Origin of the sequence: Alistipes putredinis DSM 17216 (genome assembly GCF_000154465.1) — a bacterium.
In the GTDB taxonomy this organism is placed as follows: domain Bacteria; phylum Bacteroidota; class Bacteroidia; order Bacteroidales; family Rikenellaceae; genus Alistipes; species Alistipes putredinis.
Window position 1 is genome coordinate 401,539 of record NZ_DS499580.1, and the last position, 57,671, is coordinate 459,209.

The following is a 57,671-nucleotide window of genomic DNA, read 5'->3' on the forward strand; positions in this document are numbered from 1 at the left end:
GCCGCATGCGGAATACGCTTGTCGAGGGCGATCGCCGCAGGGTCGCGGCCGATTTGTTCCTCGACGGTATGCCGCACTTCGGGAGTCAGCAGCAGTCGGTATTGTTCCGGAGTCATCATTCCGGGAGCGAAGATACCGATTTTTTCCGTTCGGCGCTCCATAGGAGTAGGGTTGCGAAGATGAAAAGTCCGTAAACACTCCAGCATTGGGTCGTCGTGAGCCGGATGTCGAGGGCGGCTGCCGGAAGTGCCGCTGCAGCTCGGATCAGTTCGTTCTGTGCCCGGGCTGCGAATCCTGCGACGACCGAGAAGAGCGGTGCGAGCGCCGTTCCCGGGATCACGAGCCAGAGCGTGCAGCTCCCGACCACGACGTAGGAGAGCAGGATGACGACGGGGTTGAGTGCCAGTCCGACGACCGAGATCTGGCCGAAGGTATGGGAGATAAGAGGTGCAGTCGCAGCGGACGCTGAAAATCCGATGGCGAGGGTTGCGGTCAGCATATCGATGCTTTTGCGGCGTGTTCGCAGGAGGCGGCAGAGGGGGAGTCCCCAGGCGATGATGCCGGCGACGGCGATGAACGAGAGTTGGAAGCTGATGTCGAACAGGTAATCGGGATGGAAGAGCAGCATGACGAAGGCTACGCCGGCGAGTGTGTTCATCCCGACGTATTCCGACGACGAGGCCAGGGCGAATTGCAGGACGGAGAACATCAGCGCGGCCCGGACGACGCTGGGCGGGAATCCCGTCGTGGCGGCATAGAGCCAGATGAGCAGGATGACCGCGATATTGCGCAGGATGTGTCCGTGTCGGAAGAGCGGCAGCCACCAGAGCAGCAGGTTGGCGAGCAGAAAGACGATGCCCACGTGCAATCCCGAGACGGCGAGCAGGTGCGAGGTCCCGCTGCGCGAGTAGGCCGCACGGAGTGCAGGGGAAAGCGAGCGTCGATCCCCGGCCGTCATAGCGTTGCAGAGGGCCTGTTCGTCGGGTGCCAGGGCCAGACGGTCGAGCCGTGTGACGGCCCGTTCGTGCAGGAACAGGGAGAGGTGCTTCGGGGAAAGCTCCCGGTGCAGGGTGTCGCTCAGCAGCAGGCTTGAGCGGTTCAGGTAGAGGGTGCCGACGTATCCCCGGCGGGTCATCAGCCGTCCGTAGCCGCCGTGACGGGCGGTGAAAGGGTAGATTTTGCCGCGTACGACGGCTCGGTCGCCGGGATTCAGTGCGGTCGAAGAGTCGCATCGCACCACGAGGTTTCCAGCAGCAGGGAGCCATTCTCCGGTTGCGGAGTTCCGCCGGGCGCGGATCGTTGTGCCGGAGGCCGTTTTGCCTTCCCGTTCGGAGAGGCGTTCCCGGACGACGATTTCGTATTCGCCCGGAGTGCCGGTCGGCGGAGCGGGAGTGTGTCTCAGTTCGGTGACGGTCATGCCGAAAAGCAGAATGGCTCCCAGGGTGGCGAGGTTTGCGCCCCGGTCGTCGGCGAGCAGTGCCAGGATACCGCAGACGAGGAATCCGCCTACTAACAACCACAGCGGCAGTACGTAGTGGTCGGCCAGCAGGATGCCGGCCGCGAGCGGCGGCAATGCGCGGAGCAGGGGCATGCGCCGGAGTTTCGACCGGAGGTTTTCGGACTTGAGTCGTAGCATAACGGAGCCGGATCGCGGGAAATGGACGGAGAACCGGGCTTTGACTTTGTGTTTTTTTCGTTTTCTGCGTTCGGCAGGACCTCGCGGGCAGTCGCGGGCCTCGTCGATCGGATATTTGCGGTTTGCCTCCTTTGGAGGCGGCGGAATATTCCCGCCTCTTCGTTGCATCCGCTTCGAGTGTCGGTTTTCGGATTCGGCGATTTTCCGATTCGTAAAGATAATTATTTTTCGGAAGAATAAGCCGTTCGGATGTATGGATAATACAAAACGACACGCATCATTCTATTTGATGCGTGTCGTTTTGTCGTGTCGGAGATCTTTTCGCCCGTTTAGAACGATGCGAATGTGTTCCAGTTCGAATTTTGCTCCGCTGCGGCCTGAATGTCGGCAGGCAGGTTGGCGAAGAAATCGAAGCCGGTGAGCCGTTCGATCTCGGCGACGGAAGTCGCATAGTTCGTGTAACTATCGTTCGAGTACTCCCTGTGTTCCATCCAGAAACCGATCGTCATGGCCGACGTCACTTTGTTCGACGCGTCGCGCCGGACTTTCAACAACGCTTTGTAGTAATAGTTCGGTACGGGGCATCGTTTGCTGTCCGACTTCGGTGTGATCCAGGTGATCGCTTCGTGGTTGCCTGCGGTCTGGAGAATAGCGCCCGTCACCACATATACCGTGTCCGTAGTCGCAGCGATATTTCGGACGCCGCTTTCGAGCTGCTGCCAAATACCGCCGTTGAATTTGTTCTGAATCTGCGGCGTGGAATTGGTTGCGTAATAGGTCTGTACGACCAATTCGTCCGAACCGTTGCGGTCGGCGTTGGGTATCTGGTGCCCCCGGGCGTAGAACTCTTTCGAACTGTCATATCCGTCCGATGTGGTAGCTCCGAGATTGACCCCGTAGCTGCTCGACCAGACGTTGATCTGTTCGGATTCGGCCAGTCCGGGATTGCGCTGCCATTTGTCGGAACGTCCGTTTCCCATGTGTCCTTTTGCGAGCGGATAGGCTACCCAGTAAGCCGTGTAGGTCGATTTGTCGTAGTACATCGTGTAGTTGCGCTGCGATCCGGAGGCGGGATAAACCGTCTGCGTGATCGTCTCATCGGCTGTCGTGCGGGCCGGAAGTTCGTACCAGGCGGCATGATCCGTCCGTGCTCCTTCGGTGGTAAAGGTTGTCGAAGAACTCTGCGGCGTGGAGCCGTTGGTCGCCGTTACGACGCCGTAAACCGTGTACGTCGTTGCGGGCAGAAGATCGGAGAGGTTGGCGGTCGCTTCGTTTCCGACAACAGCGGCAACGACACTTCCCGTGTCGCTGCCGTTCGTTGCGGAATAGAAGAACTGCACCTCGGTTGCGTAAGCGGCGTCGGTCAGACTACTGGAAACCTTCGCTGTACTCGAAGTTATGTCGCTTACGTTCGGTGTGGCAATTCCCGGGGTAGGGTCTGGGGAAGGATTATCGCCTCCCCCTTCTCCCGAGTTTCAGTTGATCGTGATGGTTTTAATCATCAACGACTTGCCGCTCGATTCGGTGTTTAACGTAAGGACGATCTCGCCGGACAGCGGAGTTTCCGATTCGACGACATACTCCTGGTTATTCATTTTTGCCAAGGAGATCTTTTCGCCGAGTGCTTGTCCACCGACGGTTGCATTCACGGTACTTAAGTTTGCCGTATTTGCCGACATAACCAACGTGATTTTTTTGATTCCTCCGGTATAATCGGACGTTTTTATGGTGACACCGCTGGGTTTCGACCAGGAAAGACCGCGTATCCCGCTATTGGTATCGAATGCAGTGGGCGCTTTGCTTGCAGTCCATGTCAGTCCGTTTACTGTTAAGCCGGCAGCGATCTTGTCTTTATCCGCGCTTTCGAAGGTGTAGGTCCAAGTTTCTCCGACACCGCCTTCCGGCTTGCTGTTCTGGGTAATGAGCAATGTCGCGTTGGCTGTACCCAGTGAAGTAGTGGCGGTAAGAACGATGCGTGCTGTACGAGGTGTTGCGACCGTATTCTCTGTGGCTGCGACTTCGAGGCGATTTTCGCTGCCGTTGTAATCACCTGTGGTGATCCAGTCCGGCTGTTCGGTTCCTTCAGTGCCGTCGTAAATAGCGACGGAAACGTCTTGCGTTTCGGCGTTCTTCAACGTAACGGGGATATAGTGAGTTTCCGTATCGTTATAAGACAGTGTCAGGGTGGATGGATCCAACGTGATTTGAGGCAACTTGACGTATTCGGCAGGGATCAGGGTCAGATCTTTTGTCTGACTGCCGGTATAGAATCCGAAACCGAGGTTTGCTGTATTATTTTTCGCCAAAATACGGGAAGGGGTCGCTGCCGATGCGATTTGGTAAGTGCCTTTGTCCTTGTCCTTGGTAATTATCAAGTCGTAAGCCTCCGTAGAGATCGTAGCGCTGTTGTCACTTTCCCAGGAGAGGTAGTTTTTGCCTTGACTGATCGTGTAGTTGTCACCCGATTTGGTAATTGTCCAAATGAGGGTTTCATCACCCGTTTTGTAGGGATTTGACGGTGTAATCACTACGGGGGCCAAACGAGAACCGTCAGCCAGAGAACTCATTGCATAGGTTATTTCGGATTGGGTCGCCGTGATGACGTAGTCGCCGCTCAATGTTTCGGTTGTCTCTTCCGCAGCGTCGGTCATATCGACCGCGAAAGTCGAACTGTCGCCTGCTGCGAAAGCCAGGGCCCGCCCCTCCTGAACGGTTACCGTCTTGGTGAAGATCTTCGTTGCGGTAGTCACCGTAACGGTGAAGGTTTCACCGGCGGCCACCTCGAACGGGAAGCAGGTGAAATAGGCGGTCATGCCCGTTGCGCCGTTGGCCTTAAGGTTCATCTCCGAAGAGTAGCTCAGCGTCACGTTGTCCGAGAAATTACCGGGATAACCGTACTCCTTGACGGTGCCTGCCGTCATATCGACATAGCTACGGCCCGTGACCTTCTTATCTGGAGCCGTGAATTCGACGCCAAGGACAGGCTCCTCCGATGCGAGGTTTTTGACCGTCATCTTACCGATGGCAACGGCACGGCCGAAACTCATTTGCAGTTCGGTCGGCTGACTCTCCAGCGAGATCGATTTGGCGATCAGCAGGTCCGCGTTCGAATCGAAGCTCGTAGCGGTCGGCTGTTGAGATGTGCGTGTGACGACTTTCATGTTGGTAATATCCGTATTGTTGGACGTAATCCATGCCGAGGCGGGATAAACCGCGTTATAAACGAGCGGAGTGTTCGTATTCTCCGGGAACGATACGGCGAATTTCGCCGTGCCGTCGCTTACCGTACCTTCCTGCGAGTTGGCGTATGTGGTTTTGGAGGCGGCCGTTTCGAACACCTGAAGGTATTCGCCGGTTTCGTTCCACGAGATTTTCCCCGTCAGGGGATCATACGTCGTACGGGAACCGGATGCCGATTCGAGTTCAGACGATGCGGTGACCGTCATCGTTACTTTACGACCGTTCGACGGGTCGGAAACCGTGTCGTCTTTGGAACAGGCTGCGAACAGAGATGCACACACTGCGACAGCCAAAATGGATTTGAAAAAAGTTTTCATAGTCGTAGGATGTGTTTGTTAGTATTTTCCGTAATCGGTGTCATTAACGCTGCCGCCTGCTTCGCCGGCTCCGCCATAGTCCAGGACAGTGCTGTTGGCAAAACCTTTCTCGATCGAGATGCTGTGGATCTCAACCGAAGGAGCGGAGTACGAAGTTCCCCCCCCCTTAACCGTAGATTCGTAGTGTTTTTTCATAATCATAGAGGTATTATGTTTGAGAGTTTTTACATCGTGTCCTGGTTATGGGCTACCACAAATATAGACAATATTCAATTAAGGAACAAGAAAGAATCCAAAATTCATCGAATCTTCATATTTCGATGCGGATTATGCGTGAAAGCGTCCGAAATTTAGTATAAATTGTCGAACATGCTCTGGCTTTTGTCGTATTTCAGGTCGGCGAGGGAAGCCGCTTTGACGCCGATGTTGAAACTCCAGCTCTGATAGTGGCCGAAGGGGACCCACGCGAACGACATTTGCCAGCAATGCAGGTCGCGCGAAATGGTGATGGAGGCCGGAGTCAGCTCCTTGGCCTGGAAGTCGTAACCGCCTTGGAATGTTATGCCCATCTTGGGTAGGATCGTAACGCTGCCGTTGATGCCGAGCGTTTGGGTGATGTTTTTCTGGTAGCCCGTCGTGCCGTTGTTGGTCGGTGATGCGGAGTAGCTGACCGTATAGTTGAATCCCAGGTTCCAGGGTAGCGAGAAGTCGTAGTAGGCCTGGGTCATGTATTGCCGTCGCAGGGCCGGGTTCATTTGCCCGTAAGGGTCGTAGAAAGGATTGGCGTAGGCCGGATCGACCGGGGCGCTGTTGATGTCGTTGATCGCCGGGGTGGAGTTGTCCTGGCGGGATTGGAACGTATAGCCGAACGAAGTGCTGGCCGATACCACACGGCCCGGGAAAAAGAGTTTGTTGATACGCTGGCCCTGCGGGGTGACCCGGTAAGGGTCGAGCGTAGCGTTGATATTGATGCCGAAATTTTGGAAAACGGTCGTGCGCAGCGAAATGGGGATGTTCGAAAGTCCCATGGAGTCGGCCAGGAAGTTATAGGATACCTGTCCGATGCGGAGTTCGTCGATCAGTTTGATCTTCTTCATACCCGAGGTATCGCGTTTGCTGAGCACCTTCATTTCGAGCGTCTGCGAGAGCGAGGCGTTGATGGCCATGGACTGACCGGAGCTGGGCACGCCGAAGATGCTCCCTTCGAAAGGCGAGTAGGTCTTGAAATTACCCAGCGTATCGCTCTGCACGGTCTTTACGTAGCCGTATTTCTGCTTGGAGAAGTCGGGGGCGTAGGAGAAGCTCACCGTCGGGGTGATCGTGTGGCGGATCGCCTGTATCTTGCGCGTTTTCTTCTTGGCCTCGTAGCGGCCATAGATGATCGTCGAGGCCTGCAGGCTGAAGTTGTAGTTGTACAGACGGTAGAACCCGTACTCCGGGTCGAGTTTGTCGATGCGGTTCAGCACCGGGTTCCAAACCTGCTCCTGTTTTTTGAAATACCACTTTTCGGTGTAGTTGATCGTAGGTCCGAAGTTGATATAGTTGAAGATGTTGTACGTCGCCGAGATGGGAATGCTATGCTCGAAGCCGTACTGCATGTTCTGGAGTGTTTCCTTGGTGAAGATTTCGGACTCTTTGGCGTTGGCCTTGTTGTTGAACTTGCCGGTGTAGCGGAGCGAAATCTTTTCGTACCATCGCTGCTTGCCCATCGCCTCCTTGCGTTTGAAGGGGTAGAAGGTCGAAACGTTGAAGACGACGTTCGGCAGGGCGATCGAGAGCGTTCCGCTCTGCGAGTTCTGCGAAACGGACATGTTGGCCGAAAGGGAGAACGGTGTGCCGAGCCAGCTTTTCGAATAGGAGATCGTCGAACTTGTCTGCGTCTGGAGCGCTTCGTTCAGGCTGGTAGCCGAATAGCGGTTGTAGCCGCTGGTACGGAAATCGACCGATGCGGAGAAGGTCGATCCCGGATTGGCTTTGGGGTCTTGCGTATGCTGCCAGTAGAGCTGGAAGTTGTTCTGCTGGAGGAAGTCGGGTTCGCCCTTGTCGCCGACACGGACGTTCGAGTAGTTGAAATTCAGGGTGCCGTTGTACTTGTAACGCTTCATATAGCGCGACATCGCGGATGCCTCCCACGATCCGAGGGTGTAGATACCGCCCCGGATGGCCAGGTCCATGTGCTCTCCGAGCGTGAAGTAGTAGCCCAGGTCACGGATGTAGAATCCCTTGGTCGATTCCTCGCCGAAAGTCGGCATCAGCAGACCCGACTTGGGGCCGGAACTGAGCGGGAAGAAACCCTCGGGCAGCAGCGGAAAGTAGATGGGAACGTCTTCCAGGACCAGGTAGGCGGGACCCGTGACCACTTTCTTGCCGGGAATCACCTTCGCCTTGGTCATCGCCAGGTAGAAGTGGGGGTGGTCCGTCTGGTCGCAGGTGGTGTATTTGCCGTCCTGGATGTGGATGGTGTTGTCGTCCATCTTTTTGACGTTGTTGCCGATCAGCCAGCCGTCGCCCTCCTGAGTCGCCACGCCTTTGATTTTCGCCTTTTTGCTGCCGATGTTGTAGGTGATCGTGTCCATCGTGTAGGGATTGGCGGCTCCTTCGGTGAAAGTGGGGTTGGTAACTGTCGGTTTGCCGTCTATCGTGTCGCGCTTGCCGTGGGCGTAGATGATCTTTTCGTCCATATTGACCCGCATGAAATCTCCCTTGAGATTCATGTTCTGGTAGTTGATATCACCCTGGTTGTAGATATAGACCGTGCGGTTGCGTACGTCGTAGTAGAGCGAGTCCTGGTTTTTGCCGCTGATGATGTCGTCCAGGAAAGATTTTTTCCGGGTCGTATCGCGCTGGGTCGTGTCCTGACGCAACGAATCGCGCAGCAGCGAGTCGTTGCCGGTGGGAGCCGTACTGTCGGCGGGGGCGATCGGCGAGAGGGGAGGCGCTCCGAAGATCGAGTCGATCCTGGTGTCGAAAAGCGAATCCTGCTCCTCTTCCGTACGTGTTTCGGCGGTCGGGGGGCGGTCGGCTTCCCGTTGAAGGCGCCGAATCTCCCGGCGGGTTTCGCGGCGGGATTTTTGTACGGCTTGCGTCGGAGTGCTGTCGGGCGGTGTTTGGCGTTCGGGTGTCGCGGGATGCTGCACTCCGCCCGGCAGCGCCATGCCGAGCACCGGAAGCAGGAAGAGCAGCAGGAGTGCTCCCGAGAAGATATATTTTGCCTTTAGCCTGTCCAAAATTCCAAAAAAAATCATACCTTTGCCGACGAGTCGGCAAAACCGCCCGAAAATGGCTCCGAAGGCCTCAGTGCGGGGGTTTTAACATCCGGCAAATATAGGTAAAAAATTCAGAACCGTTAAATTTTCAGCCACTTTTGCTATGCGGAAATCGCTTTTTCTTGTTGCCCTGTTTTTGATTGCGACACTCTCTTTCAACGGAGTTGCCGCGCAGAATATTGCACAGGGCGTGCGGGTCGTCGTAATCGATGCCGGGCACGGGGGGCCGAAGTTTCCGGGAGCTCATTACAGAGGCGTTTATGAGAAAGATCTCAACCTTCAGATCGCTCTGAAGCTCGGGGCCTTGATCGAGAAGGAGATCCCCCAGTTGAAAGTGGTTTACACGCGTAAGACGGACAAGCAGTTTTCCGAAAGTCTGACCCAGGATTTGCAGGCTCGGGCCGATATCGCCAACAAGGCGGGCGGCGACCTGTTCATTTCGATCCATACCAATGCTGCGGCATCGGCGTCGGCACGGGGAGTCGAGACCCTGATTATGGGTGAGAGTCCGCTGGAGAAGAACGCCAACGAGCGGGCCCTCTATTATAACAACCAGGAGGAGCTGCTCGATATGTCGAACGAGAAGACGGCGGCGATCGTTCGGGCTTATATCCAGAACCTGCAGTTCACCTATGGTGAATACAGCGAAGCGATGGCCCGTCTGGTGCAGAAACATTACGTCAAGTCCGGGCGGCACAATCGCGGTGTGAAGCGACAGCCGCTCAAAGTGCTCTACGCTACCGATATGCCCGGTATCCTGACCGAGATAGGTTTCCTTTCCAATTCGGAGGAGTACGCTTATATGAATTCGGCGAAGGGGCAGGCTCAAATCGCACGTGCGCTGTGCGATGCGGTGAAGGATTACGTCGCTTTCGTTCGGGGTGCGCTGCTTGTCGATGACGATGCCATTTACGAACAGGCCGATGCCGATGTCGCAGAGCCGGCTTCGGCTGCCGCTTCGGACAAAGCGGATAAGGGTAGTGTCAAAACCGGGAAAGCCGAACAGGAGAAGACGTTTTATGCCGTGCAGTTGATCGCCAGCGCCAAGCGCGTGCCGCCCAAGGACCGGCAGTTCAAAAGTTACCGGGGAAAAGTCACGGAGTTCGTTACCGGCGGCCGGTTCAGGTATAAGTATTGTGTGGGGCGTTTCGATACCCGCAAGCAGGCCGAAGCCAAGTTGGCCGAGGTGCGCAGGGAGTTCCGCGATGCGTTCGTGGTGAGTTGTCGGGGCGACCGGATCGTACAGTAAATAAAACGAAAAAAACAGGTATATGAGAAGAGAAGTTAAGATCGGCATTTTCGCCGTGCTGATGATCGGCGCCCTCTGGGCGGGTATCCGCTTTCTGAAGGGGTTCGACATCTTCAGTCGCAACGCGGTCTATTATGCCGCTTACGACCAGGTCGATGGCGTGCAGAACGCTTCGCCGATTCTGATCCGGGGCGTGAAGGTGGGAGCCGTGACGGATATTTCGTTCGATCCTTCGATCGGTAACGAGGTCGTACTTCAACTGACGATCCAGCGGAAATACCGGATTCCGTCCAATTCCGAAGCCCGGATCTACAGCAACAGCATCATGGGCGCCAAAGCGATCGAAATCGCTCTGGGCGATGCCGGGACCTACCTGCAATCCGGGGACACCCTCTGTTCGAGCCGCAGCAAGGGCCTGATGGATATGGCGGGTTCGGAACTCGAATTTTTCAAGCAGAAGATGTCGCAGGTCGTGGGGGATTTGAGCCGCACGATGGATAACCTGAATCTGATTATGGAGCAGAACGCCGCGAATATCGAAGGTACGATGTCGCACCTGAATTCGATTACGGGCAGCGTAAACGGTATGTTGCTGTCGCAGCGTGCGAATCTGGAGAGCGCCGTAGCGAATTTGACCCGTTTTTCGGAGATGCTCGGCGAGAACTCTCCGCGTATGGACAGTATTATCCTGAATTTAAGCAATTTTACCGACCAAATACAGCGTGAGAATCTGGCCGGGGCGCTCGATTCGACTCTGATGAACCTCAATGCGATCTTGGCCCGTGTCAATGCCGGGGAGGGGACTGTCGGGCAGCTCGTCAGCGATCCCCGTCTGTACGAATCGCTCAACGAGGCGACTGCGAACTTGGCGTCGCTGCTGGCCAACTTGCAGGCCCATCCTGCTCGTTACGTCCATTTCTCGCTGTTCGGCCGCGATCCCGAAAAGGCCGACCGCAAGCAGCAGAAAAAAGAGGCGAAACATGCCCGGCGCGATTCGCTCAAGGCCCTGAAAGCGGCCCGATAGTTTCGAATGTTTTCTCTGTGCGATGATCTATCCGGCGAACTTTGAACAGAAAGTCGGTTTCGACCGGCTGCGTGAGCAGGTCGCGGCGCTGTGTACGATTCGCGGCGGCCGGGAAAGGTTGTGCGCCGAACAATTCAGCACTTCGCAGGCCGATGTCGAGCGGCGGCTGGCGCTGGCGGACGAGATGCGCCGTCTGCTGGAGATGGAACGGGACTTTCCGGACGACGAGTTCGTCGATGTCGATTATATCCTTTCCAAACTGAAGATCGAAGGCAGTTTCCTCGAAGTCGAGGAGGTCGTGTTGCTGCGCCGGGCGCTGGCTTCGGCGGGGGCGATCGCCGGTTTTATCCTGGGGCGCGGTGAGGAGCTATATCCCGAACTGCGGCTCCGCAGCCGGGGGATCGAGGCTTTCCCGGAGATCGTTCGGGCGATCGACGGTATCGTCGATCAGTACGGCAAGATCCGGGACGACGCTTCGCCGGAGTTGCAGCAGATCCGGCGGATGATCCGCGAGCGGGAGGGGCAGGCCGCCAAACGCCTGCAGCAGGTGTTGTCGAATGCCAAGAAAGCCGGTATCGTGGAGGCCGACGCGATGCTCTCGATCCGCGACGGCCGGGCGGTGATTCCGGTCGCAGCGGCCAATAAACGCAAGTTGCAGGGTTTCATCCACGACGAATCGGCCACGGGCAAGACCTTCTACGTCGAGCCGGTCGAGGTCGTCGAAATCAATAACGAACTCAAGGAGCTGGAGTACGCCGAGCGGCGCGAGATCGTGCGGATCCTCTCGGCCTTCACCGACTCGATTCGCCCCGAAGCGGATCGGATCGCGCTGATTGGCGACTATCTTTCGGATCTGGATATGATCCGTGCCAAAGCCCGCTGGGCCGTTGCCAACGGAGCGGTGAAGCCGATCGTTTCGACGGACGACCGGCTGGTGCTGCGCAATGCGCGGCATCCCTTGTTGCAGCAGACGCTCCGGGCGCAGGGCAAGCAGGTGGTGCCGCTCGATCTGCAACTCGACAAACGGCGTCATATCCTGGTGATTTCGGGGCCGAATGCCGGCGGCAAGTCGGTGTGTCTGAAAACTACGGGCATCATCCAATATATGTTCCAGTGCGGATTCCTGGTTCCGGCATCGGAGAATTCGGAGCTGCCCCTGTTCCGCAACCTAATGATCGACATCGGGGACGAGCAGTCGATCGACGACGATCTTTCGACCTATTCGTCGCACCTGCTCAATATGAAGAACATGCTCGCCGGAGCTTCGAACCGGACGCTGGTGCTTATCGACGAGTTCGGTTCGGGTACGGAGCCTATCATCGGCGGGGCGATCGCGGAGTCGATCCTCGAACGGCTCCGCAGTAAAGGCTGTTACGGGGTGATTACGACCCACTATGCCAACATTAAGTATTATGCGTCGAACACCGAGGGAATCGCCAACGGAGCGATGATGTTCGACGTGCAGAATATCCGGCCGCTGTTTCGGCTCGAGATCGGCAAGCCGGGCAGTTCGTTCGCGGTGGAGATCGCCCGCAAGATCGGGTTGCCGGAGGATATTATCCGCGATGCGGGCGAAAAGGCCGGCAGCGATCATATCAACCTCGAGAAACAGTTGCGTGAAATCGCCCGTGACAAACATTACTGGGAGCAGAAGCGCGACCGCATCCGGATCGCCGACCGCAAGGTCGAGGAGCTGGAACAGACCTATGCCGACCAGCTTTCGCGCATCCGGCAGGAGCGCTCGGAAATCTTGAAAAAGGCCAAGGAGGAGGCGCAGCGGATGATCGCCGACGCCAACCGTCAGATTGAGAATACGATTCGGACGATCCGCGAAGCGCAGGCCGAGAAGGAGCTTACCCAGTTGGCCCGTAAGGAGTTGAACGATTTTCGGGACAGGGTGGAGAGGACGGATGCAGCGGATGCGGCGCACGACGAACGGGTGGCCCGCGAAATGGAGAAACTCGAACGCCGCCGCCAGCGTCGTGCCGAGCGCAGACAGCAGGCCGGCGAGACTCCGGAGGTCGCACAGCCTGCCGTGCCGGAGAAACCCCGCGAGGCGGAGGTCGGCTCGAAGGTGAAGATCGCCGGGCAGGACATTCCCGGCGTGGTGCTTTCGATCAAGGGCCGGAAGGCGCAGGTGGCATTCGGACAGATTCTTACGACGGTGGATAGAAGTTCGCTCGTCGTGATCTCGGGCGCCGAATTCAAGCAGGCGACCAGGCCCGTGCAGCCGCGCACGGTGGTATCGGTCGATGTGTCGGCCCGCAAGCTCAATTTCAAGGATCATATCGATGTGCGGGGCCTGCGTGCCGCCGAAGCATTGGAGGAGGTGCGGGATTTTATCGACGACGCGATCATGGTTGGCGTCGGTACGGTCACGATCCTGCACGGCAAGGGGACGGGGGCGCTCAAGGAGGAGATCCGCCGTTATCTGCGCACGGTGCCGGAGGTCGAACGGGCTGCGGACGAACACGCCGACCGGGGCGGAGCGGGGATTACGGTGGTGACTCTGCGTATGGATTGACGGCAGTTATGTAAAGGAAAGATACGACATGAAATACATGTTATCGGAAATCGCCCGCATTTGCGGGGGCGAACTCATCGGGGAGGATTTGCCGGTGGCACGGGTGCTTACCGACAGCCGCAACTGTTCGTTCGGCGAGGAGCCGCTGTTCGTGGCCATGAAAGGTACCAATCACGACTCCCACGCCTTTATTGGCGAGATGGTTCGCCGGGATGTGAAGGCATTTCTTGCGGAGCGGAAGACGCAACTTCCGGCCGGTTGCGGCTGCGTGGTGGTTCCGAGCGCCATCGCTGCCCTCCAACAGCTTGCGGCCCATCACCGGACTCGGTTCAAGGGGCGCGTGGTCGGTATCACGGGTTCGAACGGGAAGACCGTGGTCAAGGAATGGATCGCCCAGCAGATTCCTGCCGGCGTCAAATATTTCCGGTCGCCGAAAAGTTATAATTCGCAGTTGGGCGTGGCGCTCTCGCTGCTGATGATCGAAGGGGACGAGGAGTTGGCGTTGATCGAAGCGGGGATCTCCTGTCCCGGGGAGATGGTGCGTCTGGAGCGGATGATCCGCCCCGATACGGTGATTTTCACTTCGATCGGCGAGGCGCACCAGGAAAATTTCACCTCGCTCGAGGAGAAGAGTGCCGAAAAGTTGGTGTTGGCGAAGGGAGCGCGAACCATTATTTATCATGGTGGCTCCTCCCTGCTCGAACGGATGATCCGCACGTTATACGGCGGCCGGCAGTTGCAGGACGCTGCGGAATATCCGCTGCCGGAGCAGTTGCCCGCAGGGGTTCTGGAGAGCGGGGCCGGGCGTGTCGATGCCCAGTTGGTCGGGGCGTTCTGTCGGGTGATGGGCTTTCCCGACCCCGATTTCGGCCGGATTCGGCCCGTGGCGATGCGCCTCGAGTTGAAGGAGGGAATCAACGGTTCGCTGCTGATCGACGACGCTTACAATTCGGACATCAACTCCCTCTCCATTGCGCTCGACTACCTGCATAATATGGCCGCCGGCCGTCCCATGACACTTATTCTTTCGGATATCGAGCAGAGCGGCGTCGAGGACGGAGTGCTTTACGGCGAAGTGGCCCGTCTGGTGGCCGCCGCCGGAGTGAGCCGTCTGATCGGCGTGGGAGACCGTATTCGAAATGCCGGGGCGAATTTCGCCTGCGACAGCGCCTTTTACCGCACGACCGACGAGCTGCTGCGCAACCTGCGCCGCGACGATGTGGCCGGGCGCGTGGTGCTCATCAAGGGCAGCCGTGACAGCCACTTCGAGCGGGTGAGTCATGCGCTCGAACGCAAGAGCCATACGACGGTATTGGAGGTCGATCTCGATGCCATGATCCACAACCTGAATTATTTCCGTGCGCGGCTCCGTCCCGGGGTGCGGCTCGTGGCGATGGTCAAGGCGGCCAGCTACGGCGCCGGGGATTTCGAGGTGGCCCAGATGCTCCAGCATCAGGGGGTCAATTACCTGGCCGTAGCTTTCGCCGACGAAGGGGTGCTGCTCCGCGAGCGGGGAATTAGAATGCCGATCGTCGTTCTGAATGCCGACGAGGGCAGTTTCGATCTGATGGTCGCTCACCGGCTGGAGCCCGAAATATACAATTTCCGTTCGCTGGCGTTTTTTTCGAAAGCCGTCGAACGGGTCGGAGAGGAGAGTTACCCGATCCATATCAAGCTCGATACGGGCATGCACCGGTTGGGTTTTATGGAAGGGGAGTTGGATATGCTGACCGAAACGCTGGGCGAAACTCCGTCGGTGAAGGTCGCTACGATCTTTTCGCACCTGAACTGTTCCGATATGCCCCAGGAGGATCGTTATACGCGGGAGCAGATCGCCCGTTTCGACCGTATGAGCGGCCGTCTGGCTGCGGCGCTTCCCTATCCGGTGCTTCGCCATACGGCCAATTCGGCGGCGATCGAGCGTTTCCCCGAGGCGCAGTTCGACATGTGCCGTCTGGGGTTGGGACTTTACGGTTTCGGCTTCGAGCATAACGACGAGCTGAAACCCGTTTCGACGCTCAAAAGCCGTATCGTGCAGCTCAAGCACCTGTCGGCGGGCGAAGCCGTCGGTTACGGCCGGGCGGGGAAGCTGACGCGTGACAGCGTGACGGCCACCGTGCCGATGGGGTATGCCGACGGACTGGACCGTCATCTGGGGTGCGGCCGGTGGTCGATGCTGGTCGCGGGGCGGCCCGCGCCGATCGTGGGCCGCGTCTGCATGGACAGTTGTATGATCGACGTGACCGACATTCCCGGCGTGGAGGAGGGGGACGAGGTGGTGATCTTCTCCGCGGTGCCGGGCAATACGCCCGAAGATATGGCCCGCGTACTCGATACGATCCCTTACGAGGTGATGACCTCCGTGTCGGGCCGTGTGAAACGGATTTACAGCAAAGAGTAAAAAAGAGAATCCCGACGGAGCCGGATGCCGGGGCGGTGGCAGAGGCGGGGTTTTCGATAAATGGAATGAAGATATGTCGCAGGAACGAAAACCGGGACAGCCGGGTACGCTTTACCTGATTCCGTGTCCGATCGCCGAGGATACGCCCGTGTGGGACGTGCTGCCGGCGGCGAACCGGGCCGTGATCGACTCGCTGGATTATTTCATCGTGGAGAATGTCCGCTCGGCGCGGCGTTTTCTGTCGAAGGCGGGCTTCGGCCGTCCGATCGACAGCCTGGAGTTCCGGGAGCTGAACGAGCATACGACCGATGCCCGGGCTGTGGACGAGATGGTGCGTCCGATTCTTGCGGGGCGTTCTGCCGGAGTGATCTCCGAGGCGGGTGTGCCGGGAGTGGCCGATCCCGGGGCCCTGGCGGTGGCCCGGTGTCACCGGCTCGGAATCCGCGTGGTGCCTTTGATCGGTCCTTCGTCGATCATCCTGGCAGTGATGGCGTCGGGGTTGAACGGACAGTCGTTCGCCTTCAACGGCTATCTGCCGGTCAAACCGCCCGAACGGGCCCGGGCGATCCGGACGCTGGAACGGCGTGCGACCGGCGAGAGGCAGTCGCAGGTTTTTATCGAGGCTCCTTACCGGAATGCGAAGCTGCTCGGGCAGTTGCTCGAGGTATGCGCCCCCGATACGCGGCTTACGCTGGCCGTCGATATTACCTCGCCGCAGGAGTATATCCGCACGCTGACGGTTCGTGAGTGGCGCTCGGCCCTGCTGCCGGAAATGGATAAACGGCCTGCAATTTTCATTTTGGGCTGATGCTTCTGCCGGTTGGTATATATTTTGGACAATAGAGGAGTGGAAAATCAAATAATACATCAGATATGGACAAGGAAAAGGTTTATAATGAAGCGGTTGGCGGCGACGAAGGCTTCGCGGCGGGCGATGGGTATCCCTCCTGCGACGGGGAGCCGTGTGCCAATGTGACAGATGAAAGCTCTGCCGATGCTGACACAATGGCAGGGGATAGGAATACACCGAAAGCGGCTTCGGAGGAGTTGCCTTCGCGCGACTGGGAGGCGGAGATTGCGGAGTGGCAGGACAAGTACCTGCGTTTGCAGGCCGAGTTCGACAATTTCCGCAAGCGCACGCTGCGGGAGAAGATGGAGCTGGTGCAGAGCGGAAGCGCCGAGTGCGTGAAGAATTTTCTGCCTCTGATGGACGATTTGCAGCGGGCGCTGGAAGCGATCGAGAAGAGCAATGACCTGGAGGCGCTTCGTGAGGGTGTGAAATTGATCGCACAGAAGTTCAGGGAAACGCTCAAGAAACAGAATGTGAAGGAGATCGAGGCGCTCGGACTGGAGTTGGATACCGATCACCACGAGGCGGTTGCCCGTTTCGATGCCGGGAAGGAGAAGAAGGGCAAGATCGTCGATGTGGTACAGCCCGGTTACAAGATGGGCGACAAGGTGTTGCGTTTTGCGAAAGTGGTCGTCGGAGAGTAACGGGCGTTTTCGTTTAACGGGCGCGGAGTTGCTCCGTCGCGCACTATTGTGCCGAGCGTAGAGTGTGAAAATACGACTATTGAAAAAGAATATTGAGCCGGAATCGAAGTCCGGCATTCGAATACTATGGCAGAAAAGAGAGATTACTACGAAGTGCTTGGCGTGGCGAAGAACGCCAACGCGGATGAGATAAAGAAAGCTTACCGAAAGGCGGCTATCAAGTATCACCCGGACAAGAATCCGGGGGATAAGGAGGCCGAGGAGAAGTTCAAGGAGGCGGCCGAGGCGTACGATGTGCTCTCCAATCCCGAAAAGCGAGCCAGATACGATCAGTTCGGCCATGCCGGAATGAGCGGTGCGGCCGGAGCCGGCGGCGGGTTCGGCGGATTCGGCGGCGGGTTCTCGATGGAGGACATCTTCTCGCAGTTCGGCGATATTTTCGGGGGTCATTTCAGCGGCGGAAGTTATCGGACCTCTTCGAGCGGCGGCCGTCGCGTAAGCCGTGGTACGGATATCCGTGTGCGGGTGAAGCTCTCCCTGGCGGAGATCGCTGCCGGAACGGTCAAGAAGCTCAAGATCAACAAGCAGATCGCCTGTCCTAAATGCGGAGGTACGGGAGCCAAGGACGCCAACTCCTATTCGACTTGTTCGACCTGCAACGGAGCGGGGTATGTGAATCGTGTCGAAAATACCTTTTTCGGTCGGATGCAGACCCAGAGCGTGTGTCCCACGTGCGGCGGTACGGGCAAGGTGATTACCAATCCCTGCGACGAGTGCAAGGGCGAAGGGACGATCAAAGGCTCCGAGGTGGTGGAGATTCGGATTCCGGCCGGTGTGGGCGATGGAATGGTATTGACGGTGTCGGGCAAGGGAAATGCGGCTCGTCACGGCGGTGTGAACGGTGATTTGCAGGTGGTGATCGAGGAGGAGCGGAATCCGGAATTGCTGCGCGACGGAAACGACCTGATCCATAATCTGAATATTACGGTTCCGACGGCTTTGCTCGGCGGTTCGGTCGAGGTTCCGACGGTCGATGGCCGGGCGCGGATCAAGATCGCACCGGGTACGCCTGCGGGCAAGGTGCTGCGGCTGGCCGGCAAGGGCTTGCCCGACGTGAACGGTTACGGACGCGGCGATATACTGGTCGTGGTGGATGTTACGGTCCCCGCCAAGCTCAATGCCGAGGAGAAGCGGTTGGTGGAGCAACTGGCCGCACAGCCTTCCTTCCAGCGGGCCGAGGCGTCCAAAGGACACAACATTTTCGACAGGATGAAGAGTTTCTTCCGGTAATTTCCGGTCGAAAAGTGAGAGCTCCCGGAGTGACATGGCTGGTTATTCCGGGAGTTTTTCGTATCTTTACCGAAGAAATAACCGGTTTGGACGGCTGCATTCCGATCGGGCGTAACACGACGTGTTGCGGGCCCCGTATTTTTTGCGGATGACGATGAAGCGGGCCGATGCAATTCGTCTGTTCGGAGCCTCGCCCGGGCCGCTGCTGTCTTCACCTTAAAAAACAGAATTTTATGTCCGGTTTTACGCCGTTTAAGAAACACGCCAATAAATTCAACTACCTGCCGCGCTACTACGATCCCGAGAAAGAGGAGCGCGACCGGCGTCGTGCCGAGCTGCGCGGCGAACGGGCCGAGGATGCGGGCAAAGAGTATAAGCCGGGACAGTATATCCGTACGCAAAGCCAGGCCCGGGCAGCCCGCCGCCGCGAAGAGATGTCGCGAGGCTCCGGCCGTATGTGGATGATGGTCGTACTGGTCGTGCTGGTGCTTTTGTTCTTGGTGTTCGGCTATCCGCGTGTGGTCGCGTTCATTTCCGACATGCAGAAACCCAAAACCCCGCAGACCGAGGAGTTCAATCCCTACACTCCGATTACGGTCGTCCCTAACGATTATGAGGAGTAATGGCTGATCGTATCAAATTACTGCCCGAGGTCGTTGCGAACCAGATTGCCGCCGGTGAGGTGGTGAACCGTCCGTCGTCGGTGGTGAAGGAGATGATGGAGAACGCGATCGATGCCGGAGCCCGCAGCGTGAAGGTCAATTTCCGAGACGGCGGCAAGGAGCTGATTCAGATCGTGGACGACGGTTGCGGCATGTCGCCCATCGACGCCCGCATGGCTTTCGACCGGCATGCTACCAGCAAGATCTCTTCGCTGGACGATATTTATGCGCTCAAGACGTTCGGCTTCCGGGGCGAGGCGCTCGCGTCGATCGCCGCCGTGTCGCAGGTGGAGCTGCGTACGCGCCAGGCGGAGGATGAAGTGGGTACGCTCACGACGGTCAATGGCGGTGAGTTCGTTTCGCAGACCCTCGCGGCTTGTCCTGTGGGGTCGCAGTTTTATGTGCGCAATCTGTTCTACAACGTGCCTGCCCGCCGTAAGTTCCTCGAAAAGAGTACGACTTCCACGGGGCAGATCAAGTCCGAGTTTCAGCGGGTCGCGCTCTGCAATCCGCAGGTGGGGTTCGAATTGCTGATGAACGATCAGCCGCTCTATCGGTTGCCCGCTGCTTCGCTGGCTTCGCGGATCGTCGATGTGGTGGGGCGTCATATCAAACAGAACCTGCTGGAAGTCGATGCCGACACGTCGATCGTGCGGGTGACGGGCTTCGTGGGCCGTCCCGCTGCCGCCAAGAAGAGCAATAGTTCGGAACAGTATCTTTTCGTGAACGGGCGTTATTTCCGCTCCCCCTATTTTTTCAAGGCGATCCTGAAGGCTTACGAGAAGCTGATTCCCGATGCCTGTTCGCCCTCCTATTTTCTCTACCTGACGATCGACCCTTCGCGGATCGACGTCAATGTCCATCCCCAGAAGACCGAAGTCAAGTTCGCTGACGAAGAGGCCGTGTGGCAGATCATCAACGCTGCCGTGCGGGAAACTCTCGCCAAGACGGGAGCGGTGCCGCTCATGGATTTCGATCAGACGGACAGCGTCGAGATTCCGGTGCTGACCAAAGGGGCCGTTTACCGTGAACCCAAGGCGATGTCGAACGAGAGTTACAACCCTTTTCGTGCGGATTACGCTTCCGATGTGTCGGAACGGATGCCCGACGTGGATTTTTCGGGCTTCGACGCTCCTTACGACGGGGAGATGCCTGCCGGAAAGGGTGTGGGGGCGGAGGATCGATACGACGAGATGATCCCTTCTGCCGGGTTCGCTCCGACCGAAATGGAGTTCATTCCTTCTGCCGGGGAACCGGTGCAACAACGGCTGATGGACGATCCTGCGGCTTGTTTCAGCGGTGTGACGGTGCTCGGCAACGGGTATGCCTCGGCGCTGTACGGCGGCAAGTGGGTGGTCGTGGACCTGCGCCGGGCGCGGGAACGGGTGTTGTACGACAATTACCTGCTGCTCCTGACCAACGGATCGTCGGTCAGCCAGCAGCTCCTTTTCCCGGAGCGTCTCGCGTTTTCGGAAAACGAATATGCGTTGCTCGAGGAGAATGCGGTCGATTTCGCGGCGTTGGGTTTCGACCTGGAGTTTTGCGGCGGCGGAGCCGTCGAGGTAAAGGGCGTTCCGGCCGACATTCCGCACGATACGATCGACCGGTTGATTTACGAATTGCTGCAGGAGTTCGCCGTGCCTGTGGACGTTCAGGCATTGCGGCGCGAGAAGATCGCCGCTGTCATGGCTTGCAGCGGAGCCCGCAGCATGTCCCGTACGATTTCGACGGAGGAGGCCGAATCTCTGCTGGGGCAGCTCTGCGAAGGCGGGAATGTCAGCTTCACGCCTTCGGGCAAGGCGGTCATGGCCAAAATCACACTGGAAGAAATCCGCAATAAACTTGGTTGAGAGGTTGCCGGAAGGGATATAATCGTTACATTTGCATCTAAATCTTACTTTGTCTATGAATAATAGCCGCTATTTTTCTTCGACGCCTCCCGTAGTGCTGAACCTGATTATCATCAATGCGTTGATGCTTCTTGCGACCGAGCTGCTGCCTGTCGGGAACAGAATCGTCGGGGCGCTGGCGCTTTTCAACGTCGAGAGTCCGTTGTTCCATTCCTACCAGTTGGTGACTTATATGTTTCTGCACGGTGGATTTTCCCACTTGTTTTTCAATATGTTCGCCTTGTGGATGTTCGGTCGTACGCTCGAATACGAGTTGGGGTCGAAGCGCTTTCTGACCTACTACATGGTGTGCGGCGTCGGTGCCGGGGTGTTGCAACTGTTGGTCGGCTGGCTGGAATACCGCTATGGCAATGTCGGTATGATGGCCCTGATGGTGCCGACGGTCGGAGCTTCGGGTGCCGTGTTCGGTCTGCTGCTTGCTTTCGGCGTAATGCACCCCAATGCGGTCATCATGCTGCTCATTCCGCCGATTCCGATGAAAGCCAAGTGGTTCGTGGTCGTGTATGGCGTGATCGAACTTTTCTTCGGCATTTCGGGCCGGATGGACGGTGTCGCCCACTTCGCCCATGTCGGCGGTATGTTGTGGGGATTCCTGCTGCTCTATTATTGGAAACACAAAGGGGTGATCCGCTATTGATCGATGAGCAGGGAGTATTACGACGATTACAGACACGGTGCTTCCCGGAAACGTCGGAAAAGTTTGCCGGGCAGCGTGTTCAACGGGGTGATGCTGATCCTTTCGGTCGCGACGGGTGCGGCCATGATCGTAACGCTGCTGGCACCGTTCGTGCACCCGGGGCGAACCTGGATTTTTCCGGTGCTGGGGTTGGTCGCTCCGGCGGTTTATGTAATCACCCTGCTGGTGACGTTGTACTGGATCATTCGGTGGCGGTGGCGCATTGCCCTTCCGCTTGTCGTACTGTTGCTGGCGGGCCTTTTCAAGGTGCCGCTCTTCCTGAAGCCGGAGTTGCGCCGTCATTACGGTGAAGAGACGAGCTTCGGCCGGGGGGCGATCACCCTGCTGACTTTCAATGTTCGCAGTTTTTATAACGACCGGGGACAGTGGAGTTTCGACGGGGTGACGGAGGTGATCCGCCGTGTGAATCCCGATATTGTCTGCTTACAGGAGTTCAACCGTACCTCGAGCAAGGCCGAAGAGTTGGATTCGCTGTTATCCGATTACGATCGTACGGTGGTTATGGAGGGGAACAGACGGGATCCTGTATTTCCGCTGGCGCTTTATACCAAATACCGGATCCTCGGAAAATCTCATTCGATATTGGGTCCTATGAAGCAGGACGGGCAGTCGGTATGGGTGGATCTGCTGGTGGGGGACGATACGATTCGGATCTTTAACAACCACTTGCATTCGACCGCAATTACCGTGCATGACGATAAGTATCTTTCGGAGCATCAGTTTCTTACGGATACCGCTGGCGGAGCGAAAATCAAGAATATCTTCCGCAGGTTCCGCGACAACAGCATGTTGCGGGCGGCACAGGCGGACACGATCGCTCGGGCGATCGCTGCGACTCCGGGCTGTAAGATCGTTTGCGGTGACTTTAACGATACGCCTATGTCCTATACCTATCGGGTGATGGCACAAGACCTCGACGATGCTTTCCGGGCGAGCGGTAAGGGGTATTCCTATACCTTTCGCGGATTCATGGATGTTTTGCGGATCGATTACGTCCTCTATTCCGAAGATTTGGAGTGTCTCGATTACCAGGTTTTGTACGATGTGGATTTGTCGGATCACTATCCGGTCGTGGTCCGGTTGAGGCCGGTCAAAAGATAGTTGTTGTTATGATTTTGGATTCATTGAGAAACTGGGCTTTTTATTGCGGGGCCGATTCCCGGTTGAAGCGGGCGTTGGAATACCTCGCTGCGGCCGATTTGAATACTCTTGAGCCGGGGCGGTACGAGATCGAAGGAGCTGAAATTTTTATGAAAGTGACAGAAGGGGAGCTCAAACGGGAAGAGGAGGCTTCGCTGGAGGTGCACGATAAATATATCGACGTACAGGTATTGATTGCCGGCGAAGTCGAAACGATGGGTTGGCGGGAGCGTCGGGAGTGCCGTGTCCCCCGGGGGCCTTTCGATGCGGAAGAAGACATTCGGTTTTTTGCAGACCGGCCGCAGCTTTTCGTCGGGATCAGGCCCGGACAGTTCGTCGTTTTCGGTCCCGAGGACGCCCATGCTCCGATGATCGGTCGGGGACGGATCAAAAAGGCGGTCGTAAAGGTGATGAAATAGGGGCTTGTGCCGCGGTCGCAAGACTCAGAAAGAGATAGAAACTAAACAGGGACGGTGCCAATGACGGCACCGTCCCTGTTTATTGCGGACGAATCGGGATTTTCTACCGGATTTTTTCGGCAATGGCTTTGGCAAGTGCCGTGCAGCATTGTGCCCCCTGATCGTCGTATCCCTGTTTCATTTCTGTCGGCTGGCAGATGGCCTCCCATTTCATTTTCTGGGCGAATTCTCCCAGCAGGCGTACCGCTGCTCCAGCCCAGGTATAGGAGCCGAAATAGGCGAATTTCCGGCAGGGAATGCAACGTTCGCTGATTTTTTGCAGCAGGGACCCGACTTCGGGGAAGAGTTCGCCGTTGTAGGTCGGAGAACCCACGATCAGCGTGTCGTATTTGAAAATGTCGCGGATGACATTCGAAATGTCGGCATACGAAAGGTTGTAAACGATGATGTTTTTTACACCCTGTACGGTCAGCTCCCGAGCGATTTTCTCGGCCATCTGGGCCGTATTGCCATACATCGAACCATAGGCGATCACCACACCCGGTTCGCCTTCGTAGCGACTCAACTGATCGTAGATACCTATTACGCGCCCGATTTCCTGCTGCCATACGGGGCCGTGCGTCGAGCAGATCGTTTCGATGGGAAGGCCGCTCAGTTTTTGGAGGGCTTTCTGTACGGGGGCGCCGTATTTGCCCACGATGCAGGCGTAGTAGCGGCGCATCTCGTCCCAGAAATGGTCCAGCGAAAGCTGGCTGTCCAGGATACCGCCGTTCAGGGCACCGAACGTGCCGAACGCATCCGCCGAGAAGAGTACCTTGTGTTCGGGGCAATAGGTGACCATCACTTCGGGCCAGTGAACCATCGGCGCCATATAGAACGAGAGGTTTTTTTGGCCGAGCGAAATGCTTTCGCCCTCTTTGACTTCCCGGGTGAGGGTATGGATGCCGTAATATCCGTCGAGCATCTGAAGGGTTTTGGCATTGCCCACGATCTGCATCTCGGGGTAGAGCAGGCGCAGGGTTTTGATCGAAGAGGAGTGGTCCGGCTCCATGTGATCGACCACCAGGTAATCGATCGGCCGGTCTTTCAGGATCGCGCGGATATTGTCGATGAACTGTTCGCCGAACGATACTTCGACCGTGTCGATCAGAGCGACTTTTTCGTCGATGACCAGGTATGAGTTGTAGGAAACGCCGTAAGGAAGCGACCACAGCGATTCGAAACGGGTCGTGGTGCGGTCATTGACGCCGACGTAGTGTATTCCGGGTAATATTTCTGTAAAAGCCATAAATTGTTTAGGTTTTGATTCGGCGCGAAGATACGAAAAAAATCGTTTCGATCCATTGCTGCCGAATTTTATATATTATAAGGTGTCGAATAAGAGCGGGGTGTAAAACCGGTATTTTTCCGCTGCTTTGTCGGGCAAATGGCTTTTCCGCGCCGGTCAGATCTTAAATTGGTCAATATGGGATTTGAAAGGAGATAAATCCGAATATACGTGCTTTTTTTGATTATTTTGAATACGGTTATTTGCTTATGAAGCAATTAATTTCTATATTTGCTCGGAACTTTTATTTCAAACTCAATTTTTAAATTAACGCTTATGATTAAGAAAATTGTACTATCGTTAATTACTGTACTGAGTTTCTGTTCGTTGGCTCTTGCGCAAAACAAGCAGGTGACGGGTACGGTTACCGATGAGAAGGGAGAACCTATCATCGGTGCTACGGTTGTGGCAGAGGGTACGTCTGCCGGTACGACGACCGGAGGAGACGGGCAGTTTACATTGACGGTTCCCGCCAATGCGACGCTCTCGATCTCTTTTATCGGTTACGAAACCCAGAAGGTGAGCGTAGCCGGTAAGACGCATATCGACGTGACTCTCGGGGAAGAGGCTACGGGCATCGAGGATGTCGTGGTGATCGGTTATGGTACGGGTAAGAAGATCGGTTCGGTGATTGGTTCTGTAGATCAGGTGAAGTCCGAGAAGATCGAAAACCGTCCCAGCACCAACGTCGTGGACGCTTTGCAGGGTCAGGTAGCCGGTCTTCAGATTATGACCGGTAACGGTGAGTTGACTTCGACTTCTTCGATCCGTATTCATGGTCTGGGTTCTATGGGTGCCGATACGTCGCCGCTGATTCTGTTGGACGGTGCGCCGATTCAGGCTTCGACGCTGCAGACGATCAACCAGAACGATATCGCTTCGGTGAACGTCCTCAAGGACGCTTCGGCGACTTCGATCTACGGTTCGCGTGCTGCCAACGGTGTTATCTATGTGCAGACCAAAACCGGTCGTCGCAACCAGGAGAGTGTCGATGTGACGCTTACGGGACAATACTCCATGTCGAGTGCCGTAGCGCCTGAATTGAATATGATGAGTGCGAACGAGATGTTGGATTATATCGGTGCGGCTGTTGCCGTTCGTTTGTCGGGCGATGCCTTGACGACTCCTGATAAGATTGCGTCCGGCCGTCAATATTTTATCCGTAATTTCGGTCTGGCTAAGTTCATGGATGAGAACTATAATCCTATGAATGACTACAAGTGGTGGAACGAGATTCTTGAGAGAAATGCGCCGATGTATCAGGTCGATCTGTCGGTTTCGGGCGGCTCGGCGAAGACCTCTTACTATTTCTCGGGTAACTATGCCAATAAGACCGGTATTCTGCCCGGTTCGGAGTTGGATCGTTACAACTTCCGTACGAATATCGATACCAGGGCTAACAACTGGCTGCGTTTGGGCTTGAACCTCGGTTTGGGTTATCAGCACAGTTCGGTTGCTGATACGGATGAATCGATGGGCGGTCTGTATGTATCGAACCCGGTGATGGCATCGTTGATTACGCCTCCTTACCAGCCTCTCTATGACGATAACGGTCAGATGCTCAATTTCTTTGATGCTACCCAAGCCATCAACCCGTTGATGACTGCAGACTATATGCCTCGCTGGCAGAATCGTATTACGATGAATGGTATGGCTTTCATTGAACTGACTCCGGTGAAGGGGCTGACGATCCGCTCCTCTCTTGCTGTGGATGCTTTTGACTGGCGTTCACACGGTGCTTCCAGCCCTGAAACTCCTACTCCTTCGGGTAAGTTCGGTACTGGTAGTGCCAGTGAACTGTTCCAGCGTTTCTATGAATGGACTTGGACCAATACCGCCGAGTACAAGCATACTTGGAATGAGGTTCATAACTTTACGGCGCTGCTCGGTGAGGAAACCCTCTATCGGAATAACAACAGCTTCTCTGTAGCTTCGATCGGTATCACCTCTTCGCGCTTCCTGAATATCGCGATGGGTACGGAAGTTTCCGGCGGTCTGCCGACCTACAGCATCGCACAGTCAGCTTCGAATTCTGTATTTGGCCGTCTTGAATATAACTTCGCAGAGCGTTATTTCATCAGCGGTTTGTTGCGTAACGACGCAAGCTCGCGTTTCGGTGAGAACAACCGCAATGCGCTTTTCTGGGCTGTCGGCGGTATGTGGAATATCAAGAATGAGACGTTCCTGCGCGACAATCAGACTATCAGTGATTTGAGTCTGAAAGTGTCTTACGGTACACAGGGTAACTCCGGTATCGGTGACTACAACCACCGTCAATATATGGCTGCGGGTTCGGCTTACGGCGGTTACACGACTTGGATGGTATCCGGTATCGGTAACCCTGATCTGATGTGGGAGAGCCAGAATACATTGACCGTGGGTGCCAATATTGAGTTGTGGAGAAAACTCTCTCTCTCGATTGAATACTATCGCCGTCAAACCAACGATATGCTGATGTCCATTCCGTTGGCTCCGTCAGGTGGTTACAGCGGTCGTGCCGGTAACGTCGGCGGTATGCGCAACTCCGGTATCGACCTTTCGTTGAACTACGATATTTACGCTTCGAAAGACTGGTTCGTGAATTTCCACGCGACTTTCAACTACAACAAGAACCAGCTGACCGATCTTTGGGAACCGGGTCTTGAATTCGCTTATATGGGCAACGGTCTGCAGGCTTACAGCGTAGGTGATCCGTTCCCGACTTGGACAATGCAGGAGTGGCGCGGTGTCGATCCTGAAACCGGTCTGGATACCTGGACTACGGCAGACGGCGGCATTACTTCCAATTTCAACCAGGCTGCTTTGGTGAATCTGGGTACTTCGCTTTATGCGCCTTATACCGGCGGTTTCGGTGTGACAGCCGCATGGAAGGGACTCAGCCTGACGGCAGACTTCTCTTGGGTTCACGGCAACTACGCGCTCAACAATACGATGTATTTCGTTGCTAATGCCGATATGGGACTCTCTTCCCAGTTCAACCAGTGCGACCTGGCATGGGACTATTGGCAGCAGGAAGGCGACCAGGCGAGATATCCCCGTCTGGACCAGGCGATCAATTTTGACAGCCGTATGCTTGAGAAGGCTTCGTTCCTGCGTCTGAAGTATATCCAGTTGGCTTATACGCTCCCGAGCCATATTATGGAGAAGACGAAGTTCATCAAGGGCCTTAAGGTTTGGGTCGGTGGCCGTAACCTCTGGACTGTGACGGGCTATAACGGCCTGGATCCTGAGGCTGCAGAGAAGGGTGTCGATGTCGATACTTATCCGAATACGCGCGAGTTCACTTTCGGCCTTGAGTTTAAGTTCTAATTTTCAGTGTTCATTATAAAAAAATAAATACAAGGCTTAGACTATGAAAAAGATAATAAATTCGATTTTGGCATTCGTTACCCTCTTTTCTGTGACGTCGTGCGACTTGGATATGGACCCCGAAACGGCGATCCGGCCCGAGGATGCGTACACCATGGAATATTGCGAGGGTGTGAGAGGTTACGTTTATGTGGACCTGAAAGCGCTCCTTTCCGGTGGTTTCTACTCGATACCGGACCTTTATGTGGATGTTCTGAATGTTTGCATCGGTAGCGGTAATCAGGGTATCTATCCTTTCAACTGGCGTTTGCATCCCACTGATCAGGATGTAACGTCGTTCTGGTCCAGTTATTATACGACGATGATGCATATCAACTATGCGATCCGTCATATGGATGCAGCTTACGAATATCTTACTCCCGACGAGCAAAAGAAAGTGGATGTTTACAAAGGCGAGATGTATTTCTTCCGCGCCTATGTAATGCACCGTGCCGCGCTGCTTTTCTGTGAGGACTATGATCCGGACAAGGCCGCTGATCAGTTGGGTCTTCCCTATCTGAAAGAGTGGGAGCCGGAAGCGAAACTGGCTCGCGGTACGTTGGCAAAGTTGTATGAGAACGTAGAGGCAGACCTCGTAGAAGCTGAAAAAACCGTGACTGCTCAGGGTACTCCGACGGATCAGATTTACCTGACCAAAGATGCCATTACCGCATTCCGCGCCGAGCTGGCACTGCATCTCCACCAGTACACGGAGGCCAGCCAGTATGCCCAGTCGCTTTACGGCACCTATCCTTTGGTGACAACGGCTGAAGGTCTCGAAAGAATGTGGCGCGAGGATACTTCTACCGAGAATATCCTGCAGTTGGAGGTATTGCGTACGACCATGACGACTGTGAACTCGTTCGGTAGCTATCTGAACAGCAGCTGGAAGCCGAATTTGGGGGAATACTTTTATGCTCCTACTTATATTCCGGAGCAGCATATTGTCAAGTTGTTCAAAGATGCCGATTTCCGTACGGATATTTTCCTTGTTAAGAATGCCAATGTTACGATCAGTGGAAATAAGGGGGTCGGAGTTCTTATTGGTAAGTTCCGCGGTAACAAGAATTTCCAGACCAATACGACTACGTTGGTTTATCGCAACAGACCTAAGATGTTCCGTATCTCCCAAATGTATCTGGTCGATGCCGAGGCGCAGTATCGTTTGGACCCTGCTAAAGGTTTGGATCCGCTGAACCAGTTGCGTACGGCCCGTGGTCTGACAGCCCTTACGGCGGATGATGTGAAGGATGATGTTACGTTGCTTGACGGCACGAAGATATCTGGACTTTTCAATGCTTTCAGGAAGAGCGCGGCCGCGAGATGCTTGCCGAGGGTACGCGTCTTTACGACCTGAAGCGTTGGGGGCAGGGTTTCCGGCGTAATGTCAATACGAGTCTTGCTCCTTTGGTTGACAATGTGTCTTATTTGCAGACTATGAAACAGACTGCTGGTAGCCCGAAGTTCGTATGGCCTATTCCGAATAGCGAGCTGACGCAGAACCCGAATTTCGGTAGCCAGAACCAGGGATATTTGTAATAGATATCTTTGATCTGACAAGATATGTGAAGGATCGACCCGTTACGGGTCGATCTTTTTTATTTTGCGATCATATTGAATGAATGGGTTGGTATGGATTCTCCTTTTTCGTTGAGAGGTTCAGCTTCTCTTTTCTGACGCGGTTTGGAAATGGATTCGGGATTCCGGATATACTGTCGCAGGAGGATTTTCGGACCTTGCAGTCTGATGCAAATAATCCGGAATAATGCAATATGCCTGTTTTTTCTTGGTGATAAGTGGGCTTTATCGGTCGGGATATTTTTGTCAATGTGGTGCGTGTCCCGGGGTGTTCGGGAAAGCAGTGATATTTATGTGTTCGTTCGTAGTACACTTCCGGATTTTGTTGCCGGGCACGAGCGATGCCGGTGGCGTTGTCTTTTCTCTCTTTTGGGTATAGGGAAAAGGGAGGGGAGGATCCGCAAAACAGTGTGTCGGAGGCGGGATTCAGGCTTTTCCCTTGCTTCGGGTAAGGCCCTGCGGCAGGGAGAGCGATAGCCGTGAGAAGCTGACGACGGAACCGGCCAGGGCAAACCCTCCGGCAAGCAACAGGGCGATATGGCAGCCGTTTTCCGGGTCGATATGGAACAGCAGGGCTACCAGAGCCGCTCCGGTCGTCTGTCCCGTGAGCCGGGCTGTTGCCAGCATACCGCTGGCGCTTCCGCTTCGCTCGGGCGGTGCGGAGGCGATCAGGATGCTGTTGTTGGGAGATTGGAACAGGCCGAATCCGAGGCCGCAGAGCAGGAGTCGCCAGACGATGTCGGCGACGTGGGGTTGCTCGGGCAGAAAAGCCAGCAGAACCACGCCCGCCGCCATGATAAGCAGTCCTACGCCGCCCATGGCTCCTGCGTGGATCCGTTCGACCAGCAAGCCGGCGATCGGAGCCACGACCATAATGATAGCGGGCCAGGCAGTGAGGATCAGGCCCGTATGTACTTCTGTATATCCGAATGTCTTTTGCAGGTAGAAGGGAAGCGCGACCATAGCGAGCATCTGGGCGATGAACGAGCAGATCGAGGTGATGACCGAAACCGAGAAGATCGGGATGCGCAGCAGGTCGAAGGGGAGGATCGGATAGGGTTTGTGGAGCTGGCTGCGCACGAACAGTGTGCCGATGACGACCAGCAGAATGACGCTTATTCCGATATAGCTGGGTTTGAGGCCGTGCGAGTAACCTTCGATCGAAGCGATCAGCAATCCGAAGGTGAGGGCGTTCATCAACCCGTCCCGCCAGTCGAAGTGGCGGCCCCGGATGCGTACCGGATTTTTAGGCAGGAATCGGTAGCTCAACAAACACGCGATGAGTCCGATCGGGATGTTGATAGCGAAAAGCCAGGGCCAGGTGGCGATGGAGAGAATGCCCGAAGCCAATGTGGGGCCGGCCACCGAGGAGACGGCTACGACCGTAGCATTCACGCCCATTCCGCGTCCCAGGTGCCGGCGGGGGTATATCAGGCGGATCAGCGTGGTATTGACGCTCGTGATGGCTGCCGCCCCGAATCCCTGGCAGACGCGGGCCGTGACCAGCGTGGCGAGAGAGTCGGACAACGTGCAGCCCAGTGAGGCGACGATGAAGATACCCAGTCCCCCGATGTAGATTTTACGGTAGCCGATCACGTCGCCCAATGCTGAAAACGAGAGCAGGGAAACCACGATGGCTAACTGATAGGCATTGACGATCCAGATCGAATTGGCCGACGAGATGCCCAGCATACGGGCCATGGTCGGCAGAGCGACGTTGGCGATGGCTCCGTCTATGACCGAGAGCGATACGCCGAAAGCTACGGCGAGGATGGCCCAGAATCGGGTCGGCATGGGAAGGCCGTCCCACTCCCTGTTGCCGGCCAGACGGGGTGCTGCACCCTGTATCGGAATTTGTCGCAGACCTGCTTTCATCGTAAAAGAATCCTCTTGCAAAGGTGCGGAAAAAGCCGCGTGCAAGGTAAATTTATCGGCATTTTGCCGGGCGAAGTACCTAAAGCGGAGGCAAAGGTACGAATAAATACGGTCGGATGGACCGTCCGTCGGCATTTTCGGGTGTCTGGAAGCAGCCGGATATTTGTGGGAGAAAACGACCGGTTCGACGTTTTGCGGGGCAGGATGTGCCGGTCAGAGGATTTTCTGGAATGCGATGCGAGGATCTCCGGCGTAATGTATTTCTCCGCAGCGGACGAAGCCGAATTTGGCCAGCAGGCGGAGCATGCAACGGTTGTCGAAGTTGGTGTCTATCCGGAAGCTGCCTGTGCCGCGCTCCCGGGCCAATGTCATGGTGCGGCGCATGAATTCGGTCGCTATGCCCTGTCCTTTGACCTCCTGTGCGACGGCCAGACGGTGCAGGACGACGTATGGGGCTTGGTCGAGCCACGTGCCGTCGATTTCGGCATAGGCCGGTTCGCCGTCGAAGACGACAGCCCCGTAAGCGACGACGAGTCCTGTGTGAGTACATAGTACGTGGCCGTATCCGCGGTCGATGTCGTCCGTTATATGTGCCGCCGCCGGGTAGCCGTTCTGCCATTGGCGACTTCCCCGCAGGCGCATCTGCGCCTGGGCCTGGCGGATGATCGTGCAGATACGCTCCAGATCGTCGGGAAGTGTCGGGCGGAAGAGCAGACTGTCTGTCTGAAGGACGGTTGTCGTTGCGTTCATCGTCTTGCGAAAAATTTTTAGGAAGGGACGGGCAGTTCGGTCGTGCAGGGTGCGGGACGGAAACCGCCGGATTTATTCCGCCGTAACGAACATCCGGCCGAAGTCGAAGACGATGCGGTCGAACTTTTCGAAAAGGTCCATTCCGAGCGAACCGAAATAGGGTTGTTCGGATGCGGGGCCGAAGTCGGCTGTGACAGTCACCTTTTTCAGGGTGCGGGAGCCGTCGCCGATCGTGAAGGTTATATTCTTCAGGTCGTAACCCGTACCTCGCAAAATTCCGCCGAAACCTCCTGCGGCCGTTTCCCGCTTTTTCCCGCTGCGGTCGATCTCTTCGCGGTGCAGGGTGTAGTAGTTCGGCGAAAGTCCCGTGCGGGAGTTGCCCGTGTCGAAGACCATCGGGACGGTGTCTTTTCCGGCGACGAGCGTGTTGAGAATATATTGTCCCGAGGAGGTGTCGTGCATCAGGTTTCGCCCGCTTGCAGGTGTCGGTTCCGGAGTGGCGGGCAGGAGAAAGAAACCCTCTTTGGGGCGAAGCTCGATCTGGCCGGCCAGACGCATGAAGTCGGTGCCGAGGACGGCTTCGATATGGCCGATTTGGTCCGAAGCCTCGTCGTTGTCGAAGACCATGAAGTAGGGGTGGCGGATCGTGACCGGTCCGATCTGCATGGAGTCGGTCGTGGCGAATTTCACGAATCCGTTGCCGCCGATACCGCTCACGGAAATCGAATCGCAGATGATTTCGAGGTCGTGGCGCTTGGCGAATTCCGCCGAAACGAAGCTGGCGCCGCTGCAACCCGTGTCGAAGATGAAGCGCTCGGTGCGGCCGCCGATCGTTATGTCGGTATAGAAGTTATGGACCTTTTTGTCCGTGCCGTCCAGCGGGCTTTTGACCGTTTCGCTTCCGACGGTCAGCGGCAGCCGGATTTCGCCGTCGGGTTTCGTGAGCGACGTGCGCGGATGTCGGGCCATGGTTTGGAACCACCGTTGGGTCGCCAGGGTCGAAGCCCTCTCTTCCTCGCTCTGTCCGGCAGCGAACTGGGTGAGCAGGTCGGCCGCCTGTTCGTAGGCGCCCAGCTCCTGCAGGTTGCCGATAAGCATGGAGAGGAGCCAGCCGAGCATCGAGCCTTCGGGATCGGCGAAGAGTTCCTGTTGGTAGTCGTTGAGCAGCGTTCCGATGGCATTGCAGCTCTCCGGCAGCCGGTTGAAATGACTGCCCAGAGAGGCTTCGCAGAGCAGCCGGACGAAGGGCGACAGTTCGTCGCGGATCTCCGGGTAGCATGCTTCGAGCCGGAACCACTCCTGGGCGTTGATCAGAGCGGCGGCCTGTTCGTCGGCTGTCGGTACGGCAGGCTGTTCCTCTGCCGACAGGGGCAGGGTGAAAACGAGGAAGAGGGCGAGCAGCAGTTTTTTCATAGCGTCTTAATGGTTGGTATCGGTTTTTCCGGTCAGCGTCCGCAGGTCGTTGCCCGAAGGGTTTTGGAAAACGCGCAGGTCGAATTCGGGGATGACGGCCAGCACGTGATCGAATACGTCGGCCTGAATGCCTTCGTACGGGACCCAGTCCACCGTGTCGGTGAAGAAGTAAAGCTCCATCGGGAGGCCTTGTTCGGTGGGCTGCAGTTGCCGGACGAGTACCATCATGTTTTGATTGACCCGTTCGTTCTGCCTGAGATAGAGGTTCAGGTAGTTTCGGAAGACTCCGATGTTGGTTTGGTGCAGTCCGTTGATTTTGTCTTCACCGGAGGGGATGTCGTGTTGCCGGTTATACTCCTCGACCCGCTGCTGGGTCCGGGCGATGTAATCTTTCAGCAGGTCGATGCGCTTGTATCGCTCCAGCATTTCGGGTGTGCAGAAACGGATGCTGGTCATGTCGATATTGATCGAGCGCTTGACGCGGCGCCCTCCCGAGGAACGCATTCCTTCCCAGTTTTGGAACGAGTCGCTCACCAGCAGGTAGGGCGGGAGGGTGACGATCGTGTTGTCCCAGTTGCGGACTTTGACCGTGTTGAGCGTGACCTCCTCCACCGTGCCGTCGGCGCCGTACTTGGGCATGCTGATCCAGTCGCCGACTTTGAGCATGTTGTTGGCCGACAGTTGGATGCCCGATACGAAACCCAGGATGCTGTCGCGGAAGACCAGCATGAAGATCGCGGCCGAAGCGCCCAGACCGGTGAGGAACATCGCCGGAGAGCGGTCGAGAAGAATCGAGAAGACGAGGATGACGGCGACCAGGAAGGCGATGACCTGTCCGGTCTGCATCAAGCCCTTCAGCGGCTTGCCTTTCCACTCCTCCCGGCGGCCCATCAGTTGAAATATGGCTTCCAGCAGGGAATTGACGAAGCGCAGGACGGCGATGACGATCGCTATCTGTACCAGCCGCGTGATCAGGACGACGAGGCCGTTTTGATCGGGAAAGGCGATGGGCAGCATCACCACCACCAGGATCGGGGTGACGATGTGGCACAGCCGCCGCAGGACTTTGTCGTCGAAGATGATGTCGTCCCACGTGACTTTGGTCTGCTTGACGACGCGTCGCACGACCTGCAACAACAGCAGGCGGATCAGGAAGTCCAGCCCTACGCCGATGGCGACGATGATGGCCAGGATGACCCATTGGTCGATGCCGCGGGCGCTGTCCGCAGAGATTCCGATGTAAACGAGCAGTTGGTCGATCCAACTCCGGATGGTTTGTTGCAGCATAAATTCTTCGGTTCCGTTTTTCCAAGACAGGGAAAGGTGAGAGCAATCGTGCGGGACTTGCACGCGAAGATTGTCGAACCGCTTCCGATCTTTTGCAAAGATAGTGAAAGTCGAGAAGAAAACGGGAGCTTACTCTCAGTTTTCCGAGGCGTATCCTATCTTCTGCAAAGATAATGGAAGACAAGCGGTAGGCCAAACTTAATTTTCAGTTTTCTCATCCTTGCATGGCAGAGTTCACGAGCGTCCTCGGCGCATGCTTCGAGCGTCGGTTCGTGCAAATTTGATTCAGCCCTCGGTTTTCACTATATTTGTATTTCGAAATACGATGAAAATGAAACCCTTGTTTATTTGCTATCCCCGTTGCAGCACTTGTCAGAAAGCCCTTAAATGGTTGCAGGAGCGCGGGATCGAAGTCGAAGTGCGCGATATCGTGCAGCAGAATCCCTCCGAAGCGGAGCTCGAAGAGTGGATCGATCGCAGCGGTCTTGCGGTCAATAGATTTTTCAATACCAGCGGTCTGCGTTACAAGGCGCTCAACCTGAAAGAAAAGGTCCGCACGGCTTCACGCGAAGAGCTGATCCGCGTGCTTTCGACCGACGGTATGTTGGTGAAACGGCCTTTGCTGATCGCTTCCGACAAGATTTTGGTCGGATTCCGCGAGCCGGAGTGGGCCGCAGCCTTGTCGGAAAAAAGATAGGCGTTTCCGGCTGTACCGAAATAGGAAGCGGACGGAAATTTTCCGTCCGCAGGGGCTATTTTTTCATTTTGTCGGGTTGTCGCTCCCGTTTGATTCTCTTTTTGCGGCGGACCGACCAGCCGAAGTAGCCCAGCATACGGCCCAGTGCGAAGTATTCGCCGTGCGAATAGACGATGGGGCGGGCTTTCTGCAACTCCAGTTTACCCGTTTCGGAGTCGATGTAGCGGCTGTCGGCCTGGATATTCACCACTTCGGCCAGAAACAGGTCGTGCGATCCTAACGGTAGGATCTGTCGTACGCGGCATTCGATCGACAGGGGAGCTTCGGCTACGACGGGAGCCTTGACGACGGTCGCCGGAACCGGAGTAAGTCCCGTTTCCCGAAATTTGTCGTGGTCGCGGCCAGAACGTACGCCGCACCAGTCCGTAGCGCGTGCCAGCTCTTCGGTGGTGAGGTTGATGACGAATTCACCCGTGCGGCGGATGATGTCGTAGGAGTGCCGCTCCGGGCGGACCGAGATGTAGCACATCGGGGGATTGGTGCAGACCGTACCCGTCCAGGCGACGGTCAGCAGGTTATATTCGTCGGGGGTGGCGCCGCAACTGACCAGTACGGCCGGTAGCGGGTAGATCAGCGTTCCCGGTTTCCAGTTTTCTTTCATTGTTTTCGGAGGAATCTTGCGTGATGTCCCCTGCAAAAGTAATCATTATTTCACAAAGCCTCCGGACTGTTTTCCGACTTTGTTCCGCCGATGAACGAACGGTACCGTGCGATGGCGGCATCCAGTGCTTTGGGGACGGCATTTACCCATAAGGTCGTTTGTATGGTGACGTTCCCTCGTCCTGCGGTTCGTTTCCAATTGCCGACGATCTGTCCGTCGCAAAGGATAACCGGTTGGAAAATTCCGTGGGAGTTGAAGGCTTTGGAGGTGTGCTCTTTTGCAAGGACGCCCGAACGGTCCTTGTAGCCGATCAGGTATTGGTCGTAGGCGGGCAGCAGATGCGTCGTGTCGCACGGAGCGGCTGCCGCAGCATTGCGGAATACGAAAAATTCCCTGTCGCCGAAATGTTCGGTCGTGAGTTCTTCGGCGATGCTCGCCACGGCGCGGCGGGCTTCGGTCGCGGTGAGTCCCGACCACCAGGTGAAATCGGCGAGCGTGGCGGGGGAGTGGCTGCGGAAATAGATTCGGGCCAGCCGGGCCAACGCCTCTTCACGGGAAGGTTCTTCGCCGTGCGGAGCCCGTTCGTCGAGAAGGGCGTAGGTCGCGGTGCCCTTCTTGTCGGCGCCGCTGCAGACGATGCCGTCCGTTTCGGCCCGCATCAGCAGATGCCGCAGCGCATATTGCGAGAGCGGAATGCCCCGCTGATTCAGCGCTTCTCCGATTTCCTCTTTCGTCCGGTGTTTGTTCCCTTCCAGCGTCTTTTGCAGCAGGTTCATGTAGCGGTGAATCGATTTGGAGTCGAGAGCGGCGTCTGTGCCCCGGGCGTAGGAGTCGTTGGCGGCACGGATGCGGTCGGCAGTGAGCGAGAGCATCCAGCGCAGGTCTTTCGAAGAAACGAAATGCCACGTCGGACGCAACAGGTGCGTGCGCAGGATGTCGCCCCTGTTCAGGGCGGCTTCGATCTGTGTGGCATCGGTCGATGCGGTGCGGCAGCCGACGGCCCATTTGGCCATGCGGTAGTCCTGGGCTTGTACGGCTCCCATCCACTCCACGACCTGTTGCGGAGCGTCGAAAGGCGGCTGAACCAATAACTGGTTTTGCAGTCGTAGTGTGATGAGAGGCAGCATTGCGATTTCGTTTTATACCTCTCCGGCCGTGGAAAAATCGGAGCGGATTCTATGATTAAAATATATTGATTCGAATTTTACGCCACAAAGGTACTAAATTGCATTCACGGTGGAGGATGTTCCGTACTTTTCTGTCGAATCGATTGGGATTCAATTATAAAATAGGTATGGGAATCGGCAGACAGGTTGATCGAAGAAAGGTTTTGACCGAAAACAGATTAAATCGGATATTTTTTGTTCTTTTTGTCGTTATTGTAATTTCAAAACGGGAACAAAATTTGTCTTTTACAGAATAATTTTTTAATCTTGTTTTAGAAAGGAAAAATTACTTTATAATATATTTCTCTTATATAGTTAAATTTTAGGCACTAAAATATGAAAAAAATTTATTTTGGGATATTATGCTGTCTGTTGGGGTTTACGACAAGTTGTAGCGATGACGACAATGCGACTGCATTGTTGCAGATCGATCCTTCGACCGACCTGGTTTTCGAAGCTGTCGGCGGTACCAGGACGATCGAGGTTAAGACCGACCAGGCTACATGGCAGGTGGAATCGAATCAGACATGGTGTAAAGTCGAAAAGTCGGACGGCACTCATTTCACGGTGACGGCCGAGGAGAATACGGCTTCGGAACCGAAGCCCCAGGCAGTGGTGACGGTGACGGCCGGTACGGCCCAGGTGGTATTGAAGGTCGATCAGAAAGGGACGGCTACCCCCCCCCTGGCAGGAACTACATTTGAAATTACGCTCGGTGAGCCGACTCCGACCGGAGTGAATATGAAAGTGGTGCCTTCGGACAACGATGCGGTTTACTATTACGACGTTCTTTCCAAGCAGATCCTCGATCAGCACCACTCGGGCGATTTGGCCGTATATATGAAGAATATGATGGCAGAAGCGGTCAAGAATTACGGCTCGGTCGAAGAGGCTCTCAAAAAGTTGGGATCTCAAGGCGAATCGAACTATGCATTCGAGGGGCTGGATCCGAATACCGATTACCTGGCTTTTGCTGCGGGGCTCGATGCTGCGGGCGAAGTGAATACCAAAATCGAGAGTAAGACTTTCAAAACCAAGGAGCTGGCTGCGGGAGCTACTTTTGAGGTGAAGTTCACCTGTTATTATAACGGAGCGGACTTTACGATTACTCCGTCCGATCTCGAGTTTCCGTATTATTCGGCCATCCGTCCGGCGTTCCGCTACCAAGGACTCGACGACGATGCTTTGCTCCAGACAATCATAGCGGAGGACAGCTTCATGCTCGATTTCATGGCTGCTCCGGGCGTATATGAATACAAGAACGAAGGAGTTTATCTGCCCGATACCGAATATTGGGTGCTGATCTTCGGTTGGGCAGCCGGTGCTCCGACCACTTCGATTCAGAAATTCCCGTTCCGCACGAGCAAACCCAATATCGATCCGGCGGCGTGCCAGTTCACGGTGACCCATTCTGACCTTACTTCGCGCGGAATGAATATATCGATCGAGCCTTCGGACGATACGGTACCTTATATGTTCGATCTGATCTCCGAGGCCGATTACGAGCGGTACAAGGCCGATATGAAGGCTTACGTGACCGAGTATGTGGGGCAGGACATCGACAATCTCGATAACAACCGGGTGTGCGGCCAGTCGGGTTACAGCTATACGAAGGTGCTCGAACCGGGAACGAAATATTATGTATGGGTGGCCAGCATCGACGAGTTCGGCAAGCCTCAAGCGGATGTTTATATCTCCGATCCTATTACGACGCTGCCTAAAGCCGTGAGCGATGCGACGGTAACGGCGACTATCGACAAATACTTCAACGGCGACGACCTCTATGCACTCGATAACGAGAAGTACGCGGATTGCCGGGGGCAGGCCTATGTCATGGTGACTTTTGCGGCCGAGAATGCGAAGGAGTGGTACGGAACGATGGTCGCCGAGGATCCGAACGATCCGACCAGTGCGATTTCCGACGACGAGGTTATCGAAACGTTATTGGTCGGCGGTACGTGGTGTCCTACCGGCAAGCTCTACCTGTGCAAATGGGATACGGAGCATACGATTCTGGCCGTAGGTGTCGCTGCGGACGAGAATCCGGGCGTACTGTTGCGCCAGAGCCATACCTTCACCAAGGCGGGCGCGGCTCCTGTTTCCGAATTCGTGGCACCTGAATCCCAGGGCGTGCGTACCGGGACAATGAAAATCGCTCCGCATGTGGCTTCAGTCAGGAATTACAAGTAACAAATGATAAACCGGATGAAATAGTTCCGGTTGGGGTTAATAAAAGTTAAATGGTGGGAAAAGCGGGCACGTGATGTCTCCGCTTTTTCTTATTGATATTAGAAATCCGCCGGTTTTTCAATCGCTATCCGATCGCCTGTCGCCGGATGGCGGAATTCGATCCGTTCGGCATGCAGAAGCAACCGCCGGCCGGCTGTTCCGTACAGTCGGTCGCCCGCGATCGGAGCATTGAGTCCCGATGGATGGGCCGCATGGACGCGCAACTGGTGCGTGCGGCCGGTCAGCGGGTAGAAGGCGATGCGGGTGCGGCCGTTCCGGAATTCCAACACTTCGTACTCCGTGATCGCCGGCTTTCCGTGCAGGGGATCGACCGCCTGTCGGGGACGGTCGTGGAGGTCCGGTCGCAGGGGTAGTTCGATACGTCCTTTCGGCGGGGTTATCCGCCCCTCCAGCAGGGCGATGTAGCGTTTTCGGACGGTCCGGTGTTTGAATTGGGCCTGGAGATCCTGGTGCGCTTCTTTGGTCAGGGCGAGCAGCAGTACACCCGAGGTGTCCATATCGAGGCGGTGGACGACGAGCGGTCCCGTAGCTGCGGGATAACGCTCCCGAGCCCAGTCGAGGATCGACGGAGCTTCCGATTTTCCAGGAACGGAGAGCATCCCGGCAGGTTTGAAGACGGCGGCTATCCAGCGGTCTTCGTACAGGAGCTCCGGGGCGGACTGCGGGCAGGCGCGATCGGGTTCGGGCTCGACGTCGAGTCCCCGAAGCATGTGGGCGAGAATCGGGCCGCATTTACCTCGGCAGGCGGGATAGTAGTGTCCGTGACGGCGGATTTCGCCCTTCGGCGAGGCTCCCCACCAGAATTCGGCGATCGCCAGCGGTGTAAGCCGGTGTTCGAAAGCGTATTGCAGCAGTTTGGGGGCCGCACACTCCCCTGCACCGGCCGGGGGTGTACCCTGCGGAGTCGGTGCGAATATTTCCGCCAGATCGCGTATCTCTCCGAGGGCGTTGAGCAGACGGAACTTGCGAAATAGTTTTGCCTGAAGAGCCGCAGAACGGGCCTTACGCTCGCAGCGCAGGGATTCGATTCGTTCCGCGATGGAGGTTCGTTGCGCGTGAAGCGATGCGAGCCGATTTTTCCAACTCTGTTTCAACCGGTGCAGCTCCGCTTTTTCGTATTGGCTTTCCCGGACTAAAGCCGTCTGCGTATTTTCGTCCGGGTGCTCCCTGCGTCGGGCTTCTCGGGCGGTTTTTGCGATTCGCATCCGGGCTTTTGCGGCTGCGATTTCCCGGGCGACTTCTGTTTCCGTTTCTTCTATGGTTCGGAGAAGTTCCCTGTAGCGGCCGGCCGTTTCGAGGGTTTCGATTTGCCGGTTCAGGTCCGAAATGGAGGCCTCTTCGGTGCGGAAGAAATCACCGGGCCGCAACATGTCGTAGATGGGCGGGACAAAGTATTCGTGGCTGTTGCTGCCGGCCAGATTACCTGAAAATGCGGCCAGAAAGCCCACAGTTCCGGCTGGATCCTTCACGACCAGCACCCCGAACATTTTACCCGCAGAGAGTTCTTCGGTCCACTCTTTCCGTTCGCACAAGTAGGCTCGCAGCTCCCGGGCCGCTAATTCGCACAGCGGATGCGGGGTGTAGTGGAATGGGTTGTTGAGCCGCGTCGGAAGCGAGAACGAAGCGATGGAGTGTCGGAAACGATGCAACATGGGTACTGTCTGCGGATTCGGGTAGTCGGACCGAAAAAATATTTCGGGAAAAATGGCCGGAGTCGTTTGCTGCGACTTCGGAGTAGTTTGTTATCGTTCCGTTTCGGAGTCGATCGGCAGGGAGCCGATCGGTTTTGTGACGATACTATCGACCACGAATTTCGAGAATCCCCGCCAGGGAAGCGCTCCGAAATACTCCTTGTAGTGGAGTTCGATGTTTTTGCCGCCCAGCAGCATCAGCTTGCGGGCGAGCGCTTCGTTTTCGACGGAAAATTCGAATTCGTAGGATTGGATCGTACCGGCCGTTTTGGACCGTATGCCGGATTGGATCAGCTTGCCTTCGTAGGTTTTGAAGACGAGCCCTTTATAGACGACATAGTTCAACTCTCCGCTTTTGACGCCCTCGCCGAAGACGAAGAAGAAGCGGATGTAGAGGAATGCGGTCAGGGCGACGATAAGTAATACGGTGAAGACGATCCAGCGTTTTTTCATGCTTGCGGCGATTTGTTCCGATGCAAAAATAATCATTTAATCCGATTCCGGTCTTCCCTTCGTATTTTTTCCGGGAACCGGAGCGGAAGGCCGGGAAACGCTTGCGGGGGCGAATCGTCTGTCCGGCGGCATAGTCCGGGGTGCTATTCCTGCCGACCGTTTTGCAGCAAATACACAATGTTATAAAAAAAGAGTTGCATTGCTGCAACTCTCTCTCATTCTGTGGTGCCACCAGGAATCGTAATTTATTTCCAAATAGCTGAATATCATTACTTTCTAAAAGCAACTCAACCGTAATCTCCTCCGTTTGCTCCACCAGTGACTTGCGTTGTTCTGCGCAAGGTTGCGTGAAGGTTTCCAAGGGCAAAGGTAGTGAATTAGTTTGAACTATTGTCATTCTTGTTCTTTAATCTTTTGATTTCTTTATCAAAATCGCTTTCAAGCAGTTCCATTTCGCGTTTGCGATAAATGGCAAACTCCTTTTCTGCCTTCTCAATCGCTTGTTTATGCGAAATATTTCCCTTGCCAATCAAAACCTTACGCTTGTGTGCTATGATTTGGCTATCCAGTGCCTCTATCCAATCTTTCATTGTCATAGGATTCATTTCCAATGCTTGGAACTCGGCAAAGTCCAAGAAACCGGAAACAAGCAGATTCAGACGTTGGAGTTCAATCGCAGTCAGATAGTTCTTAGCGATCTTTACGTCATCTTTAGTTACATAGTTCCCCTTGAAGTTCGTCATGCCTACAAACGGCTTTTCATTGTCCACGCGATTGTATATCACTTCGGCAGCAGTATTCTCATGAACTGCATAATGCAGTTTGTTTTGTACGGTGGCAAAGAACATCTTTGTCATCTCATCGCGTGGATCATAATCCGTAGCCGTAGCATAAATATCGGTGACTTGCTGATAAAAATTGCGCTCGCTACTACGAATATCCCTAATGCGTTGCAGCAACTCACGGAAATAGCGGTTACCCCCTTGCTTTAAGCGTTCATCATCCATAGCAAACCCTTTCTGGATATACTCATGAAGTCGTTGTGTTGCCCAACGGCGGAAACGAGTAGCCACTTGCGACTGAACACGATAGCCCAAGGCAATAATCATGTCAAGGTTGTAGTGCTCTACTTCTCGTTCAACCTTACGAGAACCTTCTATTTGAACTGTTCGGAATTTCCGAACAGTTGCCTCCTTTGCTAGTTCTCCATCTTCAAATATATGCTTGATATGCTCACTTACATTCGATTTGCTTGTTTGGTATATCTCAACTAATTGTCCCTGAGTCAGCCACAAGTCTTCATCAGCAAAGCGCACAGACACACGAGTTATCTCGTTATCGTCCTGATAGAGTATTATTTGGTTTTCTTTGTTCATCATAATTAGTGATTATCTTTTTTCTTTGAATTTGAACGATAAAGCCTGTCGGTAATTACACCCCTAAATATATCCTCATTGAGAAACTCTAAAACACGGTTCAAATCTGCAACATTATTTGTCGGTAAAACCAATTCTTTATTTTCATTTATTTGTGCATTAACTCCGTATTTGTTTAATAGGCTAGTTTTTGTTCGAGGTGCTTTTCTCATAAAAGCTGAAATATTGTCTGTATTCGATAACAACTTTATAAGCCGACGCGTCTTTATATTTGCAATATGCTTTATACTTTCAGTATTTACATTAATTCCATCTATTTCTCCAAAGGATTCAATTTCAGCATTTGTAGCCTCGGTAACAAAATCTATTAGTGAGAATATTTGATTTGCGACTGTATAACTTTGAAAATACAGTTTCCCCTCCTCATATAGTGCATGAATCTTATCTTCAACAATAAAAGCAGAGTTATTCATTTTTGCAAATATATTTCCACATTCAAACTGCAAGACCATTTTTCGTTGTAACATGTTTCTCTTATTAAAGACCTGAAAATAGAATTTTCCGTCATCGTAATAAAAGATACTTTTAGGCATATCTTCATTTATATTGTATTCAGACATATCAGCCTGATTATATGGTATGCGAGCAAAATCTTCAGGTAAGTCATAATGTACATATGTTATATTCTCCCCGTTCCGGCTAATGATATTGCCATCGAAAACATCTTCTTCTATACCTTCTGGTTTAAATATAGCACCTCCATTTATAAATATATTTTTAATCTCTGTTACTATCTCTTCTTTAAGAGAAATGTGTTTTACTGTATTATCGGACATCAATGCATAAAATTGGCTCATGTTATTTCTCGTTAATTATTAAACCCATATAATCTGTCACTTCAATAAACTTTTTAATCTCATTCTTATTTCTGATACATTTTCCAGAAATTAGTATGTAGGTATTTTCTTCTGTATATACTTCATAATAACGATACCCCCATATTGAACAAAGTAAATTGTAGTTATTGTTATTGTAACTTGCAATCGCGATAAAGCAGCATTGAAGTATTATGCAAACAAATAATACCATAAAATCAAGTTTGTCGGCAAATATTGTTAACCAAGGGATTATAGATGAAATTATTTGCTCCGCACTGTTCAGAGATAAATTTGAATAAGATTTCACTTGAATGGTTTTTCCTTCCTTGTGTTTGTTGGATTTTCTATAAAGAAAAATTTTAATACCGATAAGGCATATCAACATAAATCCGAAACTAATATTGATGCCCCACCATTCAAAACTAGTAGGAAATATCTTATTTTCTAGCATATCATCCCATAGTTGAAAATAATTCGTGCTATCCTTAATAACACCTATTAATCCCAGTGACAAGAATGTTGGTGCTGTTACCGTGGCAGTGAACAAAAATTTAGAAATAAAACTTACCATCAGAAAATTATTTTAAAGATGAAAATAATTTATTTATCTCTTCTTCTGTCTCGAATATGGGGGTTGCGCCGTATTCGCCATTGAGGTAACTGTTTTGAAGCATTTTATCAAAACGCACATTATATAAATTATCCATTCGTCCAAATGAACTGATACCGTTATTGTCTTTTTTCATCAACCATATTTCATCTCTCCTGAATATCTTTTGATCCATTAAAGAGCTTTCATGAGTGGTAAAAATCAGTTGACTAGAAACATCTTTTGAATGCTTATAAAACAATAAAATTATTTGCTTAATAAGTGATGGATGTAAGCTACGTTCCATTTCATCAACAATAAAGACTTTTCCTCCTTGAATCAAGTCCAAGATAAGTGGAATATAATCGAATAAACGTTTTGTACCATCACTCTCATCGCCAAGCGAAAAAAGTTCAATGTCAGCTTCATCCATTTTTTTATGCACAGTCATCAATTTCTTAGCCCTAATTTCACCATCAATCAAGTTAATTAAATACAGGTTATCGTCAAATCTTAATGCTCCAAATGCTTCATCAGTATTGGATTTTGATAAATCTGTTTTGATTGCACGTTGTAAATCGTGTGGAATTCCAAGTTTTTCAAATTGAACATCTATTAATTTCACACCATCAACGCCCGTATTGAAGTATCTTAATAGTGCCCCAAAACCACGTTTTAAGTCGTTATCATCAGCCGCTTTAAGTAATACACCTTGTTTGTATGGTGTGTCGGGAAATATAATTTTAAGGGAATTTACAAACCAGTCGATAACTGCATCTAAATCTTTTATATTTGATACATTTTCATGAATGTTACGACTCATAACTTCGTGGAGGAATAATTGCTTTTGTGGCGTTGCTTTTGCTAGAAAAGAAAGGAATTGTGATTCTTCTTCTTTGGGGTTAAGCTTAAGTAGATATGAAATTTCAAATTCAGACTTTTTTGTTTCTCTTTGAAAAATAACACAGTCGCTGTTTTTGTTTATTTGTTTAAGCCATTCTGAACTTATTTGTTCAGAATTGTAACTAAATCCGTATTCATATTTTTTGTTACCACATAGTATGTGATAAATAATAGTGGTATCTCTTTTTTTATTTTCGGAACTCAAGCGAAATGGGTAAAAATCTATCAAATCATCTGTTCTCGTGCCCCTTAGAACAAGCCTTTTCCCTAACTCAATCGCTTTTACGAAATTGCTCTTTCCACCTGCATTCGCTCCAAACATTGCAGCAGACTTTAATACCCATTGTCCTTTAATGGGTTCCGTTTTATGTTCCTTTTTCAAAGTGCCTTTATTAGGTAGAAGAGAGAAGGTTTCCCTGTTCCTAAAAGAGAGAAAGTTCTCAACTATAAATTGCTGTAACATATACTATCTCATTGATTATATAATAAATCGGTGCAAATTTAGAGATTTTTTCTCAGCAAAACAAATGTATATGCCAATAAATGCCAAATATCTATATTGTAAATGTGAATTTTTCACATGTTGTTTGTTTGTAAGAGAAAAAGTCCATATCTTTGCTGTGTGAATTCGAAATTAAGACCCTGGCGAAGGACCAGAGAATTCGCGCTAATTGATATGTATAGAATATTTATATCACACTCGTGGGCATATTCTTCAGATTATGACAAAATTGAATCATTCTTGCGTTAGGAAGGTATCGTCTTTTACAACCATTCAGTTCCTAAAAATGATCCTATTCACACAAATGGCACAGACAAACAATTATCTGATGCAATAGAGGCAAAGGTAAAGGGGTGCAGTTGCATTATCATTCTTGCAGGAGTTTATGCCACTTATAGCAAATGGATTAATAAAGAGATTGAAATGGCAAAGAAGTACAACAAACCTATCATTGCTGTTCAGCCATGGGGAGCAGAACGCACATCCTCTATCGTAAAAAATGCAGCAGATGTTATCGTTGGCTGGAATGCAAAATCTGTTGCCAATGCTGTCCGTAACTACGCCATTTATCAATCACTATAACTATTTGTTACATGAAAAAGGCATTGTTGATTGGGATTAATGATTATCCCGAAGGAAATGAATTGACAGGGTGTATTGAGGACATCAATAGCGTTAAAGCTGCAATTGAACGACATGGTGACGGATCTCCTAACTTTGGCGTAAAAATGATGCCAAATGTACAGACTTCAGGAGAAGTGATGGATGCTATTCGTAAACTTTTTGCAGGAAATGATGATACTGCTCTCTTTTATTTTTCTGGGCATGGCTATATGAATAGCACTGGTGCAGAAATTGTTATGCCTCAAGATATAGCTACCCCTGGTCAATATTATACGGGGATACAGATGTCAACAATAATGAGTATTGTTAACACTTCCAAGGTTCGCAACAAGATTATCATTTTGGATTGTTGTCACTCAGGCAATATCGGGAAATACGAACTTCAGGATGTAGGTAGCATTTTAAATACAGGAGTTTCAGTCTTAACAGCTTGTCGTGAAGACGAAGTTGCTATGGAAGCTGGTGGTCATGGTCTTTTTACAGAATTATTATGTACTGCGCTAAATGGCGGAGCATCGGATTATTGCGGTAACATTACTATTGGCGGTGTATATGCATATATCGATCGCTCTTTTGGACCTTGGGATCAAAGACCTGTATTCAAGACTAATGTTACGGAATTTGCTCCATTACGTACAGTTACGCCACAGGTATCATTGTCAATTATTCGCGAATTAACAAACCTGTTTACAAATCCCAATAACGATTTAGCTCTAGACCCATCTTTTGAGGATACGAACGACCCATCTGTAAATCATGAATATATTCTCCCTTATGCAGATGCGAACAACGTTAGAAAATTCAAATTACTTCAAAAGTTGCAGAGTATAGGGTTTGTAAAACCTATAAATGAGGAGTTCATAGTACCGGATGTCAGTTGACAGAGTTGGGAAAGTATTATTGGCGATTAGTAAATGAAGGAAGAATCTAATATGAAGTATTTTAGCGAGGCGTATTTTCGTAACATAGCATATAGCACTCCCCTTTACGAGCAACGTACATATAGCGATAATCTTCAAGGAGCATCTCTATATAAACAGTTTGATATATTCCTTTCATACAATATTTCTGATTTGAATGTTGTAAAAGGTATATATTACACTTTGTCGAAAATGGGGTTACAAGTATATCTTGACTGCATTGTTGATGTTGACTTGAAAAGGAATGAAACAAATAAAGATACAGCAAAAAGGTTGCAGAAAAGATTAATGAGCAGTAAATCTTTAATTTATGCTCAATCACCAGAAGCTGGAAGAAGTAATTGGATGCCATGGGAATTAGGTGTCGTGGATGGACATACTGGTAAATGTATGATCATGCCTGTTACAAAAGATGCGCAACATGCAAGTCCTCAACGGGAGTATTTACTTCTCTATCCATATATTATGCCTTATGGTATTGAAGGACAGATGAGAGTCTTCACAGAGTCATATCCTTATAGTGGAGAAGATCTTAGTTCATATATACGGAAATAACTCATAATATTAAGCAGTGCATTCTCGGCTGCATAATTCGAGATTGACCTAAAAAGAAGATTATGGCAACAAATCCACCGTCAGGAGACGGACATCGCAATGGTGCAGTAAGAAATCGTTCACAGGTTTATAATCCCAAAACTGAACAATGGGTAAAAAGGGATAAAGATACTGGGCGTTTTATGGATGTCAAACAAGATGGTACACCGTTTAAAGGTGTGCGAAAAGAAAAGTGAGTTAAAACGAGGGCAAGAGTATAACTTGCCCTCGTTTATGCTTACATCGGTTTTATCATTGATTCAATAAATGAGATTTCTTCGTCTGTAAGATTGTATTTGACATACAGTTGTTTGTCAATTTGAACAGATGAAAGCGACCAATCAATATCGCTTTCCTTCGAGAAGTCCTGCGTCGGGACAAAACGGAATGTTTTGGCCGTAGCATCTTGACTTGACTTCGCTTGACAGTGCATGAACCTCGCAAAGCGAGATTTGAGATATAGGCAAATATTTACGCACTCATCATACGAAACATTGGAATCTGCGAATATGCAAAGGTAAGATTCTGTACAAATTTCGTTAGGCTTTCCAACAAACGCATTAAGATTGTCATCATTAGCCTCTGTGCCAATGTTGTTTGCTCGAGGAATGATTACTTTGAATCTATCAATCCAGTTAGTGTGCAAAGGAACAAGATTACGTTCCACATACCCTTTTTTGAGACCTTTACCAATACAGACAACAGGAGTTGTCAGCCCATCAGATGTTTCATGAAAATTGGGATCGCTCACGAAATAACCACGCAAGCCAAATGGTCTCAATGGTGATACAAATGATTGGATGTATTCACTACTCTGTTCCGTTACTTTGGTGATGATTGAAATACTTCTACCATCTCGGATAAAAATATCAGAGGTATTCTGAGCAAGGCTTCTTTGAGAAGCATATACGCCAGTTTCTGTATGAGAAATTATGGTAGGTGCGGTTTTTATGTTATCATATTTTGCGTCCATTAGGAAATAGCATAATCCACCTTTGATCCCACATTACTGAAAAGGTCTGATGCTTTCGGATAATCGTGCAAGCTGCGAATAGTTTTGTCTGATAGCATATCTGCACGAAAGTCATCAAGCCCTCGTCCTCCTGCATACCAACGAGCAGGCATAATCATTGAAATAAAATTGGGTTGAACTTTTTTAGCTATAGAAACAAAATACTGATAAACTGGCACAGAACTTGCTTGTGCGTCTCCATCCATAACTTGATACGGTGGATTTCCCACTATCGCATTGAATTTCATATTCTTTATTCCTGTTCTTTCTGAAACGAATTTATCAACCTGCTTGATAAAGTGTTCAGGTTTGTTTTTAATTTGATTGATTAAATCCTCAAAGTATCTGGTGTTTACCTTAGCCTTGCGGAAGCCTATCAAGGTTCGTTTGGTGATGCTCTTTGCCATGGGAGTTTTGCAGATGACAAAGATGTTTTCTGCGACAACCTTGTCCCAGATTTGTTGTTCGTCTTCGATACTTGACACCGAAAATAAAGAGTTCTTTACTCGTGTACGGTAAATGCTGTATGCCATATAGAGGGGATATAATCCCGATTTTGAGTTGATTTCAAGAATACGAGAATCCTCGGCAAATACATTGGCGGTCACTTCACCCTTGTCAATGAAACGAGGTTCGGACAGTGTGGTTTCATACCCTTGTTCAAAGAAGTTATATCCACCCAAACAGTCGCCAAGGTGCATATTCACCACACGCCAAGGAGTAAGCACCGTTTCCTTATCCGGATTACGGAATGTACTGAAAATATCCGTTATGCGCTCGATGCGTTCCTCCACGCTGAGTTTGTCGGCAGCACGAGCCATAGCCCGGATACGCTTTCCGGCTGCACAGAATATCTCCGGGTCATAGTATTTCTTGATGTTGTTGAATTTCTGTTTGGTAACACCCTTAGGCATAAATTCTTCCCACGATTGAGGGTCGATGAGCGAAGCGAAGTTGTCAATGGTGATTTCTTGAGACTCGTCTTTCAACTCTGCTCCATAAATCAGCAAAGGCATACGGATGGATATACCCCGAAGAATGGAAATAGCGGCTTCCCGATTGTTCTTTTTCTTCTTCAGTTCTTCCAGTCGTTGTTTCTCCTCCTCTGTCAAAGGCTGTTTGTCCTTACCTTTCTTCTTGGATTTCTTTTCAAGACTTTCAAGTTCCTCGTATTGCTCATCAGTCAGCCCCTGATTGTTGATGTCCACTTGATTCGTCTTGGGCATGGCTTTTGTCTGACCGATAATCTTTTTGAGGTCATCGAACTCTTGCAACTCCAAATCATTGAGTTTCATTAACTCATCATTATACAGACTTCTGTCCTCAAAGCCATTGCGCACGACACGTTCCACATAGACCTTTTTGAGTTGTTCCAACATCCTTGGCACATCAAACTGATTCATCTTGGAACCCTCGATGGATATTATCGGGCAGAAATTCAGGAACTCGCCCATAATCTTACGGTCGTTGCCACTGGTCTTTCCTGTCTTGGATGAAATCTTGGCTGTTTCTGCTATCACTTTCAATGTTCTGTCCGGTGCGAAGTCAAAGACATAGCATTGCTCTTTAACCTTTCCGTTGATAGCGGCAGGAGTCTGCACACGGAAGATAGTCTGCATATAACTGGAGGCAGCCGTGTTATACGAGCCTGACAGCATAAACACAGCTGTCCAAGCCTTCACACTGACACCCGTTGTCAGTCTGCCACAAGACAAGGTAATGGTACGTGTGGCATCAGGGTCTTTGCCAATGGCTTCTTCTACCGCCACAAGTGCATCCTTGCTTTCTTCATCCTCATCTCCATTGCCTGCAACATTCACAACCTTGAAATGTTGGAATACCGAATGTGTCTGCAACATGGCACTCATCGCCCGTGCCTCCTTCACTCCAGGCAGCATCCACAGGGTATGACGGAATATATTGCGGTATTCCTCATTGGCAAACGGATAGCAACTCTCCCGGTCCTCTTTGGTTATAAGATTCAAGAAAGCACTTACATCCTTGTCATGAACGAAAGTTCCATTGTCATTTACACGGAAGAACTCACGGAAGTTGAATGCCACATCTTCGTCCACGAACTCATTGAGTAATCGTCCGAGGTCATAGGTGTAAATGTTCATGGTTGGCAGTGATGCGTATGGATTCGGGTCGCCAAAGTGCAGCTCATCCCAAGACGCTTTGGCACGCTGTTCCATTACATAGTCCCAAGTATATATCTCATCCTCCTTGAAATCGTCCAACAAATTGAATGGAGTGCCGGAAAGACGCAGAATCTTGGTCTTGTCCTTCGTAAGTTCCTGCATTACAGCCTTACCCAAATCTGTCTGTGTGCCTTCGTGCGCCTCGTCCACGATGATACAGTCCCATGCGGTGGCGAACACTTCATTGTTCTTATCAAAGTTGCCGCCTACAAGTTCAGAACCACGCAAGTCTTGCATGGAAGCAAAGTAAACATATTTGCATTGTCCTTGTTTTGCTCTTGTTTCCAGCGAAGTATGACTATCACCGTTATTCTTTGAGCCGTATGCAAAATCCCGCCTATCATAGAATATCTTGCCAAAGTCCTCAAACCAACCGCTATCAACTACCGGACGGTGGGTGAGAATCAAGGTTCGGCTGAAATCCATATCTTTTACCTCCTGTAATGCGGACAGCGTCTTACCAAATCGCATCTTGGCGTTCCACAGCATCTGGTTTCCTTTCTTGAACTGCTTTTTAGTCTTTTCAATAGCTTCACGCTGTTCCGGTCGGAATACAATAGGACTTTTGTCGTGTGAAACCTCAGCAGAAGATAATGATTCACGCCCCTCTTTTACGGCGATTATTGCCCGTTTAACTGTTTCAAGATCGGTAATAAACCACTCGTTGGCTTTGTTCTCGGTATCAAATATCTTTTTCTTGATACCTGAACGCTCCAGCACGCTATGCACTTCCTTGTCATTGAAAGAACACAAACCATACTTGCTGTTGTATATCGTAAGTTCCGTATATAAGAGGTCGTATGCTATACCTGCCGTTTGCGTATATTGATTGATACGTTTCTTGGCAGACTCGTTGAGAGCCTTGCTGTTGGGAGCAAGACCGAAAACATTGTCATTGTCACAAGTGGCTTCGCCCACTTTCAGACATCCCTTGTGCGCAGCATCGTTGATACGGAACACATATATCAGTTTTAACTTTAGTGAAGATGTGAATTTCATACCGCACTATTTTATTAGGTCTATAAATCGGATTCGTTTTCCCTTTTTGCCTGTTGCCTTGTCGGTAGCATGCCAATCCTTGATTTGGCAATAGACCCCATTGTGCCTGCGGATGTCATCTTTCAGACATCCTTCACATTGGGTGACCACTTCGGTAGTCCCGAACAAGTCGGCTACAACTTCCCTACGTTCTCCGCAACTATTTGGAATGACACCTCTTAATCCGTCCATCTGCCATACGTTCCACGAAATGATGTAAGCGATGTAGTTGATAGATTTCAGTAAAGGGCATTTGCCAAATTTCTGTTGAAAATACTCCACAAAAGAGACAAGCATAGATTCTCGGGCAATGAGTAGATTGTCTCCCTGCCACTCGTAACCGTAGGTACTTTTATAGGCTTCTTGTGCCCACTCAAGCCATTCGCCCGAAGTGGATGTGTTCTCGCTTACCACCCTTAGTTTGCGGTCAAGCAAACCGATACGCTGTTCCAAAGGGATAGTCTCTCCTGTCGTGGTATCATAGCGGCTAATCAGATATGGGGCTTCTCCGCAAGTGATTTCCAGTCGGATATCACGCACATAATCCTTCCAACTTTTGCCCTCCGGGAATATGATACAGCCTTCCGTTGTTTTCCATTTATGATGTCCCTGTTCGTCTGCATATTCGGTATTGAAAACATCCTTTCGTCCGAACCATGCTTCATCAATCAGGTTGTTCTGTGCATTGCATATCCATGATGGAGTGAAGACCTCAGCCATATCACGGGAACGGGTTGATTGGGTATCACGGCTTTTGAGGACACGAGGCATGATGATATGTCCGTTATCTCCTGTTATAAGGTGTGGGAGGATAGGGGAATTGTATTGGTATTCTTTGCCAAGATGTTCATAATCTGAAGTAGCCCAGAAGATATTGCGTTGCATTTCGTCCCTGCTCGTGGTGTGGTCTTTGAGCAAGGTGTTCAGCAATTCTGGTGAAAACTGGAATATGCTATCTTCCAATATATCAACTTCGACAGGCATTTTATATCAAGTTTACGCCCGTCTCTTCTTATGGAAATAAGGGAAAAAGGTTCTTCTCTTGGTAAGCGTTGGACGGATTCGCTAAACATTCATGGTTTCACAGCAAATCCAGTATTCTTTTATTGGCTTTATCTACTACTGTAGTATCCAGCGATGCAAGATAAATCTGTGTAGTGTTCTCAGAATCATGTCCCATTCCCTCGCTTATGACAGAAATGGGCACATTACGGCTCTTGGCGATACTTGCCCACGAGTGCCGACCGACATACATAGTTAATGGTATTGGCAAATCCAACTGCTTTCCAATTTTCTTCAACAGATGGTTCACACGGTGAAGTTCGTTGGCGTATTGCTTCCGATAATCTTCGTCCCGTTTTGTAATGATGGGCAAGAGGTATTCCGTTTCGTTTACTGGATATTTGTCAAGAATCTCTTGCATACACTTTTCCCATCTGATGAACAACTGCTGTCCTGTCTTACGTCTGCGATAGGAAAGAGTACCATTCTGCAAGTCCTTCTTTCTCAGATAAGCCATGTCGATGAACGACATTCCCCTTGTGTAGAAACAGAACAGGAACATATCACGGGCATAATCAAGATTGGGCTTCAATGACAAGTCCAGTCCTTTGATACGTCTGATGTCATTGAGCGACAAGGCTCGCTTCATTGTTTTCTCCACTCCCGTGTAAACGGACTTGAACGGATGTCGTTGCTCGGTCAGTCCATCTTCCACCGCACGGTTATAGACGGCTTTTAGAATACGCATATAGAAGGATATAGTATTGGGCGTATTTCCCCTTCCTTTCAAATAAGCCTCGTACTCTGCCAACAAATCCGCATTAAGCTGGTCAAACAAGACATCCTTGCCATTTATAAAACCGTTAAAACTTCTGAGTGCAGCTGTATAAGTCTCTGAGGTGCGTATTTTGCCCAAGCGTTTCAGTCTCGCTATCTGTTGGCTGATGTAAGCGTTGAATGACAATTCTTGCCTGTTTTCATGAAAGCGCATGACTACATCATCCGTTACGAATGTGCCGGATTGAAATAACTTGTGTATGATTTTGTTCAGCCTGTCCTTGTCCCACTTGATGCGTGAACCGATTGAAAGCAGGTAGTTGTTCCTCTCTTGTCCTGTCAATAGATGATGCAAGACAACCGTTTCGGAATGGCTGTCCCATTCCGAAACAAAAAGTTTATACTCGGTGTTTATCTGTCTGACCACACGGTTGTGAATGACCTGATAGTAGAGTGTGCCCTCCTTACCGTTTACGGTAGATGGACGGAACTTGACCTTTACTGATGCCATATCAGTCGGATTTTGATTGCTCCCACTTAGCGTACATCTCCCTTGAAAGTTCCACAATCTCCCTGCTCAACTTCACAAGATCAATGGTACAACTCTCCAGTTTGTAAAGCAACGCCATCGCCTTCTTCTCCGAAAAATGGCAGCGTAGCTCTTTGACTACCTGATTGTAGTTCGTACCAATGGCACGGAACTGGGCGTGAAAGTCCGACAGTTTAGTCGTGTAGTCCACCATCGTCTTGTCCACCTTCAGTACCTTGAACTTCTGCCCGAAGAAGTGTGCCTTGAGAAAGACGGCTTTAGCGTACACCTCTGATTCCTCGTACATCGTGAGAAACTTGTTCCATTCCTCATCATCGAAGCGCACCATCACGCAGTGTGTCTTCGGGTTCAACTTGGGATTTCTCCCGTACTTGCTCTTCTTTTTCATTCTTCTTATTCTTTTAGTTTAATGATTCATTCATAGTCTAATCTCCGATTAAAGAACCCCGAAATTATCCGACTGCGGAGGATAATTCAGCCCACGGCGGTGCAAGGATTTTCAGTCCCATAATTATATTTTTGAATAATTATGTGTTGTTTGAATTTTTATATGAAAATCAATGTTTTAAGCTTCCAAATGTGGCGATTTTATTTTGTTTATTTTTATCTATTTTTGTTTGTTTTTGTATTTTTGTGTCGAAATTGTGTGTTGAAATAATAATTATCCTATCAAATGAACTATTCAAAAGACGGAATAACAGTTGCGCCCATAATAGATACGAGTCATCCGAAAAAGAACGGAAAGTGCCCCGTAAAAATTCGTGTAACCTATCGCCGGGATCGTCGCTATTATCCGACGGGCAAAGACCTTACCTTGGATGAGTGGGAAGGTCTGACTACAACGAAGGTTCGCGCCCTTGTGGCCGTTCGTAAAGATATAGAAAGCAGTTACCAAATTGTTCGTGGGGTTGTTGAGGAATTGGCACGCGACGGTATTTTTTCATTCGATAGCCTCAACAAGCGATTGAAACGTTCGGGGGTTGATACTCTTAACCGTGCATTTGCGGCTAAAATAGCGGAATTAAAAGAGCAGGATCGTATCGGGTCAATGCTGGTTTATAATGTTGTTATACAGGGATTGGAGCGGTTTGCCGGGGATCGTATTGCTCTTGAATCTATAACGGTGGATTGGGTAAGACGTTATGAGCGCTTTCTACTCGGAGAAGGTAAGAGCCGTACAACGATCGGAATACACATGCGCCATTTACGAGCCATATTGAACGATGCTTGTCGATGCGATGCGATTAAACCCGCGCAATACCCGTTCGGCCGAGGGAAATATGAAATACAGGCCGGTGAGGGCCGTAAATTGGCTTTAACGCTGGAGCAGATCGGGCAGATCGCCCGCTATGAGGATGGGAACGAAGCAACGGCCAAATACCGGGATTATTGGCTGTTCCTCTACTTGTGTAACGGGATCAACGTCGCCGATTTCGTGAAATTGCGGTATCGTGATATTGTGGACGGTGAAATCTGTTTCGTGCGTCAAAAGACCGAGCGCACGACTAAGACCCGTAAGGAAATCCGGGTCGCGGTAGTTCCCCAGATGCAAGCTATTATCGACCGCTGGGGTAATACTCCAGCACCGAATAACTTTATTTTCCCAATTCTCGACGGGTCGGAGGATGCGGTGCAGAGCCACGCTAAAACAATAGCCGCTACCGGGTTAATCAATAAACGGATGCGGATGATCGGGGAGCAGCTCGAAATTGGGAACATATCGACCTATACGGCGCGTCATTCGTTCGCTACGGTGTTGAAGCGTGCCGGGGCGAATATCGCCTACATATCGGAAAGCCTCGGCCACCAAGATCTGAAGACGACGGAAAACTACCTTGCCAGCTTCGAGCGAGAGGAACGAGAGAAAAATGCTGCATTACTGACGAATTTTTAATACGATTATTTGCATAATGCGCCGCAGTGCAGTACCTTTGTCATATCGTGTTATTTTAGTTGGAATGATCGGCGGGGCACATCTTATTTCCGTCGGTCATTCCGTTTTTACTGCATTTCTCCTCTTGGATGTGGTGAATAGCAACAACCTCACGCCTAACCGACGCACTATTTCGCCGGACAAAGGGTGTTTCATTTTGGAACAGTGCTTACAGTGACGGAGAGAATGTCCGCCAAATGGACGATGAAACCTGGTGTTAATAGATTTTGCCTTTCCTGTTTCACCTTGCGAACGATGCTATTCTTGCTTTTGTAGTTTATAGGCGTGCACGATGCCTCATACTTTGCCTCAACTCCTTATGCAACACCTTGCAACTTATTCCCTACGTACTGCGCTTTTGCCAAGAGTTATACGGCATCGCGATTGATGAACAGCGAATCATTGAAGTGTTTTTTGTTTTCCCCTATGAAATACGGCAAATTCTTCGCCTTTTCGATTCTTTCGGTGTTGTCCTCGACCCATCGTTTGAAGTTGTCGGGCACATCCTTGACCTCATTCAGCGGTTCCTCCCAAAAATCCCTATCCGTGCCCTCGTTGGCTATAATTGGCACTGCATAGCACTTGCAGTTCGGGTGCCACCCGATGAATTTGAAAGATTTCGGATATTTTCCCTCCATTGCGTCACATATTTCCAGCGGCGCACGCCCTTTTTTGAAGCGCGGATACCAGAACTTTGCCAGCCACTGTACGTGCGATTTTGATGTTTTTACCTCATATCCGACAATAAAATCAAGTTGTTGCCAGCGGATACTGTCGGCTTCACGATAAGCGCTGTTTATTTCGGTGCGAGCCATACGCATAGCATTCTGATAAGATGACCGGTAAACGCCTTGCCCAGGGTGATAAGCCTGCGCCACTTTCGACAGGGTAAGATTGCCGAACGCATTTCGGACACGTCGAAATAGTTTGTCCGGCTCATTCAGATAGACGCGTACATCACGGCTTATATCGGCAGCGCTTCGGCCTTCGCTGATACCTATAGATAA

The 57,671-nt window shown here is 51.9% G+C and carries 45 protein-coding genes and 1 pseudogene (2 of these 46 only partly in view); 22 read left to right on the plus strand and 24 right to left on the minus strand.

Annotated elements, in window-relative coordinates:
- The 6 genes from ALIPUT_RS10605 to ALIPUT_RS10630 form a co-directional block, all read right to left on the minus strand.
- Window positions 1-161, minus strand: partial view of a THUMP-like domain-containing protein gene (locus ALIPUT_RS10605; RefSeq protein ID WP_229089903.1) — the beginning only. 1,033 nt of this gene lie to the left of the window's left edge; the window shows 161 of its 1,194 coding nt (coding positions 1-161); the start codon lies at window positions 159-161; the stop codon falls past the left edge of the window.
- Window positions 116-1,636: a ComEC/Rec2 family competence protein gene (locus ALIPUT_RS10610; protein ID WP_004329957.1), complete on the minus strand. Its 1,521-nt coding sequence runs from the start codon at window positions 1,634-1,636 to the stop codon at window positions 116-118. Before ALIPUT_RS10610 ends, ALIPUT_RS10605 begins: the two co-directional genes overlap by 46 nt.
- Window positions 1,637-1,965: 329 nt before the next feature.
- Entirely contained in the window at window positions 1,966-2,976 is a 1,011-nt protein-coding gene (locus tag ALIPUT_RS12190; RefSeq protein WP_004329958.1) for a DNA/RNA non-specific endonuclease, read from the minus strand.
- Window positions 2,977-3,111: 135 nt separating this feature from the next.
- Window positions 3,112-5,193 (minus strand): hypothetical protein, encoded by a 2,082-nt coding sequence (locus ALIPUT_RS10620; RefSeq protein WP_004329959.1) that lies wholly within the window; start codon window positions 5,191-5,193, stop codon window positions 3,112-3,114.
- Window positions 5,194-5,211: 18 nt separating this feature from the next.
- Entirely contained in the window at window positions 5,212-5,388 is a 177-nt protein-coding gene (locus ALIPUT_RS10625) for a hypothetical protein (RefSeq protein WP_155813750.1), read from the minus strand.
- Between the two features lie 155 nt (window positions 5,389-5,543).
- A complete protein-coding gene (locus ALIPUT_RS10630) occupies window positions 5,544-8,438 on the minus strand; it encodes a putative LPS assembly protein LptD (protein WP_004329961.1) in 2,895 nt (964 codons plus the stop codon).
- A gap of 124 nt (window positions 8,439-8,562) precedes the next feature.
- On the opposite strand from ALIPUT_RS10630, the gene ALIPUT_RS10635 reads away from it, so the two are divergent.
- From ALIPUT_RS10635 to ALIPUT_RS10690, 12 genes are all read left to right on the plus strand, one after another.
- Window positions 8,563-9,708 carry an N-acetylmuramoyl-L-alanine amidase family protein gene (locus ALIPUT_RS10635; RefSeq protein ID WP_004329962.1) on the plus strand — a complete coding sequence of 382 codons (1,146 nt, stop codon included), beginning with the start codon at window positions 8,563-8,565 and terminating at the stop codon, window positions 9,706-9,708.
- Window positions 9,709-9,730: 22 nt separating this feature from the next.
- Window positions 9,731-10,732: an MlaD family protein gene (locus ALIPUT_RS10640; protein WP_004329963.1), complete on the plus strand. Its 1,002-nt coding sequence runs from the start codon at window positions 9,731-9,733 to the stop codon at window positions 10,730-10,732.
- Window positions 10,733-10,754: 22 nt separating this feature from the next.
- Window positions 10,755-13,256, plus strand: a complete 2,502-nt coding sequence (locus ALIPUT_RS10645) for an endonuclease MutS2 (RefSeq protein WP_004329964.1) — start codon at window positions 10,755-10,757, stop codon at window positions 13,254-13,256.
- Window positions 13,257-13,284: 28 nt separating this feature from the next.
- Window positions 13,285-15,657: an alanine racemase gene (gene alr, locus ALIPUT_RS10650; protein WP_004329965.1), complete on the plus strand. Its 2,373-nt coding sequence runs from the start codon at window positions 13,285-13,287 to the stop codon at window positions 15,655-15,657.
- A 73-nt stretch (window positions 15,658-15,730) separates the two neighbouring features.
- The gene (locus tag ALIPUT_RS10655; protein WP_004329966.1) at window positions 15,731-16,465 is read left to right on the plus strand and encodes an SAM-dependent methyltransferase; all 735 of its coding nucleotides are present in this window, start codon (window positions 15,731-15,733) and stop codon (window positions 16,463-16,465) included.
- Between the two features lie 65 nt (window positions 16,466-16,530).
- Window positions 16,531-17,151, plus strand: a complete 621-nt coding sequence (locus tag ALIPUT_RS10660) for a nucleotide exchange factor GrpE (protein WP_004329967.1) — start codon at window positions 16,531-16,533, stop codon at window positions 17,149-17,151.
- Between the two features lie 126 nt (window positions 17,152-17,277).
- Window positions 17,278-18,441, plus strand: a complete 1,164-nt coding sequence (gene dnaJ, locus ALIPUT_RS10665) for a molecular chaperone DnaJ (RefSeq protein WP_004329968.1) — start codon at window positions 17,278-17,280, stop codon at window positions 18,439-18,441.
- Window positions 18,442-18,674: 233 nt separating this feature from the next.
- Window positions 18,675-19,064, plus strand: coding sequence for a hypothetical protein (locus ALIPUT_RS10670; RefSeq protein WP_004329970.1), 390 nt, complete (start codon window positions 18,675-18,677; stop codon window positions 19,062-19,064).
- On the plus strand, window positions 19,064-20,953 hold the full coding sequence (mutL, locus tag ALIPUT_RS10675; protein WP_004329971.1) for a DNA mismatch repair endonuclease MutL: 1,890 nt from the start codon (window positions 19,064-19,066) through the stop codon (window positions 20,951-20,953). Before ALIPUT_RS10670 ends, mutL begins: the two co-directional genes overlap by 1 nt.
- Before the next feature lie 55 nt (window positions 20,954-21,008).
- Window positions 21,009-21,650 (plus strand): rhomboid family intramembrane serine protease, encoded by a 642-nt coding sequence (locus tag ALIPUT_RS10680; protein ID WP_004329972.1) that lies wholly within the window; start codon window positions 21,009-21,011, stop codon window positions 21,648-21,650.
- A gap of 3 nt (window positions 21,651-21,653) precedes the next feature.
- Window positions 21,654-22,811, plus strand: coding sequence for an endonuclease/exonuclease/phosphatase family protein (locus ALIPUT_RS10685; RefSeq protein ID WP_004329973.1), 1,158 nt, complete (start codon window positions 21,654-21,656; stop codon window positions 22,809-22,811).
- Between the two features lie 8 nt (window positions 22,812-22,819).
- Window positions 22,820-23,269 carry a NanQ anomerase/TabA/YiaL family protein gene (locus ALIPUT_RS10690; protein ID WP_004329974.1) on the plus strand — a complete coding sequence of 150 codons (450 nt, stop codon included), beginning with the start codon at window positions 22,820-22,822 and terminating at the stop codon, window positions 23,267-23,269.
- Between the two features lie 103 nt (window positions 23,270-23,372).
- On the opposite strand, the gene ALIPUT_RS10695 is transcribed toward ALIPUT_RS10690, so the two are convergent.
- Window positions 23,373-24,557: an FprA family A-type flavoprotein gene (locus tag ALIPUT_RS10695; RefSeq protein ID WP_004329975.1), complete on the minus strand. Its 1,185-nt coding sequence runs from the start codon at window positions 24,555-24,557 to the stop codon at window positions 23,373-23,375.
- 315 nt (window positions 24,558-24,872) lie between these two features.
- Here ALIPUT_RS10695 and ALIPUT_RS10700 point away from each other — a divergent pair, with 315 nt between their 5' ends.
- Genes ALIPUT_RS10700 through ALIPUT_RS13365 form a run of 3 tightly spaced genes read left to right on the plus strand, consistent with a single transcriptional unit; the run spans window position 24,873 to window position 29,483 of the window.
- Window positions 24,873-27,905 carry a SusC/RagA family TonB-linked outer membrane protein gene (locus ALIPUT_RS10700; RefSeq protein ID WP_004329976.1) on the plus strand — a complete coding sequence of 1,011 codons (3,033 nt, stop codon included), beginning with the start codon at window positions 24,873-24,875 and terminating at the stop codon, window positions 27,903-27,905.
- Window positions 27,906-27,948: 43 nt separating this feature from the next.
- Window positions 27,949-29,301: a RagB/SusD family nutrient uptake outer membrane protein gene (locus ALIPUT_RS10705; RefSeq protein ID WP_004329977.1), complete on the plus strand. Its 1,353-nt coding sequence runs from the start codon at window positions 27,949-27,951 to the stop codon at window positions 29,299-29,301.
- On the plus strand, window positions 29,268-29,483 hold the full coding sequence (locus ALIPUT_RS13365; RefSeq protein ID WP_081443389.1) for a RagB/SusD family nutrient uptake outer membrane protein: 216 nt from the start codon (window positions 29,268-29,270) through the stop codon (window positions 29,481-29,483). Before ALIPUT_RS10705 ends, ALIPUT_RS13365 begins: the two co-directional genes overlap by 34 nt.
- A 465-nt stretch (window positions 29,484-29,948) precedes the next feature.
- Here the strand turns inward: ALIPUT_RS13365 and ALIPUT_RS10710 are convergent, their stop codons facing one another.
- From ALIPUT_RS10710 to ALIPUT_RS10725, 4 genes are all read right to left on the minus strand, one after another.
- On the minus strand, window positions 29,949-31,316 hold the full coding sequence (locus ALIPUT_RS10710) for an MFS transporter (protein ID WP_040293927.1): 1,368 nt from the start codon (window positions 31,314-31,316) through the stop codon (window positions 29,949-29,951).
- 294 nt (window positions 31,317-31,610) lie between these two features.
- Complete coding sequence (locus ALIPUT_RS10715; RefSeq protein ID WP_004329980.1) at window positions 31,611-32,147, minus strand: GNAT family N-acetyltransferase; 537 nt, start codon at window positions 32,145-32,147, stop codon at window positions 31,611-31,613.
- A 72-nt stretch (window positions 32,148-32,219) separates the two neighbouring features.
- The gene (locus tag ALIPUT_RS10720) at window positions 32,220-33,560 is read right to left on the minus strand and encodes an aspartyl protease family protein (protein WP_004329981.1); all 1,341 of its coding nucleotides are present in this window, start codon (window positions 33,558-33,560) and stop codon (window positions 32,220-32,222) included.
- A gap of 6 nt (window positions 33,561-33,566) precedes the next feature.
- Complete coding sequence (locus ALIPUT_RS10725) at window positions 33,567-34,847, minus strand: mechanosensitive ion channel family protein (protein WP_004329982.1); 1,281 nt, start codon at window positions 34,845-34,847, stop codon at window positions 33,567-33,569.
- Between the two features lie 331 nt (window positions 34,848-35,178).
- Here ALIPUT_RS10725 and ALIPUT_RS10730 point away from each other — a divergent pair, with 331 nt between their 5' ends.
- Window positions 35,179-35,544: an arsenate reductase family protein gene (locus tag ALIPUT_RS10730; RefSeq protein WP_040293932.1), complete on the plus strand. Its 366-nt coding sequence runs from the start codon at window positions 35,179-35,181 to the stop codon at window positions 35,542-35,544.
- A 55-nt stretch (window positions 35,545-35,599) separates the two neighbouring features.
- Here the strand turns inward: ALIPUT_RS10730 and ALIPUT_RS10735 are convergent, their stop codons facing one another.
- Both ALIPUT_RS10735 and ALIPUT_RS10740 read right to left on the minus strand, forming a co-directional pair.
- Window positions 35,600-36,205 (minus strand): flavin reductase family protein, encoded by a 606-nt coding sequence (locus tag ALIPUT_RS10735; RefSeq protein ID WP_004329985.1) that lies wholly within the window; start codon window positions 36,203-36,205, stop codon window positions 35,600-35,602.
- Window positions 36,206-36,255: 50 nt separating this feature from the next.
- Window positions 36,256-37,332: a winged helix DNA-binding domain-containing protein gene (locus tag ALIPUT_RS10740; protein ID WP_004329986.1), complete on the minus strand. Its 1,077-nt coding sequence runs from the start codon at window positions 37,330-37,332 to the stop codon at window positions 36,256-36,258.
- Between the two features lie 375 nt (window positions 37,333-37,707).
- Here ALIPUT_RS10740 and ALIPUT_RS10745 point away from each other — a divergent pair, with 375 nt between their 5' ends.
- Window positions 37,708-39,561 (plus strand): BACON domain-containing protein, encoded by a 1,854-nt coding sequence (locus ALIPUT_RS10745; RefSeq protein WP_004329988.1) that lies wholly within the window; start codon window positions 37,708-37,710, stop codon window positions 39,559-39,561.
- A gap of 98 nt (window positions 39,562-39,659) precedes the next feature.
- On the opposite strand, the gene ALIPUT_RS10750 is transcribed toward ALIPUT_RS10745, so the two are convergent.
- The 6 genes from ALIPUT_RS10750 to ALIPUT_RS10775 all read right to left on the minus strand — a co-directional run bounded on the left by ALIPUT_RS10750 (window position 39,660) and on the right by ALIPUT_RS10775 (window position 45,893).
- Complete coding sequence (locus tag ALIPUT_RS10750) at window positions 39,660-41,273, minus strand: RluA family pseudouridine synthase (protein ID WP_004329989.1); 1,614 nt, start codon at window positions 41,271-41,273, stop codon at window positions 39,660-39,662.
- Window positions 41,274-41,363: 90 nt separating this feature from the next.
- The gene (locus ALIPUT_RS10755; RefSeq protein ID WP_022460352.1) at window positions 41,364-41,765 is read right to left on the minus strand and encodes a hypothetical protein; all 402 of its coding nucleotides are present in this window, start codon (window positions 41,763-41,765) and stop codon (window positions 41,364-41,366) included.
- Window positions 41,766-42,142: 377 nt separating this feature from the next.
- Window positions 42,143-43,141 (minus strand): virulence RhuM family protein, encoded by a 999-nt coding sequence (locus ALIPUT_RS10760; protein ID WP_040293936.1) that lies wholly within the window; start codon window positions 43,139-43,141, stop codon window positions 42,143-42,145.
- Between the two features lie 5 nt (window positions 43,142-43,146).
- The gene (locus ALIPUT_RS10765; protein ID WP_004329992.1) at window positions 43,147-43,998 is read right to left on the minus strand and encodes a hypothetical protein; all 852 of its coding nucleotides are present in this window, start codon (window positions 43,996-43,998) and stop codon (window positions 43,147-43,149) included.
- A 1-nt stretch (window position 43,999) separates the two neighbouring features.
- The gene (locus ALIPUT_RS10770; RefSeq protein ID WP_004329993.1) at window positions 44,000-44,590 is read right to left on the minus strand and encodes a hypothetical protein; all 591 of its coding nucleotides are present in this window, start codon (window positions 44,588-44,590) and stop codon (window positions 44,000-44,002) included.
- A 7-nt stretch (window positions 44,591-44,597) separates the two neighbouring features.
- Window positions 44,598-45,893, minus strand: coding sequence for an AAA family ATPase (locus ALIPUT_RS10775; protein ID WP_231290547.1), 1,296 nt, complete (start codon window positions 45,891-45,893; stop codon window positions 44,598-44,600).
- Between the two features lie 375 nt (window positions 45,894-46,268).
- On the opposite strand from ALIPUT_RS10775, the gene ALIPUT_RS12570 reads away from it, so the two are divergent.
- The 4 genes from ALIPUT_RS12570 to ALIPUT_RS13050 all read left to right on the plus strand — a co-directional run bounded on the left by ALIPUT_RS12570 (window position 46,269) and on the right by ALIPUT_RS13050 (window position 48,348).
- Window positions 46,269-46,595 (plus strand): TIR domain-containing protein, encoded by a 327-nt coding sequence (locus ALIPUT_RS12570; RefSeq protein WP_196793315.1) that lies wholly within the window; start codon window positions 46,269-46,271, stop codon window positions 46,593-46,595.
- 11 nt (window positions 46,596-46,606) lie between these two features.
- Complete coding sequence (locus tag ALIPUT_RS10780; RefSeq protein WP_004329995.1) at window positions 46,607-47,518, plus strand: caspase family protein; 912 nt, start codon at window positions 46,607-46,609, stop codon at window positions 47,516-47,518.
- Between the two features lie 51 nt (window positions 47,519-47,569).
- Complete coding sequence (locus ALIPUT_RS10785) at window positions 47,570-48,112, plus strand: TIR domain-containing protein (RefSeq protein WP_147554460.1); 543 nt, start codon at window positions 47,570-47,572, stop codon at window positions 48,110-48,112.
- Between the two features lie 62 nt (window positions 48,113-48,174).
- Window positions 48,175-48,348, plus strand: a complete 174-nt coding sequence (locus ALIPUT_RS13050) for a hypothetical protein (protein WP_178762865.1) — start codon at window positions 48,175-48,177, stop codon at window positions 48,346-48,348.
- Window positions 48,349-48,389: 41 nt separating this feature from the next.
- Here ALIPUT_RS13050 and ALIPUT_RS10790 read toward each other — a convergent pair.
- The 4 genes and pseudogenes from ALIPUT_RS10790 to mobA form a co-directional block, all read right to left on the minus strand.
- A pseudogene (locus ALIPUT_RS10790) lies at window positions 48,390-52,363 on the minus strand (Eco57I restriction-modification methylase domain-containing protein).
- Between the two features lie 6 nt (window positions 52,364-52,369).
- Complete coding sequence (locus tag ALIPUT_RS10795; RefSeq protein WP_004329999.1) at window positions 52,370-53,386, minus strand: hypothetical protein; 1,017 nt, start codon at window positions 53,384-53,386, stop codon at window positions 52,370-52,372.
- 97 nt (window positions 53,387-53,483) lie between these two features.
- Entirely contained in the window at window positions 53,484-54,692 is a 1,209-nt protein-coding gene (locus ALIPUT_RS10800; protein ID WP_004330000.1) for a tyrosine-type recombinase/integrase, read from the minus strand.
- A gap of 1 nt (window position 54,693) precedes the next feature.
- Window positions 54,694-55,119: a conjugal transfer protein MobA gene (gene mobA, locus ALIPUT_RS10805; RefSeq protein ID WP_004330001.1), complete on the minus strand. Its 426-nt coding sequence runs from the start codon at window positions 55,117-55,119 to the stop codon at window positions 54,694-54,696.
- A gap of 285 nt (window positions 55,120-55,404) precedes the next feature.
- Here mobA and ALIPUT_RS10810 point away from each other — a divergent pair, with 285 nt between their 5' ends.
- Window positions 55,405-56,625 (plus strand): site-specific integrase, encoded by a 1,221-nt coding sequence (locus tag ALIPUT_RS10810; RefSeq protein WP_004330003.1) that lies wholly within the window; start codon window positions 55,405-55,407, stop codon window positions 56,623-56,625.
- Between the two features lie 407 nt (window positions 56,626-57,032).
- Here the strand turns inward: ALIPUT_RS10810 and ALIPUT_RS10815 are convergent, their stop codons facing one another.
- On the minus strand, window positions 57,033-57,671 hold the 3' portion of the coding sequence (locus tag ALIPUT_RS10815; protein WP_155813751.1) for a hypothetical protein. The gene runs 441 nt beyond the window's last position; 639 of the gene's 1,080 nt are visible here — the last part of the coding sequence; the start codon falls outside the window, past its right edge — the gene reads right to left on this strand; its stop codon occupies window positions 57,033-57,035.

Bases quoted from the DNA above. Each gene is read 5' to 3' on its own strand.
- ALIPUT_RS10635 (WP_004329962.1), top strand. From the start codon at position 8,563: ATGCGGAAATCGCTTTTTCTTGTTGCCCTGTTTTTGATTGCGACACTC.
- ALIPUT_RS13365 (WP_081443389.1), top strand. From the start codon at position 29,268: ATGCTTGCCGAGGGTACGCGTCTTTACGACCTGAAGCGTTGGGGGCAG.
- mutL (WP_004329971.1), top strand. From the start codon at position 19,064: ATGGCTGATCGTATCAAATTACTGCCCGAGGTCGTTGCGAACCAGATT.
- ALIPUT_RS10745 (WP_004329988.1), top strand. From the start codon at position 37,708: ATGAAAAAAATTTATTTTGGGATATTATGCTGTCTGTTGGGGTTTACG.
- ALIPUT_RS10610 (WP_004329957.1), bottom strand. From the start codon at position 1,636: ATGCTACGACTCAAGTCCGAAAACCTCCGGTCGAAACTCCGGCGCATG.
- ALIPUT_RS10690 (WP_004329974.1), top strand. From the start codon at position 22,820: ATGATTTTGGATTCATTGAGAAACTGGGCTTTTTATTGCGGGGCCGAT.
- ALIPUT_RS10685 (WP_004329973.1), top strand. From the start codon at position 21,654: ATGAGCAGGGAGTATTACGACGATTACAGACACGGTGCTTCCCGGAAA.
- ALIPUT_RS10640 (WP_004329963.1), top strand. From the start codon at position 9,731: ATGAGAAGAGAAGTTAAGATCGGCATTTTCGCCGTGCTGATGATCGGC.
- ALIPUT_RS10645 (WP_004329964.1), top strand. From the start codon at position 10,755: ATGATCTATCCGGCGAACTTTGAACAGAAAGTCGGTTTCGACCGGCTG.
- ALIPUT_RS10655 (WP_004329966.1), top strand. From the start codon at position 15,731: ATGTCGCAGGAACGAAAACCGGGACAGCCGGGTACGCTTTACCTGATT.
- ALIPUT_RS10760 (WP_040293936.1), bottom strand. From the start codon at position 43,141: ATGAACAAAGAAAACCAAATAATACTCTATCAGGACGATAACGAGATA.
- ALIPUT_RS10795 (WP_004329999.1), bottom strand. From the start codon at position 53,386: ATGCCTGTCGAAGTTGATATATTGGAAGATAGCATATTCCAGTTTTCA.
- ALIPUT_RS10785 (WP_147554460.1), top strand. From the start codon at position 47,570: ATGAAGTATTTTAGCGAGGCGTATTTTCGTAACATAGCATATAGCACT.
- ALIPUT_RS10710 (WP_040293927.1), bottom strand. From the start codon at position 31,316: ATGCCGACCCGATTCTGGGCCATCCTCGCCGTAGCTTTCGGCGTATCG.
- ALIPUT_RS10735 (WP_004329985.1), bottom strand. From the start codon at position 36,205: ATGAAAGAAAACTGGAAACCGGGAACGCTGATCTACCCGCTACCGGCC.
- ALIPUT_RS10680 (WP_004329972.1), top strand. From the start codon at position 21,009: ATGAATAATAGCCGCTATTTTTCTTCGACGCCTCCCGTAGTGCTGAAC.
- ALIPUT_RS10670 (WP_004329970.1), top strand. From the start codon at position 18,675: ATGTCCGGTTTTACGCCGTTTAAGAAACACGCCAATAAATTCAACTAC.
- alr (WP_004329965.1), top strand. From the start codon at position 13,285: ATGAAATACATGTTATCGGAAATCGCCCGCATTTGCGGGGGCGAACTC.
- mobA (WP_004330001.1), bottom strand. From the start codon at position 55,119: ATGAAAAAGAAGAGCAAGTACGGGAGAAATCCCAAGTTGAACCCGAAG.
- ALIPUT_RS10770 (WP_004329993.1), bottom strand. From the start codon at position 44,590: ATGGTAAGTTTTATTTCTAAATTTTTGTTCACTGCCACGGTAACAGCA.
- ALIPUT_RS10765 (WP_004329992.1), bottom strand. From the start codon at position 43,998: ATGAGCCAATTTTATGCATTGATGTCCGATAATACAGTAAAACACATT.
- ALIPUT_RS10620 (WP_004329959.1), bottom strand. From the start codon at position 5,193: ATGAAAACTTTTTTCAAATCCATTTTGGCTGTCGCAGTGTGTGCATCT.
- ALIPUT_RS10630 (WP_004329961.1), bottom strand. From the start codon at position 8,438: ATGATTTTTTTTGGAATTTTGGACAGGCTAAAGGCAAAATATATCTTC.
- ALIPUT_RS13050 (WP_178762865.1), top strand. From the start codon at position 48,175: ATGGCAACAAATCCACCGTCAGGAGACGGACATCGCAATGGTGCAGTA.
- ALIPUT_RS10625 (WP_155813750.1), bottom strand. From the start codon at position 5,388: ATGAAAAAACACTACGAATCTACGGTTAAGGGGGGGGGAACTTCGTAC.
- ALIPUT_RS10730 (WP_040293932.1), top strand. From the start codon at position 35,179: ATGAAACCCTTGTTTATTTGCTATCCCCGTTGCAGCACTTGTCAGAAA.
- ALIPUT_RS10715 (WP_004329980.1), bottom strand. From the start codon at position 32,147: ATGAACGCAACGACAACCGTCCTTCAGACAGACAGTCTGCTCTTCCGC.
- ALIPUT_RS10810 (WP_004330003.1), top strand. From the start codon at position 55,405: ATGAACTATTCAAAAGACGGAATAACAGTTGCGCCCATAATAGATACG.
- ALIPUT_RS10660 (WP_004329967.1), top strand. From the start codon at position 16,531: ATGGACAAGGAAAAGGTTTATAATGAAGCGGTTGGCGGCGACGAAGGC.
- ALIPUT_RS10720 (WP_004329981.1), bottom strand. From the start codon at position 33,560: ATGAAAAAACTGCTGCTCGCCCTCTTCCTCGTTTTCACCCTGCCCCTG.
- ALIPUT_RS10705 (WP_004329977.1), top strand. From the start codon at position 27,949: ATGAAAAAGATAATAAATTCGATTTTGGCATTCGTTACCCTCTTTTCT.
- ALIPUT_RS10800 (WP_004330000.1), bottom strand. From the start codon at position 54,692: ATGGCATCAGTAAAGGTCAAGTTCCGTCCATCTACCGTAAACGGTAAG.
- ALIPUT_RS10755 (WP_022460352.1), bottom strand. From the start codon at position 41,765: ATGAAAAAACGCTGGATCGTCTTCACCGTATTACTTATCGTCGCCCTG.
- ALIPUT_RS10740 (WP_004329986.1), bottom strand. From the start codon at position 37,332: ATGCTGCCTCTCATCACACTACGACTGCAAAACCAGTTATTGGTTCAG.
- ALIPUT_RS10725 (WP_004329982.1), bottom strand. From the start codon at position 34,847: ATGCTGCAACAAACCATCCGGAGTTGGATCGACCAACTGCTCGTTTAC.
- dnaJ (WP_004329968.1), top strand. From the start codon at position 17,278: ATGGCAGAAAAGAGAGATTACTACGAAGTGCTTGGCGTGGCGAAGAAC.
- ALIPUT_RS10700 (WP_004329976.1), top strand. From the start codon at position 24,873: ATGATTAAGAAAATTGTACTATCGTTAATTACTGTACTGAGTTTCTGT.
- ALIPUT_RS10695 (WP_004329975.1), bottom strand. From the start codon at position 24,557: ATGGCTTTTACAGAAATATTACCCGGAATACACTACGTCGGCGTCAAT.
- ALIPUT_RS10780 (WP_004329995.1), top strand. From the start codon at position 46,607: ATGAAAAAGGCATTGTTGATTGGGATTAATGATTATCCCGAAGGAAAT.
- ALIPUT_RS10750 (WP_004329989.1), bottom strand. From the start codon at position 41,273: ATGTTGCATCGTTTCCGACACTCCATCGCTTCGTTCTCGCTTCCGACG.